Annotated in this window: 49 protein-coding genes and 3 pseudogenes (1 of these 52 running past the window's edge); 39 read left to right on the forward strand and 13 right to left on the reverse strand. The window is 72.9% G+C overall.

Going from position 1 to position 57,671, the window contains the following annotated elements; genetic code table 11:
- Both IE172_RS35460 and IE172_RS23565 read left to right on the forward strand, forming a co-directional pair.
- Nucleotides 1-406: pseudogene (locus IE172_RS35460) on the forward strand (tetratricopeptide repeat protein); the annotation flags it as partial.
- 129 nt (nt 407-535) lie between these two features.
- On the forward strand, nt 536-1,318 hold the full coding sequence (locus tag IE172_RS23565; protein ID WP_190099486.1) for a tetratricopeptide repeat protein: 783 nt from the start codon (nt 536-538) through the stop codon (nt 1,316-1,318).
- A 59-nt stretch (nt 1,319-1,377) separates the two neighbouring features.
- Here the strand turns inward: IE172_RS23565 and IE172_RS23570 are convergent, their stop codons facing one another.
- Complete coding sequence (locus IE172_RS23570; RefSeq protein WP_190099303.1) at nt 1,378-2,667, reverse strand: DUF1015 domain-containing protein; 1,290 nt, start codon at nt 2,665-2,667, stop codon at nt 1,378-1,380.
- 72 nt (nt 2,668-2,739) lie between these two features.
- Between IE172_RS23570 and IE172_RS23575 the strand changes: the two genes are divergently transcribed.
- The 4 genes from IE172_RS23575 (at nt 2,740) to IE172_RS23590 (ending at nt 6,795) form a co-directional block, all read left to right on the forward strand.
- Nucleotides 2,740-3,768 (forward strand): HAD hydrolase-like protein, encoded by a 1,029-nt coding sequence (locus IE172_RS23575; RefSeq protein ID WP_190099304.1) that lies wholly within the window; start codon nt 2,740-2,742, stop codon nt 3,766-3,768.
- A 71-nt stretch (nt 3,769-3,839) separates the two neighbouring features.
- Nucleotides 3,840-4,883 (forward strand): FecCD family ABC transporter permease, encoded by a 1,044-nt coding sequence (locus IE172_RS23580; RefSeq protein ID WP_190099305.1) that lies wholly within the window; start codon nt 3,840-3,842, stop codon nt 4,881-4,883.
- Nucleotides 4,880-5,917: a FecCD family ABC transporter permease gene (locus IE172_RS23585; RefSeq protein ID WP_190099306.1), complete on the forward strand. Its 1,038-nt coding sequence runs from the start codon at nt 4,880-4,882 to the stop codon at nt 5,915-5,917. Before IE172_RS23580 ends, IE172_RS23585 begins: the two co-directional genes overlap by 4 nt.
- Nucleotides 5,914-6,795 carry an ABC transporter ATP-binding protein gene (locus IE172_RS23590; protein WP_190099307.1) on the forward strand — a complete coding sequence of 294 codons (882 nt, stop codon included), beginning with the start codon at nt 5,914-5,916 and terminating at the stop codon, nt 6,793-6,795. The genes IE172_RS23585 and IE172_RS23590 overlap by 4 nt, the downstream gene beginning before the upstream one ends.
- Here the strand turns inward: IE172_RS23590 and IE172_RS23595 are convergent.
- Nucleotides 6,779-7,126, reverse strand: a complete 348-nt coding sequence (locus tag IE172_RS23595; protein ID WP_190099308.1) for a sterol-binding protein — start codon at nt 7,124-7,126, stop codon at nt 6,779-6,781. The genes IE172_RS23590 and IE172_RS23595 overlap by 17 nt on opposite strands.
- Nucleotides 7,127-7,168: 42 nt before the next feature.
- Between IE172_RS23595 and IE172_RS23600 the strand changes: the two genes are divergently transcribed.
- The 5 genes from IE172_RS23600 (at nt 7,169) to IE172_RS23620 (ending at nt 12,574) form a co-directional block, all read left to right on the forward strand.
- A complete protein-coding gene (locus IE172_RS23600) occupies nt 7,169-7,465 on the forward strand; it encodes a hypothetical protein (RefSeq protein ID WP_190099309.1) in 297 nt (98 codons plus the stop codon).
- A gap of 7 nt (nt 7,466-7,472) precedes the next feature.
- Nucleotides 7,473-8,288, forward strand: a complete 816-nt coding sequence (locus IE172_RS23605; RefSeq protein WP_190099310.1) for a TlyA family RNA methyltransferase — start codon at nt 7,473-7,475, stop codon at nt 8,286-8,288.
- Nucleotides 8,285-9,190: an NAD kinase gene (locus tag IE172_RS23610; protein WP_190099311.1), complete on the forward strand. Its 906-nt coding sequence runs from the start codon at nt 8,285-8,287 to the stop codon at nt 9,188-9,190. The genes IE172_RS23605 and IE172_RS23610 overlap by 4 nt, the downstream gene beginning before the upstream one ends.
- Before the next feature lie 166 nt (nt 9,191-9,356).
- Complete coding sequence (recN, locus tag IE172_RS23615) at nt 9,357-11,075, forward strand: DNA repair protein RecN (RefSeq protein WP_190099487.1); 1,719 nt, start codon at nt 9,357-9,359, stop codon at nt 11,073-11,075.
- Between the two features lie 377 nt (nt 11,076-11,452).
- Nucleotides 11,453-12,574 carry a glycosyltransferase family 4 protein gene (locus IE172_RS23620; protein ID WP_190099312.1) on the forward strand — a complete coding sequence of 374 codons (1,122 nt, stop codon included), beginning with the start codon at nt 11,453-11,455 and terminating at the stop codon, nt 12,572-12,574.
- A 15-nt stretch (nt 12,575-12,589) separates the two neighbouring features.
- On the opposite strand, the gene IE172_RS23625 is transcribed toward IE172_RS23620, so the two are convergent.
- Together IE172_RS23625 and IE172_RS23630 are read right to left on the reverse strand one after the other, a co-directional pair.
- Complete coding sequence (locus tag IE172_RS23625; RefSeq protein WP_190099313.1) at nt 12,590-14,218, reverse strand: PucR family transcriptional regulator; 1,629 nt, start codon at nt 14,216-14,218, stop codon at nt 12,590-12,592.
- 107 nt (nt 14,219-14,325) lie between these two features.
- Complete coding sequence (locus IE172_RS23630; protein WP_190099488.1) at nt 14,326-16,128, reverse strand: glycoside hydrolase family 15 protein; 1,803 nt, start codon at nt 16,126-16,128, stop codon at nt 14,326-14,328.
- A 460-nt stretch (nt 16,129-16,588) separates the two neighbouring features.
- On the opposite strand from IE172_RS23630, the gene pyrG reads away from it, so the two are divergent.
- The 12 genes and pseudogenes from pyrG to IE172_RS34705 all read left to right on the forward strand — a co-directional run.
- Nucleotides 16,589-18,238, forward strand: coding sequence for a CTP synthase (gene pyrG / locus IE172_RS23635; RefSeq protein ID WP_190099314.1), 1,650 nt, complete (start codon nt 16,589-16,591; stop codon nt 18,236-18,238).
- A gap of 111 nt (nt 18,239-18,349) precedes the next feature.
- A complete protein-coding gene (locus tag IE172_RS23640; protein WP_190099315.1) occupies nt 18,350-18,976 on the forward strand; it encodes an NUDIX domain-containing protein in 627 nt (208 codons plus the stop codon).
- Between the two features lie 230 nt (nt 18,977-19,206).
- Nucleotides 19,207-21,267 carry a tetratricopeptide repeat protein gene (locus IE172_RS23645; protein WP_190099316.1) on the forward strand — a complete coding sequence of 687 codons (2,061 nt, stop codon included), beginning with the start codon at nt 19,207-19,209 and terminating at the stop codon, nt 21,265-21,267.
- Nucleotides 21,268-21,402: 135 nt separating this feature from the next.
- The gene (gene ald, locus IE172_RS23650) at nt 21,403-22,527 is read left to right on the forward strand and encodes an alanine dehydrogenase (RefSeq protein ID WP_190099317.1); all 1,125 of its coding nucleotides are present in this window, start codon (nt 21,403-21,405) and stop codon (nt 22,525-22,527) included.
- 413 nt (nt 22,528-22,940) lie between these two features.
- Nucleotides 22,941-24,077 (forward strand): ParA family protein, encoded by a 1,137-nt coding sequence (locus IE172_RS23655; RefSeq protein ID WP_190099318.1) that lies wholly within the window; start codon nt 22,941-22,943, stop codon nt 24,075-24,077.
- Entirely contained in the window at nt 24,062-24,610 is a 549-nt protein-coding gene (locus IE172_RS23660; protein WP_190099319.1) for a hypothetical protein, read from the forward strand. Before IE172_RS23655 ends, IE172_RS23660 begins: the two co-directional genes overlap by 16 nt.
- An 18-nt stretch (nt 24,611-24,628) precedes the next feature.
- Nucleotides 24,629-25,888: a segregation and condensation protein A gene (locus IE172_RS23665; RefSeq protein ID WP_190099320.1), complete on the forward strand. Its 1,260-nt coding sequence runs from the start codon at nt 24,629-24,631 to the stop codon at nt 25,886-25,888.
- Complete coding sequence (gene scpB, locus IE172_RS23670) at nt 25,885-26,538, forward strand: SMC-Scp complex subunit ScpB (protein WP_190099321.1); 654 nt, start codon at nt 25,885-25,887, stop codon at nt 26,536-26,538. The genes IE172_RS23665 and scpB overlap by 4 nt, the downstream gene beginning before the upstream one ends.
- Nucleotides 26,538-27,653 (forward strand): pseudouridine synthase, encoded by a 1,116-nt coding sequence (locus IE172_RS23675; protein ID WP_190099322.1) that lies wholly within the window; start codon nt 26,538-26,540, stop codon nt 27,651-27,653. Before scpB ends, IE172_RS23675 begins: the two co-directional genes overlap by 1 nt.
- A 72-nt stretch (nt 27,654-27,725) precedes the next feature.
- Nucleotides 27,726-28,445, forward strand: coding sequence for an NUDIX hydrolase (locus IE172_RS23680; protein ID WP_190099323.1), 720 nt, complete (start codon nt 27,726-27,728; stop codon nt 28,443-28,445).
- Entirely contained in the window at nt 28,442-29,464 is a 1,023-nt protein-coding gene (locus IE172_RS23685; RefSeq protein ID WP_190099324.1) for an ADP-ribosylglycohydrolase family protein, read from the forward strand. The genes IE172_RS23680 and IE172_RS23685 overlap by 4 nt, the downstream gene beginning before the upstream one ends.
- A 99-nt stretch (nt 29,465-29,563) precedes the next feature.
- Nucleotides 29,564-29,734 (forward strand): annotated as a pseudogene (locus IE172_RS34705) (nucleotidyltransferase domain-containing protein); the annotation flags it as partial.
- On the opposite strand, the gene IE172_RS23690 reads toward IE172_RS34705, so the two are convergent.
- A complete protein-coding gene (locus IE172_RS23690) occupies nt 29,666-30,409 on the reverse strand; it encodes a nucleotidyltransferase domain-containing protein (protein WP_190099325.1) in 744 nt (247 codons plus the stop codon). The pseudogene IE172_RS34705 and the gene IE172_RS23690 overlap by 69 nt on opposite strands.
- A gap of 22 nt (nt 30,410-30,431) precedes the next feature.
- On the reverse strand, nt 30,432-30,839 hold the full coding sequence (locus tag IE172_RS23695) for a Rieske (2Fe-2S) protein (protein ID WP_190099326.1): 408 nt from the start codon (nt 30,837-30,839) through the stop codon (nt 30,432-30,434).
- A 211-nt stretch (nt 30,840-31,050) separates the two neighbouring features.
- Between IE172_RS23695 and aroH the strand changes: the two genes are divergently transcribed.
- The 5 genes from aroH (at nt 31,051) to der (ending at nt 35,557) form a co-directional block, all read left to right on the forward strand.
- Nucleotides 31,051-31,413 (forward strand): chorismate mutase, encoded by a 363-nt coding sequence (gene aroH / locus IE172_RS23700; protein WP_190099327.1) that lies wholly within the window; start codon nt 31,051-31,053, stop codon nt 31,411-31,413.
- The gene (locus tag IE172_RS23705) at nt 31,410-32,495 is read left to right on the forward strand and encodes a prephenate dehydrogenase (protein ID WP_190099328.1); all 1,086 of its coding nucleotides are present in this window, start codon (nt 31,410-31,412) and stop codon (nt 32,493-32,495) included. The genes aroH and IE172_RS23705 overlap by 4 nt, the downstream gene beginning before the upstream one ends.
- 165 nt (nt 32,496-32,660) lie before the next feature.
- Nucleotides 32,661-33,347 (forward strand): (d)CMP kinase, encoded by a 687-nt coding sequence (cmk, locus tag IE172_RS23710; RefSeq protein WP_190099329.1) that lies wholly within the window; start codon nt 32,661-32,663, stop codon nt 33,345-33,347.
- Nucleotides 33,344-33,991 carry a lysophospholipid acyltransferase family protein gene (locus tag IE172_RS23715; RefSeq protein ID WP_190099330.1) on the forward strand — a complete coding sequence of 216 codons (648 nt, stop codon included), beginning with the start codon at nt 33,344-33,346 and terminating at the stop codon, nt 33,989-33,991. Before cmk ends, IE172_RS23715 begins: the two co-directional genes overlap by 4 nt.
- A 75-nt stretch (nt 33,992-34,066) precedes the next feature.
- Nucleotides 34,067-35,557: a ribosome biogenesis GTPase Der gene (gene der, locus IE172_RS23720; RefSeq protein ID WP_190099331.1), complete on the forward strand. Its 1,491-nt coding sequence runs from the start codon at nt 34,067-34,069 to the stop codon at nt 35,555-35,557.
- 71 nt (nt 35,558-35,628) lie between these two features.
- Here der and IE172_RS23725 read toward each other — a convergent pair whose 3' ends face one another.
- Both IE172_RS23725 and IE172_RS23730 read right to left on the reverse strand, forming a co-directional pair.
- Nucleotides 35,629-36,039, reverse strand: a complete 411-nt coding sequence (locus IE172_RS23725) for a hypothetical protein (protein ID WP_190099332.1) — start codon at nt 36,037-36,039, stop codon at nt 35,629-35,631.
- Between the two features lie 98 nt (nt 36,040-36,137).
- Entirely contained in the window at nt 36,138-36,920 is a 783-nt protein-coding gene (locus IE172_RS23730) for a DUF8842 C-terminal domain-containing protein (protein WP_190099333.1), read from the reverse strand.
- A gap of 406 nt (nt 36,921-37,326) precedes the next feature.
- Between IE172_RS23730 and IE172_RS23735 the strand changes: the two genes are divergently transcribed.
- Complete coding sequence (locus IE172_RS23735) at nt 37,327-38,367, forward strand: helix-turn-helix transcriptional regulator (RefSeq protein ID WP_190099334.1); 1,041 nt, start codon at nt 37,327-37,329, stop codon at nt 38,365-38,367.
- Here IE172_RS23735 and ctaD read toward each other — a convergent pair.
- Nucleotides 38,252-39,934, reverse strand: a pseudogene (gene ctaD, locus IE172_RS23740) (aa3-type cytochrome oxidase subunit I); the annotation flags it as partial. The gene IE172_RS23735 and the pseudogene ctaD sit on opposite strands and share 116 nt — an antisense overlap.
- A gap of 426 nt (nt 39,935-40,360) precedes the next feature.
- On the opposite strand from ctaD, the gene IE172_RS23745 reads away from it, so the two are divergent.
- Nucleotides 40,361-40,576, forward strand: coding sequence for an I78 family peptidase inhibitor (locus IE172_RS23745; RefSeq protein WP_190099335.1), 216 nt, complete (start codon nt 40,361-40,363; stop codon nt 40,574-40,576).
- Nucleotides 40,577-40,658: 82 nt separating this feature from the next.
- On the opposite strand, the gene IE172_RS23750 is transcribed toward IE172_RS23745, so the two are convergent.
- Both IE172_RS23750 and IE172_RS23755 read right to left on the reverse strand, forming a co-directional pair.
- Nucleotides 40,659-41,660, reverse strand: a complete 1,002-nt coding sequence (locus IE172_RS23750) for a phosphatase PAP2 family protein (protein WP_190099336.1) — start codon at nt 41,658-41,660, stop codon at nt 40,659-40,661.
- 227 nt (nt 41,661-41,887) lie between these two features.
- Nucleotides 41,888-43,195, reverse strand: coding sequence for a glycosyltransferase family 39 protein (locus IE172_RS23755; protein WP_190099337.1), 1,308 nt, complete (start codon nt 43,193-43,195; stop codon nt 41,888-41,890).
- A 266-nt stretch (nt 43,196-43,461) separates the two neighbouring features.
- On the opposite strand from IE172_RS23755, the gene IE172_RS23760 reads away from it, so the two are divergent.
- A complete protein-coding gene (locus tag IE172_RS23760) occupies nt 43,462-45,072 on the forward strand; it encodes an MFS transporter (protein WP_190099338.1) in 1,611 nt (536 codons plus the stop codon).
- A 120-nt stretch (nt 45,073-45,192) separates the two neighbouring features.
- On the forward strand, nt 45,193-46,383 hold the full coding sequence (locus IE172_RS23765) for an acyl-CoA dehydrogenase family protein (protein WP_190099339.1): 1,191 nt from the start codon (nt 45,193-45,195) through the stop codon (nt 46,381-46,383).
- Nucleotides 46,384-46,435: 52 nt separating this feature from the next.
- On the opposite strand, the gene IE172_RS23770 is transcribed toward IE172_RS23765, so the two are convergent.
- Nucleotides 46,436-46,873 carry a cell division protein SepF gene (locus IE172_RS23770; RefSeq protein ID WP_037941105.1) on the reverse strand — a complete coding sequence of 146 codons (438 nt, stop codon included), beginning with the start codon at nt 46,871-46,873 and terminating at the stop codon, nt 46,436-46,438.
- 288 nt (nt 46,874-47,161) lie between these two features.
- Here IE172_RS23770 and IE172_RS23775 point away from each other — a divergent pair, with 288 nt between their 5' ends.
- The 5 genes from IE172_RS23775 to IE172_RS23795 all read left to right on the forward strand — a co-directional run bounded on the left by IE172_RS23775 (nt 47,162) and on the right by IE172_RS23795 (nt 55,897).
- Nucleotides 47,162-48,379 carry a DUF5685 family protein gene (locus IE172_RS23775; RefSeq protein WP_190099340.1) on the forward strand — a complete coding sequence of 406 codons (1,218 nt, stop codon included), beginning with the start codon at nt 47,162-47,164 and terminating at the stop codon, nt 48,377-48,379.
- A 296-nt stretch (nt 48,380-48,675) separates the two neighbouring features.
- Entirely contained in the window at nt 48,676-49,581 is a 906-nt protein-coding gene (locus IE172_RS23780; RefSeq protein WP_190099341.1) for a S1 family peptidase, read from the forward strand.
- A gap of 476 nt (nt 49,582-50,057) precedes the next feature.
- Complete coding sequence (locus tag IE172_RS23785) at nt 50,058-51,140, forward strand: S1 family peptidase (RefSeq protein ID WP_190099342.1); 1,083 nt, start codon at nt 50,058-50,060, stop codon at nt 51,138-51,140.
- Nucleotides 51,141-51,335: 195 nt separating this feature from the next.
- Entirely contained in the window at nt 51,336-54,932 is a 3,597-nt protein-coding gene (locus IE172_RS23790) for a DNA polymerase III subunit alpha (protein WP_190099343.1), read from the forward strand.
- Nucleotides 54,929-55,897, forward strand: a complete 969-nt coding sequence (locus IE172_RS23795; protein WP_190099344.1) for a DNA polymerase Y family protein — start codon at nt 54,929-54,931, stop codon at nt 55,895-55,897. Before IE172_RS23790 ends, IE172_RS23795 begins: the two co-directional genes overlap by 4 nt.
- Nucleotides 55,898-55,908: 11 nt before the next feature.
- On the opposite strand, the gene IE172_RS23800 is transcribed toward IE172_RS23795, so the two are convergent.
- Nucleotides 55,909-56,283: a cupin domain-containing protein gene (locus IE172_RS23800; protein ID WP_190099345.1), complete on the reverse strand. Its 375-nt coding sequence runs from the start codon at nt 56,281-56,283 to the stop codon at nt 55,909-55,911.
- Nucleotides 56,284-56,367: 84 nt separating this feature from the next.
- Here IE172_RS23800 and IE172_RS23805 point away from each other — a divergent pair, with 84 nt between their 5' ends.
- Together IE172_RS23805 and IE172_RS23810 are read left to right on the forward strand one after the other, a co-directional pair.
- Complete coding sequence (locus IE172_RS23805) at nt 56,368-56,814, forward strand: MarR family winged helix-turn-helix transcriptional regulator (RefSeq protein WP_190099346.1); 447 nt, start codon at nt 56,368-56,370, stop codon at nt 56,812-56,814.
- Nucleotides 56,815-56,989: 175 nt separating this feature from the next.
- Nucleotides 56,990-57,671, forward strand: the 5' portion of a protein-coding gene (locus tag IE172_RS23810; RefSeq protein ID WP_190099347.1) for an esterase/lipase family protein. It continues 182 nt past the right edge of the window; the window shows 682 of its 864 coding nt (coding positions 1-682); the start codon lies at nt 56,990-56,992; the stop codon falls past the right edge of the window.

Raw genomic sequence — 57,671 nt, forward strand, 5'->3', positions numbered from 1 at the left:
TGACCGGGGTGGGTTCCGGCGTGACGACCGTGACGACCGGGGTGGGTTCCGGCGTGACGACCGGGGTTCCGGTCGAGGGGACGACCGCCGCGATGACCGTGGTGGCTTCCGCCGCGACGACAGCCGCGGTGGCGACCGTGACCGCGGTGGCTTCCGTCGCGACGACAACAGGGGTGGCGACCGCGGCGGTTTCCGCCGTGAGGACAGCCGTACCGCCGACCGTGGCGGCTTCCGCCGTGACGACAGTCGTACCGCCGATCGCGGCGAAAGCCGTGGCGAGCGCGGGGGTTTCCGGCGCGACGACCGGGGCGAACGTGGCGGCTTCCGGCGCGAGGACAGCCGTGGCGGCGACCGGGGCGGATTCCGTGGTCGTGACGACCGGGGCCGTGACGACCGGGACCGCGGACGTGGTCCTCGTCGGGACGACCGGGGTGACCGGGGCGGACGGCCCGGCGGCTACCGCGGACGGGACGACCGGCAGGGCGGCGGACGCTTCCGCGACGACCGGGACCGCGACCGGGAGCCGATCAAGCGGCTGCCGATCCCCGAGGACGTCACCGGCGAGGAGATTGACAAGGACGTACGGCAGGAACTGCAGAGCCTGCCCAAGACCCTCGCGGAGGACGTCGCCAAGAACCTGGTGATGGTCGCCCGGCTCATCGACGAGGACCCTGAGGGCGCGTACGGCTACTCCAGGGTGGCCCTGCGGCTGGCCTCGCGGGTCGCCGCCGTCCGGGAGGCCGCCGGATTCGCCGCGTACGCCAACCAGAAGTACGCCGAGGCGCTCGCCGAATTCCGGGCCGCGCGGCGGATGACCGGGACGGTGGAGCTGTGGCCGCTCATGGCCGACTGCGAGCGCGGACTGGGGCGGCCGGAGAAGGCGCTGGACATGGCCGGGGCGCCCGAGGTGCAGAAGCTGGACAAGGCGGGACAGGTCGAGATGCGGCTCGTCGCGGCCGGCGCCCGGCGTGACATGGGGCAGTTGGACGCGGCGATCGTGACCCTGCAGAGCTCCGAGCTGGCGTCCAACTCCGTACAGCCGTGGACCGCGCGGCTGCGGTACGCCTACGCCGACGCGCTGCTCGCGGCCGGCCGGAGTGGTGAGGCGCGGGAGTGGTTCGCCAAGGCCGTGGAGGCCGACCGCGACGGCAGCACCGACGCCTCCGACCGGCTCGCCGAGATGGACGGCGTGGAGTTCACGGACGCGCTCGACGAGGACGCGCCCGCCGAGGACACCCCGGCCCAGCAGGACGCGGAGGACAGGCAGGACGTCCAGGACGTCCAGGAAGACAAGGACGGCCAGGACGACAAGGACTGACGTCCGCGACGCGGATCGACGACGAAGGGGCGGGCCTCACCGGGAGGCCCGCCCCTTCGTCACAGGTCGAGCGCCCGCAGCACCAGACCCGAAGCCGGTTTCGGGCCGAACGACGTCGACTTGCGCGGCATCGTGACCCCCTGCCGGGCGAGATCGCGGACGACGTCCTCGTGCACCGGATGCATCAGCACCGCCGTGCCGCCGTCGCGTTCCGCCTTCTCGACCGTGGCCGCCGTGTCGTGGATGTACGCGATGTGCGCGGGGGAGTCGGGGATGCGCCAGACGTGGTCGAGGAGCGTGGCGTGGAGGACCGTCGCGTCCAGGGTGCGCCAGGCCCGCGGGCGGTCGGCCGGAACCGTGCGGGCCAGCAGCGCCGGGTCCGGGCGGTCGACGAGATGGAAGGCACCGTCACCGGCGAGGAGGAAGGCGTTGCCCACCGGGGCCGCCTCGGCCAGGGCGTCCATCGCCGCCGACAGCGGTACGTCGAGGCGCCGGACCCGGAAGCGGCCGTCGAGCGCGGCGACGGCGTCCGCGACCGGCAGGCCGTGCAGCAGCCGGTGGATGGCACGGACGCGCAGCGGGTAGCGGGCCGTGTCCACGAGGAGCACCAGGCCGTGGTCCCAGGGGCCGGGGGAGGTGTGCTCGGTGCGGAGGCGGCGGTAGGTCGCCCAGCGGTGGTGGCCGTCGGCGATGAGGGCCTGGTGACCGGCCAGCTCCTCCCGGACCGCCGTCAGGCCGGCGGGGTCGGTGACGGACCACAGGCGGTGGTGGAAACCGTCCTCCGTGGTGGTCGCCAGCAGCGGCCGCTGCCCGGCCGTGCGTTCGATCAGTTCGGACGTGACGGTCGCCGCGCCGTCGCCGCGGTAGGTGAGCAGCAGCGGTTCCAGGTTGGCGGACGTGGCCCGCATGAGGTCCGCGCGGTCGGCCACGATGTGCGGCATGACGTCCTCGTGGGGCAGTACGAGCCGCTCGCCGGGGTCGGACACCCGCAGCAGGCCGATGATGCCGCGCTGCACCATGCCGTCGTCGTCGCGCTGTTCGTAGACGTAGAGGCCGGGTTCGGGGTCGGCGGTGAGTACGCCCTCGGAACGCCAGCGGCGCAGCGTCTCGGCCGCCTGGGCGTTGCGGGCCTCCGATGTGGCGGCTTCGGGAAGGATCAGCCGGACGATGTTGTGGGGGTCGGCGGACTGGAGGTGGTGCAGGCCGTCGGGGCGGACCACGACGTCGTACGGCGGGGATGTCACGGCGGCCAGGCTGCCGACCCGGTCGGGGTCGTAGCGAAGGCCTCGGAACGGGGTGAGTTCCAGGCCTCGGGGCGCCCTTGCCTTCGAGTGACCTGCAGTGTTCATCCCGGCATCGTACGGGTGTCGGTGGCATGGGGGATGATCGGGGGAAAGCCGTCGAACGAGGAGCGATGCGGAATGAGCCGGAGCGTCAGGACGAGGCCCGCGGGCAGTGGGCAGGCCCTGAACGAGGCGTACGACACGGCGCTGCTCGACCTCGACGGAGTGGTCTACGCGGGCGGTGACGCGATCCTCCACGCGGTCGAATCGCTCGCCACGGCCCGCGACGGCGGAATGCGTCTCGCGTACGTGACCAACAACGCCCTGCGCACCCCGGACGCCGTGGCGGCCCACCTGACCGAGCTGGGGATACCGGCGGAGGCCGGTGACGTCATCACGTCCGCGCAGGCGGTGGCGCGACTGATCAGTGAGCAGGTGCCGGCCGGCTCCCGGGTGCTGGTGGTCGGGGGCGAGGGGCTGCGGGTGGCGCTGCGTGAACGCGGGCTGGTGCCGGTGGAGTCGGCGGACGACGACCCGGTGGCCGTGGTGCAGGGGTACGGCGGGCCCGAACTGCCGTGGGGCCGGTTCGCGGAGGCGTCGTACGCCGTCGCGCGCGGACTGCCGTGGTTCGCGTCCAACACCGACCTCACCATTCCCAGCGGGCGGGGCATCGCCCCGGGCAACGGTGCGGCGGTGGAGGTGGTCCGCATCGCCACCGGCGCCGAGCCGCAGGTCGCGGGCAAGCCGCTGCCGCCGATGCACCGGGAGACGATCCTGCGGACCGGTGCGGCGCGGCCCCTGGTGGTGGGGGACCGGCTGGACACGGACATCGAAGGGGCGTTCAACGGCGAGGTGGACTCGCTGCTGGTGCTCACCGGCGTGACGGACGGGGCGCTGCTGCTCGCGGCGCCGCCGCGGCACCGGCCGACGTACGTCGACGGCGACCTGCGCGGGATGCTCACCGGGCAGCCGGAGGTCGTCCCGTCCGGCGACGGGTTCCGGTGCGGCGGCTGGACGGCGACCGCCGGGACCGCGGAGCTGGAACTCGACGGCGACGGTGGCGCGCTGGACGGGCTGCGTGCGCTGTGCGCGGCGGCCTGGACGGCCGCCGGCGAGGGTGTCTGCGAGCTGGACGGCGGGAAGGCACTGGCCCGCCTGGGCCTGTGAAACCCTTGCGCCGCCTGGGAAACGGCGCCCACGGATCGTGATCCAATAGCAGGGTAGGCTAACCTAACCGGGTGTTGGTCGAGAGTCCCCCCGAACAGCGCGCGGAGACCGTGCCCGCGCCCCCGAACCGCCGGGCGATACGCGTCGTCGGGCTGCTCGTGTCCGTCGTGATCCTGGTGCTCGTCGCCCTGGCGAGCATCGCGGTCGGGGCGAAGGAGCTGTCCCTGGAGCAGGTGTGGCACGGCCTGTTCCACGCGTCGGGCACCTTCGGTGACGTCGTCGTCGCGGACCGGCTGTCCCGCACGGTCCTGGGGCTGCTGGCCGGCGCCGCGCTGGGCCTGGCGGGGGCGGTGCTCCAGGCGCTGACCCGCAACCCGCTGGCCGACCCCGGACTCCTCGGCCTCAACGCGGGCGCGTCCGCGGCCGTGGTCACCGCCATCACCTTCTTCGGCGTCACCTCCCTGTCGGGATACGTGTGGTTCGCCTTCTTCGGCGCGGCGGCCGTGGGCGCGCTGGTGTGGTTCCTCGGCGGCAGCAGGGGCGCGACCCCGGTGCGGCTCGTGCTCGCCGGTACGGCCATCAGCGCGGCGCTGTTCGGCTACCTCCAGGCCATCATGATCCTGGACGACGCGGCGCTCGGCCGGATGCGGTTCTGGACGGTGGGCTCGCTGGCCTCCGGGAGCGACGAGGCCATCAAGCAGGTGGTGCCGTTCCTGCTGGCGGGTTCGCTGCTGGCGCTGGCGCTCGCCCGGCCGCTGAACGCCATGGCCATGGGCGACGACACCGCCAAGGCGCTCGGGGCCGACCTCAACCGCACCCGGGCGCTGTCCATGCTGGCCGCGACCGTGCTGTGCGGGGCCGCGACCGCAGCCTGCGGGCCGATCATGTTCGTCGGCCTGATGGTGCCGCACGTGGTGCGTTCCTTCACCGGGCCCGACCTGCGCTGGATCCTGCCGTACGCGGCGATCCTGTCGCCGGTGCTGCTGCTCGGCGCCGACGTCCTCGGCCGGATCGTGGCCCGCCCCGCCGAGCTGCAGGTCGGCGTCGTCACCGCCCTCCTCGGCGGCCCGGTCTTCATCTTTCTCGTACGACGGCGGAGGACGGCCCAGCTGTGAAGACCAACCGCGCGGTGCGGACCCCCGGCGGACTCTCGGTCCGGCTGGACGTGCGTGCCCTCGCCGTCACTCTCCTGCTGCTGACCGTGGCGCTCACCGCGAGCGTCGTGCTGATCGGCACCGGGGACTTCCCGATCCCGGCCGCCGACGTGGTCAGGACCCTCCTCGGCGAGGGCGACGCCGGCCAGGAGTTCATCGTCAACGAACTGCGGCTGCCCCGGGTCCTGGTCGGGCTGCTGGTCGGCGCCTCCCTCGGCCTCGGCGGCGCGCTGTTCCAGGCCATCTCCCGCAACCCGCTGGGCAGCCCCGACGTCCTCGGCCTCGGCCAGGGCGCCACGGCCGGCGCCCTCACGGTGATCGTGCTGTTCTCCGGCAGCGCCAACCAGGTCGCCCTCGGCGCGCTGGCCGGCGGACTGGTGACCGGGTTCGCGATCTACGTCCTCGCCTGGAAGCGGGGCGTGCACGGCTACCGGCTGGTCCTGGTCGGCATCGGCGTCTCCGCGATCGTCACCGCGGTCAACGGCTACCTGCTCACCAAGTCCGACATCGTGGACGCCGCCCGCGCGGTCGTCTGGATGACCGGATCCCTCGACGGCCGCGACTGGGACCAGGTCTGGCCGCTGCTCGCCCTGTGCGCCGTGCTCGTACCGCTGGTCCTCGCCAACTCCCGCGGGCTGAAAATGATGGAGATGGGCGACGACGTGTCGTACGCCCTCGGCGTGCGCGTGGAGCGCGTACGGCTGCTGCTCATGCTGTCGGCCGTGCTGCTCACCGCGTCGGCCACCGCCGCCGCCGGACCGGTCAGCTTCGTCGCGCTCACCGCGCCGCAGCTCGCCCGGCGGCTCACCCGTTCGCCGGGCCCGAACCTCGTGGCGTCACTGTGCATGGGCGCCGCCCTCCTGGTCAGCGCCGACTGGATCTCGCAGCGGGTGTTCGGCGCGGGCCAGCTGCCCGTGGGTGTCGTCACGGGTGTGCTCGGCGGTGTCTACCTGCTGTGGCTGCTGGTCACCGAACGCAGGGCGGGCCGGATATGAGCGACGGCAACACCCACAGCAGCGGGACGAACCACCGAAGGAGCACCGTGAACCGACTGTCCGCCGAGAACGTCACCCTCGCCTACGACCAGCGGGTCATCGCCGAACAGCTGTCGGTGGAGATACCGGACAACTCCTTCACCGTGATCGTCGGCCCCAACGCCTGCGGCAAGTCGACGCTGCTGCGGGCCCTGTCACGGATGCTCAAACCGGCCGCGGGACGGGTCCTGCTCGACGGGCAGGTCATCCAGTCGCTGCCCGCCAAGAAGGTCGCCCGCACCCTGGGACTGCTGCCCCAGTCGTCGATCGCCCCCGACGGCATCACGGTCGGCGACCTGGTCGGCCGCGGCCGCTACCCGCACCAGGGCCTGCTGCGCCAGTGGTCCGCCGAGGACGAGCGCGTCGTCCAGGAGTCCATGGCCCGCACCGGCGTCGCCGAGCTGGCCGAACGCTACGTCGACGAACTCTCCGGCGGGCAGCGCCAGCGCGTGTGGATCGCCATGGCCCTGGCCCAGCAGACACCGCTGCTGCTGCTCGACGAGCCGACCACCTACCTGGACATCCAGCACCAGATCGACGTCCTGGACCTCTGCGCCGACCTGCACGAGGAGCACGGGCGCACCCTCGTCGCCGTCCTGCACGACCTCAACCACGCCGCCCGCTACGCCACCCACCTCATCGCCCTGCGCGAGGGGAAGGTCATCGCCCAGGGCGCGCCGAACGACATCGTCACCGCGGGGCTGGTGGAAGAGGTCTTCGGAATGCGCTGCCAGGTCATCGACGACCCCGAGACCGGCACCCCGCTGGTGGTGCCGGCGGCCCGCACGGCACGGGCGAGGCGCACGGCGCCGAAGGTGGCAGCTACAGGAGCTTCCTGAGCTGGAACAGGTCGCGCAGCCCGGCCTCCAGCCGGACACGGCCCGAACCCCACGCCCGGGCGAAGTGCAGCTCGCCGTCGACCAGGGCCACCAGGTCGTCGCCCGTCATCGCGAGCCGTATCTGCGCCCTCTCGCGCGGCGGGCCGGGGAACGTGTCGCGCACGTGGATCCGGCCGTCCTCGGTCCGGCCGGCGAAGGTGACGTCCAGGTCGGTGATGTGGCAGCTCACCGAGCGGTCCATCGCCGCAGCCGCGCGGACGTCCCCCTCGGCGCCGCGCATGCTGTCCGAAAGCTTGTCGAGTGCGGCACGGCACTCCTCGATCGTGGCCATCGCGGACGACGGTACCGCAGCCGCACGCGGTAGCGTCGGGGCATGAACGACGCAGCGCCGGAGGCCGGGCCCCCGCGGCCGGACACCGAGGAACCGGAGCACGCCGGGCCGCAGACGCCCGACGACGCCCCCGCCGCGCCCGCTCCCCTGGACGTGCCGCGCACCCCCACCGGGCACCCGGAGATCGACGCCCACATGGAGCGGCTGGCCGACGCCGACCACCTCACCACGGACGGCCACCTCGGCGTGTACGAGGATGTACACCGGGGACTGCGCGACGCGCTCACCGCGCTCGACGCCCGCCCGGGACCCCCTTCGGAACACGTACACAGGAGCTGAACCCACCGTGGCAGGAGTCGCACGCCGCCGTCTCGACGCCGAGCTGGTCCGCCGTAAGCTCGCACGCTCACGCGAGCACGCCAGCCAGCTGATCGCCGCCGGGCGGGTCAGCGTCGGCAGGACGGTCGCGACCAAACCCGCCACGCAGGTGGAGACCGCCGCCGCGATCGTCGTCGCCGAGGACACCGCCGACCCGGACTACGTCTCGCGCGGCGGTCACAAGCTGGCCGGCGCCCTCGAGGCGTTCGTGCCCCGCGGGCTGGTCGTCGCCGGGAGGCGGGCGCTCGACGCCGGCGCCTCCACCGGCGGCTTCACCGACGTCCTGCTGCGGGCCGGGGCCGCGCACGTGGTCGCGGTGGACGTCGGATACGGACAACTCGCCTGGTCTCTCCGCAACGATGAACGCGTCACCGTCAAGGACCGTACGAACGTACGGGAGTTGACGCTGGAGGCCATCGATGGGGAGCCTGTGGATCTTGTCGTGGGGGATCTGTCCTTCATTCCGCTCGGGCTGGTGCTGCCCGCCCTGAAGCGGTGCGTGAAGCCGGACGCCGACCTGGTGATGATGGTGAAACCGCAGTTCGAAGTGGGCAAGGAGCGGCTCGGCAGCGGCGGAGTGGTGCGCAGTCCGCAGTTGCGCGCCGAGGCCGTGCGCCAAGTGGCCGGGCGGGCCTGGGAGCTGGGGCTGGGGGCGCGGGGCGTGACGGCGAGTCCGCTGCCCGGCCCCTCGGGGAATGTCGAATACTTCCTGTGGCTGCGGTCCGGGGCTCCGGCACTGGACCCGGCCGATGTTGACCGTGCTGTGGCGGAGGGGCCGAGTTGACGCAGAACCGAGCTCGTACTGTTTTCCTGCTGGCGCACACCGGACGGCCCGCGGCCATCCGCAGCGCCGAGCTCGTGGTCAGGGGTCTGCTGCGCTCCGGTCTCGGGGTGCGGGTCCTGGAGGACGAGGCCCGCGACCTGCCCCTGCCGGAGGACGTGGAGACCGTCAAGGAGGGCACCCCCGAGTGCCTGGACGACTGCGAGCTGCTGATCGTGCTGGGCGGCGACGGCACGCTGCTGCGCGGCGCCGAGTTCGCCCGCGCCTCCGGGGTGCCCATGCTGGGCGTCAACCTCGGGCGGGTCGGGTTCCTCGCCGAGGCCGAGCGCGACGACCTCGACAAGGTCGTCGACCGGGTGGTGAACCGGGCGTACGAGGTCGAGGAGCGGATGACCGTCGACGTCGTCGTGCACCGCAACGGCGACATCGTGCACACCGACTGGGCGCTGAACGAGGCGGCCGTGCAGAAGGTGTCCGCCGAGCGGATGCTGGAGGTCGTGCTGGAGATCGACGGGCGGCCGGTCACCGGGTTCGGCTGCGACGGGATCGTCTGCGCCACCCCGACCGGATCCACCGCGTACGCGTTCTCCGCGGGCGGGCCCGTGGTGTGGCCGGAGGTCGAGGCGCTGCTGATGGTGCCGATCAGCGCGCACGCGCTGTTCGCGAAGCCGCTGGTGACGTCCCCGGACTCGGTGCTGGCGGTGGAGATGCTGCCGCACGTCCCTCCGGGGGTGCTCTGGTGCGACGGGCGGCGGACCGTCGAGCTGCCGGTCGGCGCGCGGGTGGAGGTCCGCAGGGGGGCCGTGCCGGTGCGGCTCGCCCGGTTGCACCATGCCTCGTTCACCGACCGGCTGGTCGCGAAATTCGCGTTGCCCGTGTCCGGGTGGCGCGGGGCGCCGCACTAGCCGGCCCGGTGGGGTGGGCCCGGGGAGTCGGCCGGCGCGGGTCGCCCGTGGCCGTCCGCGCGGTTCCCCGCGCCCCCGGCGGGCTTCCACCTGCCCGGGTGGCAAAGGGCGGGGCGGTCGCACTCCCCGCCTCGGACCTCGTAAGGTCGGGGGCGTGCTTGAGGAGATGCGGATACGGTCGCTCGGGGTCATCGACGACGCTGTTGTCGAGCTGTCGCCCGGCTTCACCGCCGTCACCGGTGAGACGGGCGCGGGCAAGACCATGGTGGTCACCAGCCTGGGCCTGCTCCTGGGCGGACGCGCGGATGCGGCGTTGGTGCGGATCGGGGCGAAGAACGCGGTCGTCGAGGGACGGATCGCCGTGCCCGAGGGCGGCGCGGCCGTCGTACGCGCCGAGGAGGCCGGGGCCGAGCTGGACGACGGGACCCTGCTGGTCAGCCGCACCGTCTCCGCCGAGGGGCGCTCACGGGCGCACCTGGGCGGGCGGAGCGTGCCGGTGGGGCTGCTCGCCGAGCTCGCCGACGAGCTGGTTGCCGTGCACGGGCAGACCGACCAGCAGGGGCTGCTGAAGCTGTCCCGGCAGCGGCAGGCGCTCGACCGGTACGCCGGGTACGCGGTCGCCGTGCCGCTCGGCAAGTACGGCGAGGCGTACAAGCGGCTGCGGGCGGTCAGCGCGGAGCTGGAGCAGATCACCACGCGCGCCCGTGAGCGGGCCCAGGAGGCCGACCTGCTGCGCTTCGGGCTGGAGGAGATCGCCGCCGTGGAGCCCCGGGCGGGCGAGGACGTGGAGCTGGCGGAGGAGGCGGAGAGGCTCGGGCACGCCGAGGCGCTGGCGTCCGCCGCCGCTCTCGCCCACTCGGCGCTGGCCGGCGATCCCGAGGATCCCGAGAGCGTGGACGCCGGGACGCTCGTCGCGGGCGCCCAGCGGGCCCTGGACGCCGTGCGGGCGCACGATCCGGTGCTGGCCGCGCTGACCGACCGGATCGGGGAGATCGGCATCCTGCTGCGTGACGTCGCCGGGGAGCTGGCGGGGTACGCCGACGACCTGGACGCCGATCCGCTGCGGCTGGCGGCGGTCGAGGAGCGGCGGGCCGCGCTCACCGGGCTGGTCCGCAAGTACGGCGAGGACGTCTCCGCCGTGCTGGCGTGGGCCGAGCGGAGTGCCGCCCGGCTGACCGAACTGGACGGCGACGACGAGCGGATCGGGGAACTCACCGCCGAACGCGACGCGCTCCGCGGCGAACTGGGCGTGCTCGCCCAGGAGCTGACCGACGCGCGGACGGAGGCGGCGGAGCGGTTCGCGGCGGCGGTGACCGCGGAGCTGGCCTCCCTGGCGATGCCGCACGCGCGGGTGTCCTTCGACATCCGCCAGACCGAGGACCCGGAGGGCGTCGAGGTCGGCGGGCGCACGGTCGCCTACGGGCCGGCGGGCGCGGACGAGGTCGAGCTGCTGCTGGCCCCGCACCCCGGTGCCCCGCCCCGGCCCATCGCCAAAGGGGCGTCGGGCGGTGAACTGTCGCGTGTGATGCTGGCCGTCGAGGTCGTGTTCGCCGGGACCGACCCGGTGCCGACGTACCTCTTCGACGAGGTCGACGCCGGGGTGGGCGGCAAGGCGGCGGTGGAGATCGGACGGCGGCTCGCACGGCTGGCGAAGACGGCGCAGGTCGTGGTCGTCACGCACCTGCCGCAGGTGGCGGCGTTCGCCGACCGGCAGCTGCTGGTGGAGAAGACCCACGACGGATCGGTGACCCGGTCCGGCGTGAAGGTCCTCGAAGGCGAGGACCGCGTGCGGGAGTTGTCCCGCATGCTGGCCGGCCAGGAGAACTCGGAGACGGCCCGCGCGCACGCGGAGGAACTGCTGGCGACGGCGCGCGCCGACGCCTGAGCGGGACCGTGCCCCGCACGGGGGCCCGCGCGCGGTTGGCCTCGTTCGGCGGTGCCGGGTCTCCCTGACCGCGGCGGACGCCGCCCGGCGTCCGCCCTCGCCGTGGCGGCGCACGCCGTCGGTCCCCGCGGACGTACGGCCGGCCGAACCGCCGCGACGGGTTCCCGTCAGAAACCGGAATCGGATACTCCGTCACTCGTTCGGGTGATTCGGGGGTGTGGGTGGATTCAGGTCCCCGCTTCGGCGGTTCCCGTAACCCGCGCGCACCCTGGCATGCTGGACGGAGTACGCGTAGGAAACCGCGCGGTACACCCCCTCCGCACGATCCTTCTGTACGTTCTTCGTGACCGCCCGACCCGAACCAGGAGCCCGGCCACGTGACCCCCGTGAGCAGCCAGTCGTCCCTGCGCACCGTGCAGGTGCTGGGCGGCGGCAACGCCGCAGGCGGCGCCCATGTGCGCTCGCTGGCCGCGGGGCTCGTCGCGAGGGGCGTGCGGGTCACGGTGTGCGCCCCCGTGGAGGCGGAACACACCTACGACTTCACCGGAGCGGGCGCCGAGCACGTCCACGTGCCGCGCAGCAGCGACCCGGGATCGGTGGCCGCGCTGCGGGCCGCCTGCTCGGGCGCCGACCTGGTCCACGCACACGGGCTGCACGCCTCGTTCCGCACCGCGCTCGCGCTCGGCGGGCGGCGCACCCCGCTGGTCGTCACCTGGCACGACCGGGCGCACGCCGACGGGCCCCGCGCGCACTTCCTGCGCGTGCTGGAGCGGAGGGTGGTCAGGGCGGCCACCGTGGTGCTCGGGACGACGTCCGTGCTCGTCGACCGGGCGCGCCGCGCGGGAGCGCGGGACGCGCGGCTGGCCGCCGTCTCCCTGCCCGGCCCCCGCCCGTCCACCCCGCCGGACGACCCGGACCGGCTGCGGCCCAAGATCCGGGCCGAACTCGGCGCCATGGGACGCCCGTTGCTCATCGCCGTCGGCGCGCTCGAACGGCACCGGGGCCACGACGTCCTGCTGGACGCCACCCACGCGTGGCGCAGGCGTGACCCGGTGCCCCTGGTGGTGCTCGCGGGGGAGGGGCCCTTGCGAGCCGAACTCCAGCGCAGGATCGAGGAGGAGGAACTGCCGGTGCGGCTGCTCGGCCGGCGCGAGGACGTCGGTGACCTGCTCGCCGCCGCCGACGTCGCGCTGCTGCCCAGCCGTTGGGAGGCGCGCTCCCCGCTCGCCCAGGAAGCCCTCCACGCACGGGTGCCGCTCGTCGCGACCCGGGTCGGCGGCATCCCCGAACTCGTCGGCGACGCCGCCGAACTCGTCCCGTACGGCAACGCGCGGGCGCTCGCCGACGCCGTCACGGGGCTGCTGGACGACCCCGGACGCCGGGAACTGCTCAGGGAGCGCGGCGCGCGGCAGGCGGCCACCTGGCCGACCGACGACGAGACGGTGGCCCAGGTGCTCAGTGTCTACGACGAGTTGACGCGGCCCCGGCCGCTGATCTGACGCCGGGACCCGCGTTCACGGCACGTGGCGGCGGGCGCGCAGGGCGAGGCTCAATGCCAGCACCGTCTGCGGGTCGTCGAGGTCGGTGCCCAGCAACTCACCGATGCGGGCGAGCCGGTTGTAGAGGGTCTGCCGGTTCAGATGCAGTTCGCGGGCCGTCTCCGCCTTGCGGCCGGCGTGGGCCAGATACGTCTCCAGGGTGGGCAGCAGCGGCGGCCTGGAGCGGCTGTCGTGATCCAGGACCGGACCGATCGCACGCTCCACGAACGCCGCCAGGTCCGGATGGTCCCGCAGCCGCCACAGCAGCAGGTCGATGTCCAGCCGGCGGGCGTCGTACCAGGGGCGGTCGGGCAGGCCCTGGGCCGCGGTCGCCGTCTCCGCCGCGTGCCGCAGCCCTGTGGAGGCCGCCGCCCAGCCGCCGGCCGGTCCGACCACCACGACGGGCGGCCCGCCCCCGGGCCGCAGCATCCCCGCCCGCTCCACCCCGGCCCGCAGCGCGGCCGCCACCCGGTCGGCGACCGCCGGCCGGTCCGCCTCCGCGCGCAGCCCGAGCAGCAGCGGCACCCGCCCCTCCACCGGCCGCACACCCAGCAGCACCGGCACCCCGAGGGCGGCCAGTTCCTCGGCCACCGCCCGGGCGAGCACCGCCCAGCCGCCGCCCTGCGGGGACAGCGCGTCGCCGAGCCGCATCACCACCGGCAGCAGCGGCCCGGCACCGGGTTTGAAGCCCAGCACACGGGCCTGGGCGGGCGCGTCCCCGGCGGTGACCCGGCCCTCCGCGAGATCGGTGAGGAAGTCGCCCCGGCCGCGTGCCGCCAGCTCCTCCTCCTGGCGGGCCTGCATCAGCACCACGGCGAGGAGGTCCGCCGCCCGCTCGGCCGCCATCCGGTGCACCGGCTCCGGTGCGCTGCGCACCGGAAGCAGCACCAGCCGCGCCCGAACACCGCCGCTGCCGGGGCCGCCGCCGGGCACGTCCACCAGGGCCGAACCGGCCGGCGGGTCGTCCCGGTGCCGGTCGCGCAGCCCCTCCCACACCTGGAGCGGGTCGGCGCCCTCGGGGCCCTCGCCCGCCGCGTACAGCAACTGCCCGTCGGTCGTCTCCAGGAACACCGGGTTGCCGCTGAACCCGGCGAGGACCTCCAGGACCTGGGGCGCCCCGCCACCGCCGAGCAGCGCCTCGGTGCAGCGGCGGTGCACCTCCTCCGCGCGTTGCAGCAGCGCGTAGTGCCCGTTGACGATCTCGGTGTGGATCTCCTCGGTGACCGTCACGAACGGCACCTCGCGGTGCAGCTGGACCAGCGGCAGCCCTGCCGTCCTGGCCCCGTCGACGAGGGCCGCGGGCAGCCGGCTGAAACGCGGTCCCAGCTCCACCACCAGCGCCGCGATGCCCCGCTCGGCCAGCGTGCGCACGAACGCGCGCTGGTCGGCCGGGCGGGTGCCGAGCCCGTACCCGGTGGTCAGCAGCAGCTCACCGCCCTTGAGCAGCGAGGCGATGTTGGGCACCTCGCCGGCGTGCACCCAGCGCACCGTGCGCTCCAGCCGGTCGGCGCCGGCGAGGATCTCCGGGAGGCCGCTGCGCAGGCCGGGAAGGTCCAGGGCGCGCCGCACGGTGATGCCCGTGGGAGGGGGTGCGCTGGTGTTCATGCAGCGGACGGTACCCGGCGTCCGGGCGGCGCGTCACAGCGCTGCCGTCCGCCGGGTGCCCGGGACGTGGCTGCCCGCAGCCGGGCGGCCGCGGGCAGGCCGGGCTCTCAGCCTCCGTACGCTCCGCTCGCCGTCAGCCGCAGGGCCGTGTCGATGAGCGGGACGTGGCTGAAGGCCTGCGGGAAGTTGCCCACCTGGCGCTGCAGGTGCGGGTCCCATTCCTCCGCCAGCAGGCCGAGGTCGTTGCGCAGCGAGAGCAGCTTCTCGAAGAGCCGGCGTGCCTCGTCCACGCGGCCGATCATCGCCAGGTCGTCGGCCATCCAGAACGAGCAGGCGAGGAACGCGCCCTCGTCCCCCGGCAGGCCGTCGACGCCCTCGTCCTTGCCCTCGGTCGGGTAGCGCAGGATGAAGCCGTCGGAGGTGGACAGCTCGCGCTGGATCGCCTCGATGGTGCCGATCACCCGCTTGTCGTCCGGCGGCAGGAAGCCCATCTGCGGAATCAGCAGCAGGGAGGCGTCGAGCTCCTTGGAGCCGTAGGACTGGGTGAAGGTGTTGCGTTCCTTGTCGTAGCCCTTCTCGCACACGTCCCGGTGGATGTCGTCGCGCAGCTGCTTCCACCGCTCCAGCGGGCCGTCGGCGTCGCCGGACTCGATGAGCTTGATGGTGCGGTCGACGGCGACCCAGGCCATCACCTTGGAGTGCACGAAGTGGCGGCGCGGGCCGCGCACCTCCCAGATGCCCTCGTCCGGCTCCGTCCAGTGCTTCTCCAGGTACTGGATCAGCTTCAGCTGGAGCAGCGAGGCGTAGTCGTTGCGGGCCAGGCCCGTCATGTGGGCCAGGTGCAGGGCCTCGGTGACCTCGCCGTACACGTCCAGCTGGAGCTGGTGCGCCGCGCCGTTGCCCACCCGGACGGGGGCGGAGTTCTCGTAGCCGGGCAGCCAGTCCAGCTCCGCCTCGCCGAGCTCGCGTTCACCGGCGATCCCGTACATGATCTGCAGGTTCTCCGGGTCGCCGGCCACCGCGCGCAGCAGCCACTCGCGCCAGGCGCGGGCCTCCTCGCGGTAGCCGGTGCGCAGCAGCGAGGACAGGGTGATGGCCGCGTCGCGCAGCCAGGTGTAGCGGTAGTCCCAGTTGCGGACGCCCCCGATGTCCTCCGGCAGGGAGGTGGTGGGCGCGGCGACGATGCCGCCGGTGGGGGCGTACGTCAGGGCCTTCAGCGTGATGAGGGAGCGGATGACGGCCTCGCGGTAGGGGCCGTGGTACGTACAGTGCTCGACCCACTCGCGCCAGAAGTCCTCCGTCGCCGTCAGCGACTGCTCGGGCTCCGGCAGCGCCGGCGGCTCCTTGTGCGACGGCTCCCAGGAGAGGGTGAACGCGATCCGCTCGCCCGGTGCGACGGTGAAGTCGGAGTACGTGGTCAGGTTCTCGCCGTAGGTCTCGGTGGGTGTGTCGAACCACACGGAGTCCGGTCCGGCGACGGCGACCGTGCGCCCCTCGTGGCGGTGCACCCACGGCACGATCCTGCCGTAGGAGAAGCGCATCCGCAGCGCCGAGCGCATGGGCACGCGGCCCGAGACACCCTCCACGATGCGGATCAGCTGCGGGGCGCCCTCGCGCGGGGGCATGAAGTCCGTCACCCGGACCGTGCCGCGCGGCGTCTCCCACTCCGATTCCAGGATCAGCGAGTCGCCGCGGTATCCGCGCCGGGTCGCGCTCGGCGGTTCGGCGTCGTCGGCGTGGGCGGGGCCCAGCCGCCAGAAGCCGTGATCCTCGGTGCCCAGCAGGCCGGCGAAGATGGCGTGCGAGTCGAAGCGGGGCAGGCACAGCCAGTCCACCGTGCCGTCCCGGCAGACCAGCGCCGCCGTCTGCATGTCTCCGATGAGTGCGTAGTCCTCGATGCGCCCGGCCACGTGCATCTCCAGTCGAACGGCCACGTCACCCCGCGAGGGGGTTGTCGCTAGTGCGGTCAGGGGTTTCTTGCGATCGTCGTCGAGCTACCAGCACAGCAGTCGCTCGGCCGATGTGGCAAAGCGCCCATTGTTGCTCAACGAACTGACGAGCTCACGTTGTTCCGGAACTTACGGGCGGGGGTGGTGCCGTTCGGCCGGCCGGGCTCGGCAGCGAGTGTCCGAGCAGGATACGACGCACGTAGATGATCTGTGTGCCGCTCGGGGCAACGCGGCTCCGCCGAACGAGTGACCACGGGGTGAAGGACCGGTGTGCGGTGCATACCCTGTGCCGGCGCGTGCGCGGAGCGTGCCCGTGAGCCGGTACCGCGCGGCGCTGTTACGCTGGTAGCCCGTGGACCGGTGGGCGAGAAACCCCGGAACCGCACCCTCAGACCGCGACCACGGGAGCCCCCTCTTGGCCATGCCGCCCAAATCTTCGACGACCAAGCACATCTTCGTCACCGGGGGTGTCGCCTCCTCTCTCGGCAAGGGCCTGACCGCCTCCAGCCTGGGCATGCTGCTCAAGGCCCGCGGTCTGCGCGTCGTCATGCAGAAGCTCGACCCGTACCTCAACGTCGACCCGGGCACGATGAACCCCTTCCAGCACGGTGAGGTGTTCGTCACCAACGACGGCGCCGAGACGGACCTGGACATCGGCCACTACGAGCGCTTCCTCGACCGTGACCTGGACGGCTCCGCCAATGTGACCACGGGCCAGATCTACTCCACGGTGATCGCCAAGGAGCGGCGCGGCGAGTACCTGGGCGACACCGTGCAGGTCATCCCGCACATCACCAACGAGATCAAGCACCGGATCCGCCGGATGGCGACCGACGAGGTCGACGTGGTGATCACGGAGGTCGGCGGCACGGTCGGCGACATCGAGTCGCTGCCGTTCCTGGAGACGGTCCGCCAGGTCCGGCACGAGGTCGGGCGCGACAACGTGTTCGTGGTCCATATCTCCCTCCTTCCCTACATCGGCCCCTCGGGTGAGCTCAAGACCAAGCCCACCCAGCACTCGGTGGCGGCACTGCGCAACATCGGCATCCAGCCGGACGCGATCGTGCTGCGCTGCGACCGCGAGGTGCCCACCGCGATCAAGCGGAAGATCTCGCTGATGTGCGACGTCGACGAGGACGCCGTCGTCGCCTGCCCCGACGCCCGCTCGATCTACGACATCCCGAAGACCGTGCACGGCGAGGGCCTGGACGCCTACGTGGTCCGCAAGCTGGACCTGCCGTTCCGGGACGTGGACTGGACGACCTGGGACGACCTGCTCGACCGGGTCCACAACCCCGACCACGAGATCACCCTCGCCCTGGTCGGCAAGTACATCGACCTGCCCGACGCCTACCTCTCGGTCACCGAGGCGCTGCGCGCGGGCGGCTTCGCCAACAAGGCCCGGGTGAAGATCAAGTGGGTCACCTCGGACGACTGCAAGACCCCGGCCGGCGCCCAGGCGCAGCTCGGTGACGTCGACGGCATCTGCATCCCGGGCGGCTTCGGCGACCGCGGTGTGCTCGGCAAGGTCGGCGCGATCAAGTACGCCCGCGAGAACCGGATCCCGCTGCTGGGCCTCTGCCTCGGTCTGCAGTGCATCGTGATCGAGGCGGCGCGCAGCCTCGCGGACATCTCCGACGCCAACTCCACCGAGTTCGACCCGGCCACCTCCCACCCGGTCATCTCCACCATGGCCGAGCAGCTCGACATCGTGGCCGGCGAGGGCGACATGGGCGGCACCATGCGGCTCGGCATGTACCCGGCCAAGCTGGCCGAGGGGTCGATCGTGCGCGAGGTGTACGACGGCAAGGAGTACGTCGAGGAGCGTCACCGGCACCGCTACGAGGTGAACAACGCCTACCGCGCGGAGCTGGAGAAGAAGGCCGGCATCGTGTTCTCCGGCACCTCCCCGGACGGCAAGCTAGTGGAGTACGTCGAGTACCCGCGCGAGGTCCACCCGTACCTGGTCGCGACCCAGGCGCACCCCGAGCTGCGCTCGCGCCCGACCCGTCCGCACCCGCTCTTCGCGGGCCTGGTGAAGGCCTCGGTCGAGCGGAAGATCTCGAAGTAACACACCCGGTTGTACGGTTGCCGGGGTGCGGACCCTCAGGAAGGGGCGCACCCCGGCCGCTTTTTTCACCCGGGCACCGCGCACGAGAGCCGCACGTCGGGAAGGACAGGCATGACGATCAAGGACACCCCGGAAGAGTGGGAGATCCGCGGGACCGAGACCCCGTTCACGGGCAACAAGACCTCCGTCCGCACGGACGAGGTGGTCATGCCCGGGGGCGCCGTGGTCCGCCGCGACTACCAGGTCCACCCCGGGTCCGTGGCCGTCCTCGCCCTCGACGACGCCGACCGGGTCCTGGTGCTGCGCCAGTACCGGCACCCGGTGCGCCAGAAGCTGTGGGAGATCCCGGCCGGCCTGCTGGACGTGGTCGGTGAGAACCCGCTGCACGCGGCCCAGCGGGAGCTGTACGAGGAGGCGCACGTCAAGGCGGAGGAGTGGCGGGTGCTGACCGACGTCTACACCACGCCCGGCGGCTGCGACGAGGCCGTACGGATCTTCCTGGCGCGCGGGCTGTCCGAGGCCGAGGGCGACCGTTTCGCGGTCGAGGACGAGGAGGCCGACATGGAACTCGCCCGGGTTCCCCTCGACGAGCTGGTGCGCGGGGTGCTGGCCGGGGAACTGCACAACAACTGCCTGGTGGTCGGCGTCCTCTCGGTCGTCGCCGCGCGGGCCGGTGACGGACTGGAGTCGCTGCGTCCGGCGCAGGCGCCGTGGCCGGCGCGGCCGTTCGAGGTGTGAGCCGGCGGGTGTGACACGCCGCGCGGCCGGTCGCCCGCCGCGTCGGCCGCCCGGCTCCCCGCCGCCGCCCCGAACCGTCGGTCCTACGATCTGTTGATCCGATCGGGGGAGTCTTGCTCCCGGTACCGCGCTCCTCACGGAACGTCGCAGAGCGTGAACTAGGCTCTGCGAAACGCCCGATCCGGAAGACCCGGCGGGCCTGCGCGTGCGGTGGGACGGGAGTGTGGCCCGTGACGGATCAGGCAGTGGACCCCGGTGGTGTGCGGCTCCTTCGGGACGCTGCCCCGGACGGTCGATTCCTGGGCCGTACCAGGGAGTTGAAGGAGCTGCGCGCCGACATCGAGCGCGCCGGGCTGGACACGCTCTCCGGCCGCAAGGCACCCCGTGCGCGCGTCCTGCTCATCGCGGGGCGGCCCGGATCCGGCCGGACGGCCCTCGCCGAGGAACTCGTGCGCCAGGTCGCCGGACACTACCCGGGCGGGGTACTCCGCGCCCGCCTCGGCGAACCCGACGGCACCCGCGTGCCCGTCGGGCGCGCCGCGCGGGAACTGCTCGACGCCCTGGACGCGCCCGCCCCGGCCGGAGCCCCCGAGGACGAACTCACCGAGGCGCTGCGCACCGCCCTGGCCGACCGCCGCGCGGTGCTCCTGCTGGACGACGCGGCCGACGCGGAGCAGGTCGACGCGCTGCTCCCCGACAACCCCGACTGCCTCGCCGTCACCGTCTCATCGGGCCCCCTCACCGGCATCGCCGACGTCCGCCCCTGCACCCTGGGCGGCCTCGACACCAAGTCCGGGGTGGAACTGCTGTCCCGGCTGACCGGATCGGTGCGGATCACGGTCGACCCCCGGGCCGCCGAGCGGCTCGCCGAGCAGTGCCAGGCCCTGCCCGCCGCCCTGGTGCTGGCCGGCGGCTGGCTCGCCGCCCGGCCCAAGGCGGCCGTCGCCGACCTCGCCAGACAGCTGCACACGGACCCCGCAGGTCAGGACACCGCCGTCACCCGTGTGGGACGGCTGGTGCACGACTCGCTGCCCACGACCGCCGCCCGGATGCTGCGCCTGCTCAGCATCGCACCGGGAGGCCTGGTCGACCCGCACACCGCCGCCGCCCTGGCCGGCTGCCCGGTGGAGGACGCCCACACCACCCTGGACGGCTTCGCCGCGCACGGTCTGCTGCACTCGGTGGGCTCCGCCCAGCCGCAGTACCGGGTGCCCTCCTGCCTGCACCCGCTGCTGCACGACCTCGCGGCGGAGCACGAGAAGCCCGGTGAACTCCAGCTGGCCCGCGCCCGCATGCTGGAGCGGACCGTGCGGCTGCTCCAGTCGTGCAGGGCGATCACCGAGACCGACAACCCCCAGGCACACGAGAAACTCCTCGGCATGCCGCGCGCCCTGCGCTTCGCGAGCCCGCGGGCCGCCGCCGACTGGCTGCGGCTGCGCCGCCCCGCACTGCTGGCCGCCGCCCGGCTCGCCGTCGCCGACGGGGAGCTGGACACCCTCGCCAGGCGCCTGATGTCCCAGCTGGTGCGCGCCATGGCCGCCCACTTCGGCACCCAGGCCGCCGCGAGCGACCTGTACGACATCCACGGCCTCGTCCTCGACGTCGCCGAGCGCCGCGAACTGCCCCGGGAGCGGGCGGCGGCCCTGCTCAACCTGGGCGACCTCGACGCCCACACCGGACGCACGGCGGACGCCCTGACGCGCTACCGGGCCGCGCTGGACGCCGGACGCGAGGCGAACGACCCGTACGCGACCGGCCGCGCGATGGAATCCGTAGGCGGCGCGCACCTGGAGCTCGGGGACTTCGACCGGGCCGCCGACTGGTTCGGCCGGGCCCTGGCCGAGCGGCTGGCGCGGGGCGAGGGCGCGGAGGCCGCCCGGCTCTACGGCCGGATCGGCGCCGCCCACACCTACGCCGGCCGCTACGGCGAGGCGCTGCGCAACTGGCGCGCGGCCGTCGCCGGGCACCGCAGGCACGGCGACGTGGCCGCCCAGGCGCGGGCTTTGAGCGAACTGGCCCGGGTGCAGGAGTACGCGGGCCGGCTCGACGAGTCGCTGCGCACCTGCCGGGAGGCCGTGGAGTGGGCGCGCCGGGCCGAGGACACCCGTCTGCAGGCCGCGCTGCACCTGCGGCTGGCCGACTCCTTCGAGCACCTCGGGGATGCCGCGTCCGCCGCGCTGCACCGGAGCACGGCCGAGCGGATGCTGGCCGAGGAGGCCCCGGAGGACGACTCCGCACCGGAACACCGCGCTGACGCCTGCGAAATCCGTAGCGCATCCGCTGAAGATTGAAGCATTGGAAGGCTAGACAGCGGGAACACCTTCATTAAACTGGCTCTGCCGCACCATCTTCTGCGGTCTCTCCCGGTGTGCCCGTGTGTGCCCGGGTATGTGTAGTGATACCCCATACCCTCTGAGCCAAGGACCGTGATCCACGTGAAGGTCGGCATCCCCCGCGAGGTCAAGAACAACGAGTTCCGGGTGGCCATCACCCCCGCCGGCGTGCACGAGCTCGTGCGCCATGGTCACCAGGTCGTCATCGAGCGCGGCGCCGGTGTCGGCTCCTCGATCCCCGACGGCGAGTACATCGCCGCGGGAGGGCAGATCCTGGACACGGCCGACGAGGTCTGGGCCGCGGCCGACCTGCTGCTGAAGGTCAAGGAGCCCGTCGCGGAGGAGTACCACCGCCTGCGCAAGGACCAGATCCTCTTCACCTACCTGCACCTGGCCGCGTCCAAGGAGTGCACGGACGCCCTCCTGGAGTCCGGCACCACCGCCATCGCCTACGAGACCGTCGAACTGCCCAGCCGCGCGCTGCCGCTGCTCGCCCCGATGTCCGAGGTCGCGGGCCGGCTCTCCACCCAGGTCGGCGCCTACCACCTGATGCGCGCCCACGGCGGCCGGGGTGTGCTCCCCGGCGGTGTCCCCGGTGTGCTGGCCGGCCGGGCCGTCGTCATCGGCGGGGGCGTCTCCGGCTGGAACGCCGCGCAGATCGCCATCGGCATGGGCTTCCACGTGACCCTGCTCGACAAGGACATCAACAAGCTCAAGGAGGCCGACAAGGTCTTCGGCACGAAGATCCAGACCGTCGTCTCCAACGCCTTCGAGCTGGAGAAGGCCTGCCTGGAGGCCGACCTGGTGATCGGCGCGGTGCTGGTCCCGGGCGCCAAGGCGCCGAAGCTGGTCAGCAACGAGCTGGTCTCGCGGATGAAGGCGGGAAGTGTCCTTGTCGACATCGCGATCGACCAGGGCGGCTGCTTCGAGGACTCCCACCCCACCACGCACGCCGAGCCGACCTTCAAGGTCCACGAGTCGGTCTTCTACTGCGTCGCCAACATGCCCGGCGCCGTGCCCAACACCTCGACCTACGCCCTGACCAACGCCACGCTGCCGTACATCGTCGAAGTCGCCAACCGCGGCTGGGCGGACGCGCTGCGCCGTGACCCCGCGCTCGCCAAGGGCCTCAACACGCATGACGGCAAGGTCGTTTACCGGGAGGTCGCCGAGGCGCACGGCCTCCAGCACGTCGAGCTCGCCTCGCTGCTCGGCTGACCCCGCCAGGGCGGTAAGTCGACCAAGTCACCCACCGGCAAAGGCGACACGTCAACTCGGATCGTCAACGCCACGCGCCCGGCCGGACCTTGTCCCACGAGGTCCGGCCGGATGTGTGTATGGTCACTTCCTGATTCCTGTACAACTCGCCTCGAACGTAACCCTTCTACCGATTCGCACACCCGTGAAACCTGCGGTGCGACGGCCGTACGCCCTTGACAGAGGGATGTTTCATTGCCGACACATCGGGTCGGGTCCGGCGGATTGTGTTGCTGCGGACGGTCGACACGCCATAGAGTCGCCAATCGTCGGCATGGTGCCACGCTGACCTGTCTAGAAGTTTCCTGGTCACCAAGGAGGTAAGACGACTTGTGAATGAGTCGACATTTACTCCCGGGGGTGGTCACCCAGGAATGCCTGCGCCGGACCAGGAGCCCGCGGGATTCGCTGCTGTCGGCTCCGTCGCTGTGCGCACCTTCGCAGCCCACCGGAGTCACCGGACTCCAGGGGTGACTCACCCAGCACACCAGAGCATGGATGGCCATCACGTGAACGCCATGGCCGGCGACGGAAGTGGCGCGCCCCACAACCAGCTCGCCGACTTCGACGAACTGCCCGAGGGGCATTTCTACGACCCCGACGCCGAGTACGAGCCCGATCCGGAGTACGCGGCCACGCTCGCGCCCGACGCGGCGCGCCAGCGCCGTGAGCGCGTCGGTCCGACCGGGCGCCCGCTGCCGTACTTCCCGATCCCGGGCCCGCTGACCGACCACGGACCCGCGAAGATCATCGCGATGTGCAACCAGAAGGGCGGCGTCGGCAAGACCACGTCGACCATCAACCTGGGTGCCGCGCTCGCGGAGTACGGACGCCGGGTGCTGCTCGTCGACTTCGACCCGCAGGGCGCGCTGTCGGTCGGACTGGGCGTCAACCCGATGGAACTCGACCTCACCGTCTACAACCTGCTCATGGAGCGGGGGATGGCGGCCGACGAGGTGCTGCTGAAGACGGCGGTCCCCAACATGGACCTGCTGCCCAGCAACATCGACCTGTCGGCGGCCGAGGTGCAGCTGGTGAGCGAGGTCGCGCGCGAGTCCACGCTGCAGCGGGCGCTGAAGCCGCTGATGGACGACTACGACTACATCGTGATCGACTGCCAGCCCTCGCTCGGCCTGCTCACGGTCAACGCGCTGACCGCCGCGCACAAGGTGATCGTGCCGCTGGAGTGCGAGTTCTTCGCACTGCGCGGCGTGGCGCTGCTGACCGAGACCATCGAGAAGGTCCAGGAGCGGCTCAACCCCGACCTGGAGCTCGACGGCATCCTCGCCACCATGTACGACTCGCGCACGGTGCACAGCCGTGAGGTGCTCGCGCGGGTGGTCGAGGCGTTCGACGACCACGTCTACCACACGGTCATCGGCCGCACGGTCCGCTTCCCGGAGACCACGGTCGCCGGCGAGCCGATCACCACGTACGCGTCCAACTCCGTCGGTGCCGCCGCCTACCGCCAGCTCGCCAGGGAGGTGCTCGCCCGGTGTCACGCCGAGTGAGTCTGCCGGGGGCCGACGAACTCTTCCGTACGACAGGGGGGATGGCGCTCCAGGCGTCCACTCCCCGGCGCGCCAACGGCGACGCCCGCGTTCCCGCTCCCGCGGGGGAGGGCGACGCGGCGGCCGCGCAGGAGGACGCGCCGCCGTCGGTGCCCGCACAGGGCGGCGACGGCGAGGGCGCGGAGCACGTCGCGGCGGACGCCGAGCCGGCGGGGGCCGGGGAGTCGCGCGGTCGCGGCGCCACGGGCTCCGGACGGCGTCAGACGGCGCAGGAGGACGCGGCCCCGCGCAAGCGGGGCAGAGCGGCGGCGCGGCGGCCCAGCGGCCGTGAGCGGCACGACGAGAAGATCACCGTGTACGTGTCCGCCGAGGAGCTGATGGACCTGGAACACGCGCGGCTCGTCCTGCGCGGCGAGCACGGCCTCGCCGTCGACCGCGGCCGCATCGTCCGCGAGGCGGTGGCGGTGGTCCTCGCCGACCTGGAGAGCCGCGGGGACGCCAGCATCCTCGTACGACGTCTCCGCGGGCGGTAGCGGTAGCCTGCGGAGGCCATGACCTCGAACGACACACCCGCCTCCGGTGACCGGCCGCCGCGCCGCCGCACCCTGGGCCGGGGCCCGGCGGCTGCCCCGCACGCGGGCGGGCCGGGCGCCGGCCCGGCGGGGAACGGGGCGGCAGGACCCGAGGGCCCGGGCCCGGACGGCACGAGCCCCGGGGGCACCACGCCGGCCGGGGCGCCCGGAGGACCGGAGCGCACGGCCGGACCCGCACGGGACACGCCGGGGTCGCCGCAGGCCGGCAGTCCGGCGCCCACGCACCCCGTGGAGACCGACGGGCCGGTGACGGCGCCGCAGGGGACGTTCGCCGAGTCCGGCGTTCCCCTTGGTTCCGTGGAGACGGACGAGCCGGTTGCGGTGCCGGAGGACGGCCTGACCGGACGCCGGGACCAGGCGCCGGCGGGGGCTGCTGCGACGGCGCCGGAAGCACCCGCCGACGAGGCGGACGGGCGGTTCACGGTCCGGCTGGCGAACTTCGAGGGTCCCTTCGATCTGCTGCTGCAGCTGATCGCCAAGCACAAGCTGGACGTCACCGAGGTCGCGCTGTCGAAGGTGACCGACGAGTTCATGGCGCACATCCGGGCTCTCGGGCCGGACTGGGACCTGGACGAGACGACGGAGTTCCTGGTCGTGGCGGCCACGCTGCTCGACCTCAAGGCGGCCCGGCTGCTGCCCGCCGCCGAGGTGGAGGACGAGGCCGACCTCGCCCTGCTGGAGGCCCGCGACCTGCTGTTCGCGCGACTGCTGCAGTACCGCGCGTACAAGCGGATCGCCGAGATCTTCGACCGGCGGCTCGACGACGAGGCCCGCCGCTACCCCCGTACCGTCGGACTCGAACCGCAGCACGCCGAGCTGCTGCCCGAGGTGGTCATCGGCATCGGCGCCGAGGGCTTCGCCAGGCTCGCCGTCAAGGCGATGCAGCCCCGGCCCAAGCCGCAGGTGTACATCGACCACATCCACGCGCCGCTGGTCAGCGTGCAGGAGCAGGCGGGGATCGTCGTCGCGCGGCTCAGGGAACTGGGCGAGGCGAGCTTCGGGGCGCTCGTCGCGGACACGGACGACACCCTGACCGTCGTGGCACGGTTCCTCGCCCTGCTGGAGCTGTACCGCGAGAAGGCGGTCGACCTCGAGCAGGAGACCGCGCTCGGCGAGCTGACCGTGCGCTGGACCGGCGGGGACGGCGACGCCGCGCCGACGGTCACCGACGAGTTCGACCGGCCGCCCGAGCAGCCGGAGGAGGAGCAGAGGACATGAGCGACGAGACCCCCGCCCCACCGGCCGGGCTGCGCGCCGTCGCGGACCTCGACCTCGGGCCCGCCCTGGAGGCGGTCCTCATGGTCGTGGACGAGCCCGCGACCGAGGAGCACCTGGCGAAGATACTGGAGCGGTCCCGACGCGAGGTCGCGGACGCGCTGCGCGAGCTGGCCGACGAGTACACCCGCCAGGGACGCGGCTTCGAGCTGCGGCTCGTGGCGGGCGGCTGGCGCTTCTACACCCGCCCCGAGTACGCCGCGGCCGTCGAGCGCTTCGTCCTGGACGGCCAGCAGGCCCGGCTCACCCAGGCCGCCCTGGAGACCCTCGCGGTCGTCGCCTACCGGCAACCGGTCAGCCGCGGACGCGTCTCCGCCGTGCGCGGAGTGAACTGTGACGGTGTGATGCGCACCCTCCTCCAGCGCGGTCTGATCGAGGAGGCGGGCACGGAACCCGAAACAGGTGCGATCCTGTACACGACGACGAACTACTTCCTGGAGCGGATGGGCCTGCGCGGCCTGGACGAACTCCCGGAGCTCGCGCCCTTCCTCCCCGAGGCGGAGGCGATCGAGGCCGAGACACTGGAAGGGGTCCCGTCGTTCGATCCGGACGCCCCGGATTCCGAGGACGCAGACGACAAGACGGAACTTTGATGCGAAGCAGCAGCGGCAGGAACAGCAGCGGAAACAACGGCGGGAGCCGTGGTGGCAACAGCGGCGGCCGCGGCGGGAGCGGCGGTGGCCGCGGTAGTCACCGCGGCGCCGGCAACAACCGCGACGACCGGCAGGGCGGTCGTCCGAAGAAGCCGCGCCCGGAGGAGCGGCGCTACGACGTGGGCCCCGGCGCCACCCAGGAGGGCCCCAAGTCGGGCCGCGGGCCCACGGCCCGCGGAGGCGCCAAGGGCGGGCCGAGGAAGCCCCTGCAGCGGGGGCGCTCGGTCCCGGCCACGTCCCGCGAGTACGAGGCACGGGCCGAGGAGCGCAACCGGGAGCGGTACGCGGGCAAGAAGGACGTCAGGCTGCCCAAGACCTTCCCCGGCGCCGAGCAGGAGGGTGAGCGGCTGCAGAAGGTCCTCGCGCGCGCCGGCTACGGCTCCCGGCGCTCCTGCGAGGAGCTGATCGAGCAGGCGCGCGTCGAGGTCAACGGCGAGATCGTGCTGGAGCAGGGCAGGCGGGTCGACCCGGAGAAGGACGAGGTCAAGGTCGACGGCCTGACGGTCGCCACGCAGTCGTACCAGTTCTTCTCGCTGAACAAGCCCGCCGGGGTCGTCTCGACCATGGAGGACCCGGAGGGGCGCCAGTGCCTCGGTGACTACGTCACCAACCGCGAGACCCGCCTCTTCCACGTCGGCCGGCTCGACACCGAGACCGAGGGCGTCATCCTGCTCACCAACCACGGCGAGCTGGCGCACCGCCTGACCCACCCCCGGTACGGCGTGAAGAAGACCTACCTGGCGCACATCGTCGGCCCGATCCCGCGCGACCTGGGCAAGCGGCTGAAGGACGGCATCCAGCTCGAGGACGGCTACGCGCGCGCCGACCACTTCCGGGTGGTGGAGCAGACCGGCAAGAACTACCTCGTCGAGGTCACCCTGCACGAGGGCCGCAAGCACATCGTGCGCCGGATGCTCGCGGAAGCCGGTTTCCCGGTCGACAAGCTGGTGCGCACCGCGTTCGGTCCGATCACCCTGGGCGACCAGAAGTCGGGCTGGCTGCGCCGGCTGTCCAACACCGAGGTCGGGATGCTGATGCAGGAGGTCGAGCTCTAAGAGCCCCCAGGGCTTGTGCGTCCACCGCACCCCCTTTTATAGTCGCACTGACTATTAAAGGGGGTGCCGGTCATGGACGGCTACGACAAGTACGCCTACGAGCCCTTCGCCGTCACCGCGGACCTCGCCGTGTTCACCCTCCGCGCGGGCGTGCTGCACGTCCTGCTCGTCGAGCGCGGCGAGGAACCGTACGCCGGGCGGTGGGCACTGCCCGGCGGCTTCGTCCGGCCGGACGAAGCCGCGGAGAGCGCCGCACGGCGCGAACTCGGCGAGGAGACCGGGCTGACGGACGTCTCCGGGCTGCACCTGGAGCAACTGCGGACCTACAGCGAACCCGGCCGTGACCCCCGGATGCGGGTCGTCTCCGTCGCCTTCGCCGCCCTGCTGCCCGACGCGCCCGAGGCGCGCGGCGGCAGCGACGCGGCCGAGGCCCGCTGGACGCCGTACGACGCCGCGCGGGAGCTCGCCTTCGACCACGACAGGATCCTCGCCGACGCGCGGGGACGCGTCGGCGCCAAACTCGAGTACACCTGCCTCGCCACCGCCTTCTGCCCGCCCGAGTTCACCCTCGGCGAGCTCCAGCAGGTCTACGAGACCGTCTGGGGCGCCGAGCTGGACCGGCCCAACTTCCGGCGCAAGGTCCTCGCCACCCCGGGATTCGTCGAGGCCGTACCGGGCGCCGCGCGCCTCACCGGCGGCCGGGGCAAACCCGCCGCGCTCTACCGCGCGGGCACCGCCGCCGCCCTCCACCCGCCGCTGCTCCGGCCGACCCCGGAAGGACGCCCCGCATGACCACGACCACCCTCACCAAGCGCGCCGCGACAGGCGCGCTCACCGGACTCGCCCTCGGGGACGCGCTGGGCTTCCCGACCGAGTTCAACGACGTCCCCTCGATCCTCGCCAAGTGCGGCCCCTGGCGGGAGATGGACCTGCCCCGGCCGGCGATCGTCACCGACGACACCCAGATGACCCTCGCGCTCGGCCGGGGACTGCGCACGGCCATGGACCGGGGACCGCTCACCCCGAAGCGGCTGCAGCGGCCGGTGCGCGAGGAGTTCGTGGAGTGGTGGCGCTCGCCCGAGAACAACCGCGCCCCCGGCAACACCTGCCTCAAGGCCTGCCACCTGCTCTCCCGCGAGGACCGTCCCTGGCAGGACGCCAGTCAGATCCACTCCAAGGGCTGCGGCGCCAACATGCGGGTCGCGCCGATCGGCCTGGCCCCCGGTCTGACCGACGAACAGCGCGCGGGAGCCGCCCAGTTGCAGTCCGCCCTCACCCACGGGCACCCCACCGCCCTCGCCGCCTCGGACCTCACCGCCCACGCCGTACGGCTGCTGGCGGAGGGCGCCGAGCCGACCGGCCTGATCGGCCGCCTGCGCTCCTACGCCTACGACAACCGCACCCGCTACCACGCGTTCTGGCTCGGCGACCTGTGGACCCGCGCCCAGGACCCCACCCCCGAGCAGTTCATCGCCCGCGGCTGGGACGAGTGCCTGGCCGTTCTCGAGCGCCTCCGGCACGCCGTGCGCACCGTCTCCCCGGAGACCGACCCCTGTCTGGCGACCGGGGAGGGCTGGGTCGCCGAGGAGGCCCTGGCGACCGGCCTGCTCTGTTTCCTCCTCTTCGTCGACGAACCCCTCACCGCCCTGCGCCGCGCCGCCTGCACCGCGGGCGACTCCGACTCCATCGCCTGCCTCGCGGGCGCCTTCGCCGGCGCCCACCTGGGCGCGGACGCCTGGCCGGCCGACTGGGCCGACCGCATCGAGTACCGGGCCGACCTGCTGGCGCTGGGATCCCTCTGGGACGCCTGACCGGTGACCGGTGACCGGTGACCGGTGACCGGCACCCCGGACCTCGACCCGCGCCCGGTGATCGCCGGACAGCCGGCCCCGGTGCTGTTCGCCGCCGAGGCCGAGGCCGAGCGCGAGCACGGGGACGCCGACGTCGACCGCACCCGCGTGCGCGCCGACGTGGAGCGGCCGCACGGCGTGCTGGACGAGGCGCGGGCGGCGTCAGCGCTGCCCGACGCCCCCGCCGCGTACGACGCCCTGCACCGCCTCGTCGTACGGGTCCGGCTGGAGCGCCGAGGCGCGGCGGGTGCGGATCAGGAAGTCCTCGATCCGGCGCCGGTCGGGTTCCTCGGGCAGGGGACTGCGGCGGGTGGCTTCCTCGGCCTCCCGGGCCAGCCGGGTCATGCGGACCTCGACCTCGGGCCACGGCACCTCGCCGCGCTTCACCGCGAGCAGCGGTTCGCGTTCCTCGCCCACGTCGATCGTGAGGGTGCCCGTCCGCAGCAGGTCACGGGCGGTGCTCAGCAGACGGAGGAGGTGCATGGCGTGCTTCCAGCGCGGGGCGCCGTGGCTGCGGACGTCGGCGTCCAGTCTGCGGCGCTGGCCGTGCGCGTATCGGGTGAACGTCTCGTGGACCTTTCGGGAGAGGAACGCCTCGCGCAGGGACAGCAGTTCGCGGCCGGTGGCGTCGGCGTGCTCCACCAGCGGGGAGTGCAGGCACTCCAGGATGTTGGGGTTGGCGCGCAGGGCCAGCTCGCAGAAGCGTTCCAGTTCCCAGCTGAACTGCTCCTCGGCCGGTCCCTCGACATGCGTCGGCGGCTTCTCGAAGCGCCAGAACAGGGGGGTGGGCGCGAGGAAGACGCCCCGGCGGTCGGTGTCGCTGCCGTCCGTGGCCAGGCCGAAGGCACGGGAGCCCATGACACAGGCGTAGATCGTGTGGTCGTCGACCAGGCTCTCGGGGCGCATGCCGGGGAGCGTACGCGGCGGATCACGCCCGGCGGATCGAATTCTTCTCCACCGTGATCCGCTCCTCGGGCAGCGGCCTGGTCGCCGGGCCCTGCACCACCGAACCGTCGGTGATCTTGAACCGGCTGCCGTGACAGGGACAGTTGATCGTGCCGTCCGCGACCTCGGCCACGAGGCAGTGCTGGTGGGTGCAGATCGCCGAGAAGGCCTTGAAGTCGCCCTTCCCGGGCTGGGTGACCACGATCTTCTCCTTCTTGAGGATCGTGCCACCGCCCACCGGGACGTCGCCGGTCGAGGTCAGTTCCTGTGCCGCGGTGTCCGACGAGGAGCCACCCCCGTCGCCGTAGCCGCCGTCCGAGCCGCAGCCGGCGGTCAGGGCTGCCGCACCGGTCGCCAGCAGGACCGTGCGGCGCGTCGCGCGAGGGGGCATGTCGTCACTCCGGGAGGGGGGAAGGCGAAGGGGCGGGGCTCCCGCATCTTGGCACTGAAAGCGACACATCCGCAGCAATTCGTGGCCGAATGCCGACAATCGGGTATTTCCGTCGCGTCTCAGCGGGTGAGCGCCCGGCGCCGCCCCGGCACGGGCCTGGCTACGCTGGATGACCGAACGGCAGACACGCACGTCAGCAAGGAGCATCGTCGTGGCGGTACGCGCGGTCCGGGGGGCCGTCCAGTTGGAGCGGGACGAGTCCGGTCACATGGAGGAGCGGGTGGGCGAGCTGCTCACCGCCGTCCTGGTCCGCAACGACCTGCACACCGACGACCTGATCAGCCTCTGGTTCACGGCCACGCCCGATCTGCACTGCGACTTCCCGGCGGCCGCCGCCCGGAAGCTCGGCATCGTCGACGTCCCCCTCATCTGCGCCCAGGAGCTCGACATCGAGGGCGCCATGCCCCGCGTCGTCCGGGTCCTCGCGCACATCGAGTCCGACCGGTCCCGTGCCGAGATCGCGCACGTGTACCTCGGCGCCGCGGCCGCCCTGCGCAAGGACATCGCCCAGTGAGGACCGCGCTCGTCGTCGGCACCGGACTCATCGGGACGTCCGCCGCGCTGGCCCTGACCCGGCGCGGCGTCGTCGTCCACCTCGCCGACCACGACCCGCAGCAGGCCCGCACCGCCGCCGCGCTCGGCGCCGGCACGGACGAGGCCCCCGACGGGCCGGTGGACCTGGCGATCGTCGCCGCCCCGCCCGCCCACGTGGCCGACGTGCTCGCCGGCGTGATGCGGCGCGGCGCGGCCCGCGGATACATCGACGTGGCCAGCGTCAAGGGCGGACCCCGCCGCGAGCTCGAGGCCCGCGGGCTGGACCTGGCGTCCTACATCGGCACCCACCCCATGTCCGGCCGGGAGAAGTCCGGCCCGCTGGCCGCCGGCGGCGACCTCTTCGAGGGCCGCCCCTGGGTGCTCACCCCGACCCGCGACACCGACACCGAGGTGCTGAACCTCGCCCTGGAACTGGTCTCGCACTGCGGGGCCGTGCCCGTCGTCATGGACGCCGACGCCCACGACCGGGCCGTCGCCCTCGTCTCGCACATGCCGCACCTCGTCTCCAGCATGGTCGCCGCGCGGCTGGAGCACGCGGAGGAGGCCGCCGTACGGCTGTGCGGGCAGGGCATCAGGGACGTCACCAGGATCGCCGCCTCGGACCCCCGGATGTGGATCGACATCCTGTCGGCCAACCCGGGGCCGGTCGCCGACCTGCTCACGGACGTCGCCGGCGACCTGGAGGAGACCGTGCGGGCCCTGCGCGCCCTGCAGTCCTCCGACGAGCACAAGCGCCGCGAGGGCAGCACCGGCATCGAGGACGTGCTGCGGCGCGGCAACGCCGGACAGGTCCGCGTCCCCGGCAAGCACGGCTCCGCGCCGCGCGTCTACGAGACCGTGGCCGTCCTCATCGACGACCAGCCCGGCCAGCTCGCCCGCATCTTCGCCGACGCGGGCAGCGTGGGGGTCAACATCGAGGACGTCCGTATCGAGCACGCCACCGGGCAGCAGACCGGTCTGGTGCAGCTCATGGTGGAGCCCAAGGCGGTCCCGGTCCTCACCGCCGGGCTGCGGGAACGGGGCTGGTCGATCCGGCAGTGACGCCCCGGCGAGCTCCCGGTGACCGCGGGGACCGTCCGGGACGGCCCTCCCCCGAGGGGCCGGATCGTCCGCTTGTCGGAAGGGTTCCGGGGGGCCGGTAACCTGGTGCGGGGCGTGTGCGCGCCCCGCTCACCCCACTCCACCGCACCAGGAAGGTGTTCCCCCGTGGAAAACGGCGCCGCCAAGCCCGTGATTGTCGCCATCGACGGTCCCTCCGGCACGGGCAAGTCGAGCACGTCGAAGGCCGTGGCGGCGCAGCTCGGCCTGAGCTACCTGGACACCGGAGCCCAGTACCGGGCGATCACCTGGTGGATGGTGCACAACGGCATCGACATAGACGACCCGTCCGCGGTCGCCGCCGTCGCCGGCAAGCCGGAGATCGTCTCCGGCACCGACCCCGCGGGCCCCACCATCACCGTCGACGGCGTCGACGTGGCCGTACCGATCCGTGAGCAGGACGTCACCTCCAAGGTCAGCGCGGTCAGCGCGGTCCCCGAGGTGCGGACCAGGATCACCGAGCTGCAGCGCACCATCGCCGCCGCCGCCGTCACCGGCATCGTGGTGGAGGGCCGGGACATCGGCACCACCGTGCTGCCCGGCGCCGACCTGAAGATCTTCCTCACCGCCTCCCCGGAGGCGCGTGCCGCCCGCCGCAGCGGCGAGCTCAAGGGCGCCGACCTGAACACCACCCGCGAGGCGCTGATCAAGCGGGACGCGGCCGACTCCGGGCGCAAGACCTCCCCGCTGGCCAAGGCCGGCGACGCGGTCGAGGTGGACACCACCGAGCTGACCCTCCAGCAGGTCATCGAGTGCGTCGTCACCCTCGTCGAGGAGAAGCGGGCGGGGAAGTGACCGACGTACCGTCGGCGCGGGGCGCCGAGGTCGGGCGGCGCATCGGCGTCGGCCTGATGTACGGGCTGTGGAAGCCGCGCGTGCTGGGTGCCTGGAGGGTGCCCGCGGCCGGCCCGTTGATCTTCGCCGTGAACCACTCCCACAACATCGACGGCCCCATGGTCATGGGTGTCGCCCCCCGGCCGACGCACTTCCTGATCAAGAAGGAGGCGTTCGTCGGACCGCTCGACCCGTTCCTGACCGGCATCGGCCAGCTCAAGGTCGACCGGCACACCACCGACCGCACGGCGATCTCCCGCGCGCTCGGCGTCCTGGAGCAGGGCGGCGTCCTCGGCATCTTCCCCGAGGGCACCCGCGGCGAGGGCGACTTCGCCTCGCTCCGCGCGGGGCTCGCCTACTTCGCCGTCCGCGGCGGCGCGCCGATCGTGCCGGTGGCCGTGCTGGGAAGTTCGGAGCGGCCCGGACGGTTGATAAAGACGCTGCCCCCGCTGCGCTCCCGTGTCGACGTGGTCTTCGGTGACCCCTTCGACGCGGGCGACGGCAGCGGCAGACGTACGCGCAAGGCGCTGGACGAGGCGACCGAACGCATCCAGAAGCAGCTCACCGCGCACCTGGAAAACGCCAGGCGCCTCACCGGGCGCTAGGCGACACTGAGTAGTGGGTCGCCCCTGACGGGGCGTTCCACCGATCACCACGATGAACGACGAGGTACGGACTTCATGAACGACCACATCCAGCCCGACGGCTCGGACGCGTACGAGGGTGCGCACGAGCACGACCACGGGGCGCTGGGCGATGCCGAGTTCGCGGAGTTCATGGAGCTCGCCGCGGAGGAGGGCTTCGACCTCGAGGACGTCGAGGGCGCCATCGAGGCGGCGGGACACGGCCCGCTGCCGGTGCTCGCCGTCGTCGGCCGGCCCAATGTCGGCAAGTCGACCCTGGTGAACCGCATCATCGGCCGCCGTGAGGCGGTCGTCGAGGACAAGCCGGGCGTCACCCGCGACCGTGTCACCTACGAGGCGGAGTGGGCGGGCCGCCGCTTCAAGGTCGTTGACACCGGCGGCTGGGAGCAGGACGTCCTCGGCATCGACGCGTCCGTCGCCGCCCAGGCCGAGTACGCCATCGAGGCCGCCGACGCGGTCGTCTTCGTGGTGGACGCCAAGGTCGGCGCCACCGACACCGACGAGGCCGTCGTCCGGCTGCTGCGCAAGGCCGGCAAGCCGGTCGTGCTGTGCGCCAACAAGGTGGACGGACCGAGCGGCGAGGCCGACGCGTCCTACCTGTGGTCCCTGGGCCTCGGCGAGCCGCACCCGGTCTCCGCGCTGCACGGCCGAGGCACCGGCGACATGCTGGACCAGGTCCTGGAGGCGCTGCCGGAGGCTCCGGCGCAGACCTTCGGCACCGCGGTCGGCGGCCCGCGCCGCGTCGCCCTGATCGGCCGGCCCAACGTCGGCAAGTCCTCGCTGCTGAACAAGGTGGCGGGCGAGGAGCGGGTCGTCGTCAACGAGCTCGCCGGGACCACCCGCGACCCGGTCGACGAGCTGATCGAACTGGGCGGCAAGACCTGGAAGTTCGTCGACACGGCGGGCATCCGCAAGCGGGTCCACCTCCAGCAGGGCGCCGACTACTACGCCTCGCTGCGCACCGCCGCCGCCGTCGAGAAGGCGGAGGTGGCCGTCGTCCTCATCGACGCCGCCGACTCCATCTCGGTGCAGGACCAGCGCATCGTCACCATGGCCGTGGAGGCGGGCCGGGCGCTCGTCCTCGCGTACAACAAGTGGGACACCCTCGACGAGGAGCGCCGCTACTACCTGGAGCGGGAGATCGAGACCGAGCTCGGGCAGGTCGCCTGGGCGCCGCGGGTGAACGTCTCGGCGCAGACCGGACGGCACATGGAGAAGCTGGTCCCGGCCATCGAGACGGCCCTGGCGGGCTGGGAGACCCGGGTGCCGACGGGCAGGCTGAACGCCTTCCTGGGCGAGCTGGTCGCCGCCCACCCGCACCCCGTACGGGGCGGCAAGCAGCCGCGCATCCTGTTCGGCACGCAGGCGGGCACCAAGCCGCCCCGGTTCGTGCTCTTCGCCTCCGGGTTCATCGAGGCCGGTTACCGGCGCTTCATCGAGCGCCGGCTGCGCGAGGAGTTCGGCTTCGAGGGGACGCCGATCCACATCTCGGTGCGGGTCCGGGAGAAGCGCGGCCGCAAGAAGTGACGCGGTGACCCGGCGCACGGCACGGTGATGGGGCGGTCCCGGTACGGGACCGCCCCATCACCGTGCTCCGGTCAGGCGCCTCTGCGCGGGGCCGGTGGCAGCCCGGCCGGCACGTGGTGCATCCCGGCGGCGTTCCGGCCGACGGTGCCGACCCGCTGCCACTGGGGCTGCTCGCCCTCGTCCTCACGGGTGTCGTCCGCCGCCCCGTAGGCGCCGCCGAGCAGGGAGGCGCCGAACGAGCCGGGGCTGTGGCCGCCGTACGCGCCGGTACTGCGGTGCGGGATGTTCCCGAAGGCGGTGAAGCCCAGATCCTCCTCGCCGCTGCGGTCACCCGGCAGCGAGCGGAAGGACTTGACGTACTCGGTGTAGAGGGCGTCGTAGATCGGCGTGGCCGAGAGGCCGCTCCGGGAGTCCTGCGCCGGTCGCACGGGGGCGGGGACCGAGGCGAGGGACTGGCGGCGGGGAACGTCGTATGCGTGCACGTATCTCCAAACGACCCCGCCCCGCAAGGGATGCGGCCCTTTCGGGGCTTTCGCCGGTGGTGCCGCGGGGCGGCTCGGGCGGTCCTGGCGAGGTCCGGTCAGATGCCCGCGAGCGGCATGGCGGCGGCGACCAGCTTGCCGTTCGCCGCGGCCTTGTCCAGGGCGTCGCGCAGCAGGTCCTCGCGCGGCTGACGGCCGATGGAGCCGACCGGGGCCGCGAACAGCAGCACCTGCTGGTGCTTGTTGGCGGCCTGCCGCCAGCCGTCGGTGACCTGGAGCGGCTGGTGGGCCTGCCACCAGGCCACCGGGCGGCCCCCGGTGGGGTTCGGCTGGAGCACGGCGTGCAACTGGCCCGCGGCGAGCAGCACCGACCAGCCGTGCAGCACCGGCGGCACGGCCGACAGCTCGGTCAGCGGCATGAAGCCCTGTTCGATGAGGAGCGGCAGGAAGTCGTCGCCGGCCCCGAGCGAGCCCGGCCGGGCGACCGGCGAGGTCGGCTCGACCACCAGCGCGGGGTGCAGTTCCCCGGCGATCAGGGCCAGCCCGCTGGTCACTCCCAGGACGGCCTGCTCGGGGGTGGTCCTCGCGGCCTCCGGCTCCGGGGCCTGGCCGCCGATGGCCCGCACGGCGCCCTGGAGCTGCTCCTCGGTGACCTGGACGACCTGCGAGGGCAGGCAGGTGGCGTGGGCGAAGGCGAGCACGGCGGTCTCGTCCCCGACGAACAGGACGGTGCTGGTGCGCTCCTGCTCGGGGTCGCCCTGGGTACGGCAGGAGGTGCAGTCGTAACTGCCCGGGGCGGACTCTCCGGCGAGCAGGCGGGCTGCTTCTTCGTCGCCGATCTCGGTGCGTACCTCGTCGCTGACGTCGAGCATGCGCGGCACGGGTGGCTCCCTCGGGATGCGGTGCGTGGCGAGGCCGGGTGGCTCCCGGCCCGTGGTCCGGGCGGGTCCCGGGCTCATGAAGAAGACAACGGGCGATCTGTGGGGGGAGTCACGCTCCGGGGCGCACCGAATCGAACCATCCGGCGCGTACGGACACGGGGGGCGCGGAATCCCGCGTTCATCGGCAAGTTCCCTCGACGTGACGGGTGTTGAGGGAACCGGGTGCCTCGTGGGTCACCCCGTCCCCTGGTCGACAAATCCGGAAATCAGGGAATGAAGCGGGTGGCCGAAAATCGACGGTGCCCGCGAGGAGCGGCGACCGGCCCGGTACGACGGGGCGCCCGCCGATCCGGACCCCCGCCCCTTCAGGACAAGGACTGTCCGCAAGGCCTGGCAGACTCGCCCCATGGTGGAGACCTCGGCACGTCTGCTGCGTCTGCTGTCCCTGCTCCAGGCCCACCGTGAGTGGTCCGGCGCCGATCTGGCCGCCCGGCTGGGCGTCAGCGCCCGGACGCTGCGCCGGGACGTGGACCGGCTGCGCGGGCTCGGCTACCCGGTCGACGCCAGTCCGGGCACCGGCGGCGGCTACCGGCTGGGCGCCGGTGCCGAACTGCCGCCGCTGCTGCTGGACGACGAGGAGGCCGTCGCCGTGGCCGTCGGGCTGCGCACCGCCGCCGGTCAGGGCGTCGACGGCATCGGCGAGACCTCGGTCAGGGCCCTCGCCAAACTGGAGCAGGTGCTGCCGGACCGGCTGCGCCGCCGGGTGAGCGCGCTCAACGCCTACACCGTGCCGATGCTGCGCGGTCCGGGCGCCGGCTCCGTCGACCCGGCGGTGCTGACCGAACTGGCCCACCTCTGCCGGGACGCCGAGCGGCTGCGCTTCGAGTACCGCGGCCACGACGGCACGCCGAGCCGCCGCACCGTCGAGCCGCACCGTCTGGTGTGCTCCGAGCGCCGCTGGTACCTGGTCGCCTGGGACCTCGACCGCGGGGAGTGGCGCACCTTCCGCGCCGACCGCATCACGCCCAGGCCCCCGCACGGGCCCCGGTTCGTCCCGCGCGAGCCGCCCGCCGAGGACCTCGCCGCCTATGTCTCCCGGGGCGTCTCCACGCGCGTGTACGCCACGCACGCCCTGATCCGTCTGCTGGTGCCCCTGGAGGAGGCCGCGGAGCGGATCTCCCCCTCCACGGGGACCCTCGAGTCGGAGGGCCCGGGGAGTTGCCTGCTGCGGACCGGCGCCGGGAGCCCGGACGTCATGGTGGTGCACGTGATGCTGCTGGGCCTGGAGTTCGAGGTGCTGGAGCCCGCCGAGCTGATCGACACCTTCAGAGCGGCTCATGGCCGGCTTGCTCGCTCCGTGGCTCGGGCTGGGGCGTCACGGCCGCGTACTCCGGATGGTGCAGGTCGAACGCCGGCGACTCCGAACGGACCCGGGGCAGCGTCGTGAAGTTGTGCCGCGGCGGGGGGCAGGACGTGGCCCACTCCAGGGAGCGCCCGTAGCCCCAGGGGTCGTCGACCTCGACCTTCTCGCCGTACTTGGCCGTCTTCCAGACGTTGTACAGGAACGGCAGCGTGGACAGCCCGAGCAGGAAGGACCCGATGGTCGACACGGTGTTGAGGGCGGTGAAGCCGTCCGCCGCCAGGTAGTCGGCGTACCGGCGCGGCATGCCCTCCGCGCCCAGCCAGTGCTGGACCAGGAACGTGGCGTGAAAGCCGGTGAACAGCGTCCAGAACTGGATCTTGCCGAGCCGCTCGTCGAGCATCTTGCCGGTGAACTTGGGCCACCAGAAGAAGAACCCGGCGAAGGTCGCGAAGACGACGGTGCCGAAGACGACGTAGTGGAAGTGCGCCACGACGAAGTACGAGTCCGTCACGTGGAAGTCCAGCGGAGGCGACGCCAGCAGCACCCCGGTCAGGCCGCCGAACAGGAACGACACCAGGAACCCGGTCGCCCACAGCATCGGTGTCTCGAAGGACAGCGACCCCTTGATCATGGTGCCGGTCCAGTTGAAGAACTTCACGCCCGTCGGGACCGCGATGAGGAAGCTCATGAAGGAGAAGAACGGCAGCAGCACCGCCCCGGTGGCGAACATGTGGTGCGCCCACACCACGACCGACAGGCCCGTGATGGCCATGGTGGCGCCCACCAGCGTCAGGTAGCCGAACAGCGGCTTGCGGCTGAAGACCGGGATGATCTCCGTGACGATGCCGAAGAACGGCAGCGCGATGATGTAGACCTCGGGATGGCCGAAGAACCAGAACAGGTGCTGCCACAGGATCGCCCCGCCGTTGGCCGCCTCGAAGATCTGCGCCCCGAACCGCCGGTCCGCCTCCAGCACCAGCAGGGCCGCCGCGAGCACCGGGAACGCCAGCAGGATCAGGATCGAGGTGAACAGCGTGTTCCAGGTGAACAGCGGCATCCGGAACATGGTCATGCCGGGGGCGCGCATGCCGATGATGGTGGTGAGGAAGTTGACCGCGCCGAGGATCGTGCCGAAGCCGGCCAGCGCCAGACCCATGATCCACAGGTCGGGGCCCAGGCCGGGGGAGTACTCCGCGCTGTTCAGCGGCGCGTAGGCGAACCAGCCGAAGGCGGCCGGCCCCCCGGTCACCACCAGCGACCCGAGCACGATCAGTCCCCCGAAGAGGAACAGCCAGTACGAGAGCATGTTCAGCCGCGGGAAGGCCACGTCGGGCGCGCCGATCTGCAGCGGCATCAGCTCGTTGGCGAACCCGGCGAAGGTGGGCGTCGCGAACAGCAGCAGCATGATCGTGCCGTGCAGGGTGAACAGCTGGTTGAACTGCTGGTTGTCGAGGATCTGCAGCCCGGGCCGGGCCAGCTCGGCGCGCATCAGCAGCGCCATCAGCCCGCCGACCAGGAAGAACACGAACGACGTGATCAGGTAGAGGTGCCCGATCTTCTTGTGGTCGGTGGCGGTCAGCCAGTCGATCACCACCTGCCCGCGCCGCCCGCGCGTCGGCCGCTCCGCCGCCTGAACGGTCTGCGTCCCCATCGCTCGCCCCTTCGCTCATCGCGCGCCGGGCCCGCCGGAGCCCGCGCCACATGTACCCCGGGCCCACGCCATGATGCCCGCCTCCCCGCGCGCCCCGGCAGAGGGCGAGGTATGGCGGGTCCTGTGACGAGAACGAGTATTTTTTGTGCGCGCAGGTTTACGCGGTCCGGTGCGGCGGCGAATGGGAATGGGGTCCGGGTGTACTTCCCCCGGCACTTTCCGCCGGGCTTTGTCGCGACGGTGGTGTGACACGCGGGAATTACGTTCGAATACCTGCGGAAGGCGTACGGATCCGCCCATCCGGGTGAAGGCGGCCGGCTCGAACGTCTGTCGTGATCCTGTGACACAAGTGTGACCGCCGGGGGACGGTGCCCGTCGTTCCGGGGCGGACTTCCCCGCTCACGGACCAGGGCATAGCGTGGCCGTATGGCACCCATTCCGACGCCCCCGGCGGAACCCCAGGACAGTCCGGACGCCTATGTCGGCCTCGCCGCCGACCGGGCCGAGCGCCTCGCGCGGGAGCGCGGCTGGTCCACGGTGCGGGCCCTGGCGCCGGGGACGATCATCACCATGGAGTACCGCGCGGGCCGGCTGAACTTCGAGGTGGAGGACGGCCGGGTGGCGCGGGCCTGGAAGGGCTGAGACAGGGCGGCGACGGCCCCGGCCCCCTGAGGGGGCCGGGGCCGTCGCCGTGTGCGCGGGGGCCGGTGCGGCCCGCCGTCCGTCAGGGCCGGGTCACGGACGTCGTGCCGCGCGGGTGGCGCTCCGGGTGCGGCGGACGGCGGCTGCCCGCCGGGGTGACCGGGGAGCGCTCGGCGCGGGTGGTGTGCGGGCCGGGCGCCAGATAGACCGGCGCCCGGGACGGGCGGCCGGCGGGGACCGGATCGGGCGCGGGGTCCGCGCGGCCGGTGAGCGGCCTGAGCGCGACGGGCCGGCCGACCGGACCCGCCGGCACCGCCGGGCGGCCCGGACGGGCCCGCCAGCGGTCGCGCAGTGCGAACAGACGCGCCTCGGCCCGTGCGATCAGCGGCTCGAACCAGGGCAGCGCCAGCAGGATCAGCAGACCCGCGGCCCAGCCCAGGACCACGTCGCTCAGCCAGTGGGTCCCGATGTAGACGGTGGACAGCCCCACGCCCAGCGAGGTCACCGCGGACACCGCGGACAGCCAGCGCCGCGCTCTCGGGGTGGAGGCCAGATAGGCCAGGATTCCCCAGGTCACCACGGCGTTGGCGGTGTGGCCGCTGGGAAATATATCGCCGCCGAGCCACATCTCGTTCGAACCGATCTCGGTCGCGTAGTGCGGACCGAGGCGTCCCATGCCGTACTTCGCGGCACCCACGGTGACGTTGAGCAGCAGGAGGGAGACGCCGAGGGCGAGCAGCGGACGCAGGGTGTGCTGCCGCCAGGAGCGCCAGCCCAGCCAGGCGGCCACCATCACGGCGGTCGGACCGCGCTGGCCGAGCACCACGTAGTAGTCCACGAAGGCGTGGAGCTCCGGCCACTGCTGGTAGGGACGGAAGAACATGACCTGCCAGTCCAGCCGGACCAGCCAGGAGGTGACCAGGACGGCCCACACGATCGCCACGTAGAAGGCCAGGGTGGCGCCGAAGAGCACCGTCCGGTGCCGGCTCATTCGCGGCATGCCGATGTGGGCCGGTCGTTCCGGCTCACGGTCCAGCCTCGCGAACACCCGGTCCAGACGGGTGGGTTTCCGTTCGGTACGCACCCAATCGACGTTACAGCGAGTGAGCGGGGGACCCCGACGAATCAGCCTCTTTGTGATGACGATGTGATGTGGCATTCCTCTCAGGAGACCCTTTATCTCCGGCGAATGCGCGCCCCCGTCCTTCAATTCCTTTGATCATTCCAGGCGGCGGTTTTGATGCGCTTATGAATTCGTTCACCACGGCCTGGCGCGGAATTTCCCGGGCCCTCATCGGCCGTCCGGGCGGATCAGGGCGGGCCGGAACCGTTCAGCCAGAAGGCCCCGTACGCCGCGGAGACCGCCGCGACCGCGCCCACCACCAGCGCCGGCCGGGGCGGACGCTTCCGGGCCAGGACCAGGGCGAGCGGCAGCAGCAGGGGGAAGGCGGGCAGCAGCAGCCGCGGCTTGGAGCCGAAGTAGCTGGAGGCGCACAGGGCGAGCGCGGTGACGACCCCGGCGTAGACCAGCAGGGGGAGGGGCTGGCGCTGCCGTACGCACACCACGCAGAGCCACACCAGCAGGGCGACGCCGAGGATCAGCGCGAGCCCGGCCAGGGCGGACGGGAAGGACGTGAACCTGCCGGCGATGAAGCGGGCGAAGGCGTATCCGCCGTCGAACCCGTTCCGCCATCCGGCCTGCACTTCCAGATAGCCGAGCGGCCCGTCCCCGGTCCGGTGGCCCACCCACAGAACGTAACCGGCGGCCCCCAGGGGCGCGAGGAGCATGCCGAGGATCCGGCGCAGGCGGTCACCGGGGGCGCCCGGCGCGGGCCCGGCGCCGTCCGGGTCGGGCACGCGCCGGGCGCTCGCGGGGACACCGGCGCGCTCCCCGGTCCGCGCGCCGTCCGCCGGTGCCGTGCTGCGAACCCGCACGAAGGGGGTGCCCCCGCGTCCGCTGCCGTGCCCCGGCCCGGCGCGCTCGCGCAGGAAGGCGGCGGCGCCCGCCGCCCACACGGCCGCGACCACCGCCAGCCCCACCGGCCGGGTCAGGCCCGCCAGACCCGCCAGGACGCCCGCGGCCACCCAGCGGCCGGTCAGCACGGCGTACAGCGACCACGCGGCGAGCGCGGTGAACAGGGACTCGCTGTACGCCATCGACTGCACGATCCCGACCGGCAGCACCGCCCACAGCAGCACCGCGTACACCCCGGCCCGGCGCCCGTACACGTGGTCGGCCACGGCGAAGATCCCCCAGGCCGCGGCGAGCGAGGCCAGCAGGGCGACCACGAACCCCGCGTCGGCGTACGACAGCGGGGAGACGGCCGCCACCAGCCGCTCCAGCCACGGCAGCAGCGGGAAGAACGCCAGGTTGGAGTGCACGTCGCCGTTCGGCAGCCGCACCTCGTAGCCGTAGCCCAGCTCGGCGACGCGTGTGTACCAGAGCGCGTCCCAGCGGGCGGTCAGCAAGGTGTACGCGCTCTTCCCGCGCGCCTCGCTCCACAGGACCAGCACGAGCAGGCCCAGGGCGCGCACGGCGGCGTACCCGAGGAGGGCCGGAGCGGCCCGGCGCAGCGCTCCGGGGCGGGCCGGGGAGGCGCGCGTCGCGAGATCGTTCACGGGCCCGATTATCGACCCGGCGCGCCACCGGCCCGCCCACCCGGGGCGGGCCCGCCGCAGGACAGGAGTGGTGTACGCCACACCGATCCACCGGAACTGTGAGAGGTCCACCACTCGACCCCGGCTTCCACTCGCGTACTCTGACGTGTCACTCGCCGTTCGCTGCGCGGGCCGGGGGCCACCGCTCCTCTCCGGCCGAGTCACGGGGGAGTCCCCCACCCCGTGAGCCCGCCGATCGCGAGGGAACATCTGGGAGGTACGTGTACATGTCCGGGACGACCACGGCCGCCGCCGCGCTGCGCCGTCGGGCGGCCGGGGCCGGTGCCAACCGCTGGGTGGTGCTCGTCGTCCTCTGCGTCAGCCTGCTGCTGGTCGCCGTCGACGCCACCGTGCTGCACGTGGCGGTCCCCGCCGTCACCGAGGACCTCAGGCCCGGCGCGGTGGAGCTGCTCTGGATCGTTGACGCCTACCCCTTGGTCTGCGCCTCGCTGCTGATCCTCTTCGGCACCCTGGGCGACCGGGTCGGCCGCAGACGGGTCCTCCTGCTCGGCTACGCCCTGTTCGGCGTCGCCTCCGGCATGGCGGCCCTCGCGGACAGCGCCCAGGTGCTGATCCTGGCGCGGGCGCTGCTCGGCGTCGGCGGCGCGATGATCATGCCCGCGACCCTGTCGATCCTGCGCCAGGTCTTCCCGGACCGGCGCGAGAGGGCGCTGGCCATCGGCATCTGGAGCGCGGTCGCGGCCGTGGGCGCGGCGGCCGGGCCACTGGTCGGCGGTTTCCTGCTGGAGCACTTCTGGTGGGGCTCGGTCTTCCTGGTCAACATCCCGCTGATGCTGGTCAGCCTCCCGGTGGGACGGCTCGTGCTGCCGGAGTCCAAGGGCGAGGGCCGGGGCCCCTGGGACGTCATGGGCGCGCTGATGGCCGCCGCCGGACTGTTCGCGCTGGTCCTCGGCGTCAAGCGGCTCGGCGGCGGGGACCCCGTCGGCAGCGTCTGGACCGTCCTGCCGCTCGTCGCCGGCGCCGGACTGCTGGCCGCCTTCGTGCGCCGGCAGCGGCGCCGCGCGCACCCGCTCGTCGACCTGCGGATGTTCACCAGGCCGGCGTTCAGCACCTCGGTGGGGTGCATCGTGCTGGCGATGCTCGCCCTGGTGGGCCTGGAACTGATCGCCGCCCAGTACCTCCAGCTGGTGCTGGGCCTCTCCCCGCTGGAGACCGGGCTGCGCCTGGTGCCGCTGACCGTCGCGGCGATGGCGGCGGGACTGGCGGGCGCGCGCATGCTGCGCCGGTTCGGCCCGCGCCGCATGGTCAGCGCCGGCTTCTGCCTCACGGCGGGGGCGGTGGTGCTGCTGACCGCGATGGGCGGGCAGGACAACGCCCCGCTGCTGCTCACCGGTTTCGTCCTGCTCGGCTTCGGCCTGGAGACCACCCTGTTCGGCGCCTACGAGTCGATGCTGAGCGAGGCGCCGGCGCGGCAGGCGGGCGGGGCGGCGGCGATCGGCGAGACCTCCTACCAGCTCGGCGCCGGGATAGGGATCGCGCTCCTCGGCAGCGTGATGAACGCGGCCTACGCGCCGGGCGTCGCCTCCGTGCCCGGGGTGCCCGACCGGGCCTCCGCCGCGGCGGCGCACTCGATCGGCGAGGCGCACGAGGTGGCGGCCGGACTCGGCGGGCCGGCCGGGGAGGCCCTGCGGCAGGCGGCGCGCGAGTCCTTCGTGCACGGGCTGCACGTGACGTTGCTGGTGAGCGCGGGCCTGCTGCTGCTCGGGGCGGCGATCGCGCTCAGGCTGCCGCGGGCGATGAGCGGCGAGACGGCGCCCGTCGAGGTGCCCGCGCCGCGGGAGGCCGTGGAACCCCGCGGCGCCGGGGTGAAGGTGTGAGCCGCGCCCGCCCGGCCGGGGTGGACGCGCGGGGAGCCGCGTCGTAACGTCGCCCCGAGCCGTGACTAGCAGTGCTAGTTGATGTCCCGGAGTTCCCGGATCAGCCCCGGAGGGTGTCCCATGTCCGCGTCCGCGAAGTTGCCTCCCTTCGACCCCGCCGACCCCCTCGGCCTCGACGACCTGCTGGAGCCCGAGGACCTGGCGGTCCGGGACACGGTGCGCGGCTGGGCGGCGGACCGCGTACTGCCGTACGTCGCCGACTGGTACGAGAAGGGCGAGCTGCCCGGCATCCGGGAGCTGGCCCGGGAACTCGGCGGGATCGGCGCGCTCGGCATGTCCCTCGACGGCTACGGCTGCGCGGGCGCGAGCGCGGTGCAGTACGGGCTCGCCTGTCTGGAACTGGAGGCGGCCGACTCCGGGATCCGCTCCCTGGTCTCCGTGCAGGGCTCGCTCGCCATGTACGCCATCCACCGGTTCGGCAGCGAGGAGCAGAAGCGGCGGTGGCTGCCCCCGATGGCCTCCGGCGAGGTCATCGGCTGCTTCGGGCTCACCGAACCCGACGTCGGCTCCGACCCCGGCTCGATGCGCACCCACGCCAAGAAGGACGGCACCGACTGGGTGCTGAACGGGCGCAAGATGTGGATCACCAACGGGTCCGTGGCCGGTGTCGCCGTGGTGTGGGCGCAGACCGACGAGGGGATCCGCGGCTTCGCCGTGCCCACCGACAGCGCCGGGTTCTCGGCGCCGGAGATCAAGCACAAGTGGTCCCTGCGCGCCTCCGTCACCAGCGAGCTGGTCATGGACGACGTACGGCTGCCCGCCGACGCGGTGCTGCCGGAGGTGACCGGGCTCAAGGGCCCGCTGAGCTGTCTCTCGCACGCCCGGTACGGGATCGTCTGGGGCGCGATGGGCGCCGCGCGCAGCTCCTTCGAGGCGGCGGTCGACTACGCGAGGACGCGGGAGCAGTTCGGGCGGCCCATCGGCGGGTTCCAGCTGACCCAGGCCAAGATCGCCGACATGGCGGTCGAACTGCACAAGGGGATTCTGCTCGCCCATCACCTGGGGCGGCGCATGGACGCCGGCCGCCTGCGTCCCGAGCAGGTCAGCTTCGGCAAGCTCAACAACGTCCGCGAGGCCATCGACATCTGCCGTACCGCCCGCACGATCCTCGGGGCGAACGGGATCTCGCTCGAGTACCCGGTGATGCGGCACGCGACGAACCTGGAATCGGTGCTCACCTACGAGGGCACCGTCGAGATGCACCAGCTCGTGCTGGGCAAGGCGCTCACCGGACTCGACGCGTTCCGGTAGACCCGGCCGCGGAGGACCTCACGCGGAGGCAGGGCCGGCGAGCGGCCCTGCCTCAGCTCTGGTTGAAGAAGCCGTCGGAACGGTGCGCGGCCGGCTCGCCGCTGACGACCTCGGTGTCGGCCGGGCTGAGCAGGAACACGCGGTTGGAGACCCGCTCGATGGAACCGCGCAGGCCGAAGATCAGGCCCGCCGCGAAGTCGACGACGCGCTTGGCGTCACCGGCGTCCATGGCCGTGAGGTTCATGATGACGGGAACCCCCTCGCGGAACAGCTCGCCGATGGCGCGGGCGTCCCGGAAGCTGTCCGGGGTCACCGTGCCGATCCGGCGGCCCTTCTCCTCGGCGACGTCCGATGCCACCTTGACCCGCGGATCGGTGACCCAGGCCTCCCCGGTCTCGGGCCCGTCGGAGTAGTCGTCGTCGTAGTAACGCTCGTCTTCGTTGTCGTCGACGAGGCCAAGCCAGGCACTCGCCTTGCGTACCGATCCCATGGACGCCTCCTCTCACAGCGGTCCTTCTGCTTTCCGCATCCCTATGGTCGTCCATGATGCGGATGGCGCGCCAAGTGGATAGACGCCGCGCGGGGGGTTTGTGACGTTACTGGTGCACAGCGAATCCGTCGAGAGTCCGTGTTTCCCAAGGGTCATGACGCAAACGGCTGCTGACTGTGAGTGAAATATGATTCTTCTCGGCGTCCGGGTGATGAGGGGTGCGGACGGGTGAACGCGCCGGCCGATACGATGCGGCGGCTCAGTCGTACAACCGCTCGGGGGAACGTCGTGTTCGGAATGGTCAGGCCGTGTCGGCACCGGCTCGGGGAAAAGCTCACCGCCCAGTGGACGGCCCATTTGTGCGGGCTGTGCCTCGCGTTGCGCGGGGACCACGGGCAGCTCGCTCGGGTCGTCACCAATTACGACGGGTTGCTGATCTCCGTTCTGACGGAAGCTCAGTCCGGTTCCGCGGAGGCGGGACGGCGCACCGCGGGGCCCTGTCCGCTGCGCGGCATGCGCACCGCGTCCGTCGCGCACGGTGAGGGGGCGCGGCTCGCGGCGGCGGTCTCCCTGGTGCTGGCCTCCGCCAAGATGCGCGACCATGTCGCCGACGGCGACGGGCTGCTGGCGCGCCGGCCGGTGGCGCTCGCCGCGCGCCGGGTCGCGGCGGGCTGGGACCGGGCCGGGGCGCGGACCGGTGCGGACGTCGGCTTCGACACGGCCGTGCTGCTCGACGCCGTGGACCGGCAGACCGGCATCGAGACGCTCGCCGGGCCCGGCACCCCGGTCCTCACCGTGACCGAACCGACCGAGACCGCTACCGCGGCGGCCTTCGCGCACACCGCGGTGCTCGCCGGCCGGCCGCACAACGCGGGACCGCTGGCGGAGGCCGGGCGCCTCTTCGGGCGGCTCGCGCACCTGCTGGACGCCGTGGAGGACCGGGAGGCCGACGCCGCCTCCGGTGCCTGGAACCCGCTCACCGCCACCGGCACCCCGCTGTCGGAGGCCCGCCGGCTCGCCGACGACGCGGTGCACGGCATCCGGCTCGCCCTGAGGGAAGTGGAGTTCGCGGACGCCGGACTGGCGCACCTGCTGCTCGTGCACGAGGTGCGGCGCTCGGTGGACCGGGCGTTCGGCACGGTGCCCGTCTGCGCGTCCCACCGGACCGGGCCCCACGACCCTCCGCAGCATCCCCACGGTGGCGGAAACCCGTATGCCGGCGGTCCGTACGGCGGTGGCGGGAACCCGTACGCGGGGGGCGGGGGAGTGCCCGGGGGCGGCGGGGGCGGGGGCGGCTTCGGCGAGTTCGGTCCGGCGCCCGCCGCCCAGCCCCCGCGGCGTGGATTCTGGGCCGGCTGCGGGATGTTCTGGCTGCTGTGCTGCACCTGCAAGCTGTGCTGTGCCAAGGAGTACGAGGGGCCGTGGTCGCGCAAGAAGCGTGAGGGGTGCTGTCACAAGTGCGACTGCGACGGGTGCGACTGCTGCTGCCCCTGCGACGGCTGCTAGCGGACGGCGGGCAAGCGGAGGGGCGACTTCCGGACACCGTGCGGCTGTTCGGCCGGTCGTCAGCAGCGGGTGACCGCTGGTAACGGGCTTCCGTGCGTGGGTCAAATCTCCTACATGGTTCAAAGGTTGACGGCCGAAAGGCACCCTTGCGCCGAACGGTCGGTCGGCCGAATACTCGCCTCCAGCGCTTGTCAGGAGCACGACGTGTTCGGAATCCGGACGCACGGGCCGCTGACTGCGCCTCACGGGCCCACAACCCCACGAGGGCCCCCTACTTCCTTTGTGGAGGACGAGAAGTGAGGATCAAGCGCACCACCCCCCGCGGCGGCATCTCGAGACGGACTCGGCTGATCGCCGTATCCACCGGCCTCGTGGCCGCTGCCGCGATCGCGATCCCCAGCGCGAACGCGGCCGAAGCCCCCAGTACCTTCAGCTCCGCCGAGCTCAAGGGCGTCAGCGGCTCGGTGCTGAAGGCCGACATCCCGGGCACCGCCTGGGCCGTCGACAGCAAGACCAACCGGGTCGTCGTCACCGTCGACAGCACCGTCTCCCAGGCCGAGATCAACAAGATCAAGCAGCAGGCCGGGGACGACGCCGGGGCGATCACCATCAAGCGCACCCCGGGCACCTTCAGCAAGCTCATCCAGGGTGGTGACGCCATCTACGCGAGCAGCTGGCGCTGCTCCCTCGGATTCAACGTCCGCTCCAGCAGCGGCGTCGAGTACTTCCTGACCGCCGGGCACTGCACCGACGGCGCGGGCACCTGGTACTCCAACTCCGCCCGCACCACGGCCATCGGCACGACGGCCGGCTCCAGCTTCCCGGGCAACGACTACGGCATCGTGCGCTACACCGGTTCCGTCAGCCGTCCCGGCACCGCGAACGGCGTGGACATCACCCGGGCGGCCACCCCGAGCGTGGGCACCACGGTCATCCGTGACGGCTCCACCACGGGCACGCACAGCGGCCGGGTGACCGCGCTCAACGCGACCGTGAACTACGGCGGCGGCGACATCGTCTCCGGCCTCATCCAGACCACGGTCTGCGCCGAGCCCGGTGACTCCGGCGGCGCGCTCTACGGCAGCAACGGCACCGCGTACGGTCTGACCTCCGGCGGCAGCGGCAACTGCTCCTCCGGCGGCACGACCTTCTTCCAGCCGGTGACCGAGGCCCTGAGCGCCTACGGGGTCAGCGTCTACTAGGACCCGCCCCGCTCCACCGGCCCGAGCCGGCCGTACGACGACGAGCCCCCGCACGCGACCCGCGTGCGGGGGCTCGCTGCTGTCCCGCCTCCCGGGGACGCCCGGCGGGCGTCGCGGAACGGGTGCGGACGCGACTCCCGTCCCGCGTGGCCCGCGTCGAACACCCACACGAGGGGGCGATTTCGAGCCACCGGCGGATTCCCTGGTCCGTACCACCCGTTCCTCCTTCGCGGTGTTTGCAGTGCGAACTTCCGCCGTGTGTCCATGACCAGTCAGGACATAGAGGGCGCAGGGCCGTTGCCGTACCCGCGTCCGGAAGTCGACCTTGTGTGCCCCCTGTGGGGTTCGGAAGAGTAGGCGCCGTTCGACCGGCGCGGGTGTGGCTTCTTTCGTCTTCTGCCCCCGTCGCCGTACGCCTTCCGGTCCGGTGAGGTCCCCACAACCTCCCGGGCCGTCCCCCCACAGGAGGACGTGAGTTGAAGCACCGACGCATATCCCGGCGGCGCGCGGTCGTGGCGGGTGCGGGCATCGCCGCACTGGCCGCGGGCGCCGTCACCTTCCAGACTGCGAACGCCAGCGAGATTCCGGCGGACGCGGAGCCCCGGACGCTCTCGGTCCAGGCGGCCGGAAAGCTCGCCTCGGCACTCGCCGCGGACCTGGGCGCCGACGCGGCGGGAACGTACTACGACGCCAAGAGCGAGAGCCTCGTGGTGAACGTGCTCGACGAGGCCGCCGCCGAGACCGTCGAGTCGGCCGGCGCCAGGGCGAGAGTCGTGGCGCACTCCCTGGCCGAGCTGAAGAGCGCGCACACCACGCTGCGGCAGGACGCCACCATCCCGGGCACCGCCCGGGTGACCGACCCGACCACCAACAAGGTCGTCGTCACCGCGGACCGCACCGTCTCCGAGGCGGAGTGGGCCCAGCTGACGAAGGTCGTCGACTCGCTGGGCGGCAAGGCCGAACTCCGGCGCACGGAGGGGGAGTACAAGCCCTTCGTCGCGGGCGGTGACGCCATCACCGGAGGGGGCGGGCGCTGCTCGCTCGGCTTCAACGTGACCAAGGGCGGCGAGCCGCACTTCCTCACCGCCGGGCACTGCACCGAGGGCATCTCCAGCTGGTCGGACTCCTCGGGCGAGGTGATCGGCGAGAACGCGGCGTCCAGCTTCCCGGGCGACGACTACGGGCTGGTCAAGTACACCGCCGACGTGGACCACCCGAGCGAGGTGAACCTCTACGACGGCTCCTCGCAGGCGATCTCCGGCGCCGCCGAGGCCACCGTCGGCATGCGGGTCACCCGCAGCGGTTCCACGACCCAGGTGCACTCCGGCACGGTCACCGGTCTGGACGCCACCGTGAACTACGGCAACGGCGACATCGTCGACGGTCTGATCCAGACCGACGTGTGCGCCGAGCCCGGTGACAGCGGCGGCTCCCTCTTCTCGGGCAGCAGCGCGGTCGGTCTCACCTCGGGCGGCAGCGGCGACTGCACCTCGGGCGGCACGACCTTCTTCCAGCCGGTGACGGAGGCCCTGTCGGCCACCGGTACGCAGATCGGCTGAGCACGCCTCGTCACGACGTCCCGTCCCTCCGTCACGGAGGGGCGGGACGTCCGTGTGTTCCGGGGTGTTCGGGCAGGTGGGAGGGGGTGGCGCGGCTGTCGCACATGCATTCGAAAATTGGTCTATGGTGGGGGTGAGGTAGCTGGGAACAATTGTTCGAGAGTCGATCAGGACTCACGAGTGCGGGAGGTGCGTGTGCCGGGTTTCACGCATCTGCACACCGTCTCCGGGTTCTCCCCGCGCTACGGCGCCTCCCACCCGGAGCGGCTGGCCGAGCGTGCCTCGGAGCGGGGCATGGACGCCCTCGCCCTCACCGACCGCGACACCCTCGCCGGATCCGTCCGCTTCGCCAAGGCCTGCGCGAAGGCCGGCGTCCGCCCGCTGTTCGGCGCGGAGCTGGCGGTGGCGGCCTCCGCTCCCTCCCCGGACGCGCGCGGGCGGGAGCCCGTACGGCAGGACCGGCGCCGCACCCCGGTGCGCGGAGGCGCCTTCATCGACGAGTCGACACCGCGGGTCACCTTCCTCGCCCGGGACGGCGCCCGCGGCTGGGCCGACCTGTGCCGTCTGGTCTCCGCCGCCCACACCCACGAAGGCCTCCCGCTGCTGTCCTGGGAGGACAACCACGCCGACGGCCTGACCGTCCTGCTCGGCCCCGACTCCGACGTCGGCCGCGCCCTCGCCGTGGGCCGTCCCGACCGTGCCGCCCGGCTGCTCGCCCCCTGGCGGGAGCTCTACGGCGACGCCCTGCGCCTGGAGGCCGTCTGGCACGGACGCCGGGGCACCGGCCCCGGCTCCCTGCGGCTGGCGGCCCGCACCCTGGGCTTCGCCGCCGAACAGGGCGTCCGGCCCGTGCTGAGCAACGCCGTCCGCTACGCCGACCCCGGCCTCGGCCCGGTCGCCGACGTGCTGGACGCCGCCCGCCGGCTGGTCCCCGTCGACCCGGCCAAAGGGCTGGACTCCGGCGAGGCCTGGCTCAAGGACCAGGGCGCCATGCTGGAGGCGGCCGAGCGGATCGTCGAGGCCGCGGGCTTCCGGCGCGGGACCGGCCTCAGGCTGCTGGAGCAGACGCAGGCCACGGCCGCCGAGTGCCTGGTCGATCCCGAGGACGACCTCGGCATGGGCAGCGTCCACTTCCCCGAACCGCACCTCGTCGGCGCCGGCCGGCGCACCGCCCAGCGGGCGCTGGCCTCCCGTGCGGCGGCGGGCATGGTGCTGCGGGGGTACGCGGGCCGCCGGGAGTACTGGGAGCGGATGCACCACGAGCTGGACATCATCGCCCACCACGGCTTCGCCTCCTACTTCCTCACCGTCTCCCAGGTCGTCGACGACATCCGGCACATGGGCATCCGGGTGGCCGCGCGCGGCTCCGGCGCCGGTTCCCTGGTCAACCACGTCCTCGGCATCGCGCACGCCGACCCGGTCGAGCACGGGCTGCTGATGGAACGCTTCCTGTCCAAGGAGCGGGTCGTGCTGCCCGACATCGACATCGACGTGGAGTCCGCGCGCCGTCTCGAGGTCTACCGCGCGATCATCGGCCGGTTCGGCACCGAGCGGGTCGCCACGATCGCCATGCCGGAGACGTACCGGGTGCGGCACGCCATCCGTGACGTCGGCGCGGCGCTGTCCATGGACCCGGCCGAGATCGACCGGGTCGCCAAGTCCTTCCCGCACATCCGCGCCCGCGACGCCCGCGCGGCGCTCGAGGAGCTGCCCGAACTGCGGGAACTGGCGGGGCGGAAGGAGCGGTACGGCAGGCTGTGGGAGCTGGTCGAGGCCCTCGACGCGCTCCCGCGCGGGGTCGCCATGCACCCCTGCGGCGTCCTGCTGTCCGACGCCTCCCTGCTCACCCGTACGCCGGTCATGCCGACCAGTGGCGAGGGCTTCCCCATGGCGCAGTTCGACAAGGACGACGTGGAGGACCTCGGGCTGCTCAAGCTCGACGTGCTGGGCGTGCGGATGCAGTCGGCGATGGCGCACGCGGTCACCGAGGTGCGGCGGGCGACGGGGGAGCGGATCGACCTGGACGCGGTGCCGGAGGGCGACCCCGCGACGTACGGGCTCATCCGGTCCACCGAGACGCTCGGCTGCTTCCAGATCGAGTCCCCGGGGCAGCGGGACCTGGTCGGCCGGCTCCAGCCGTCGACCTTCCACGACCTGGTCGTCGACATCTCCCTCTTCCGGCCCGGCCCGGTCGCCGCCGACATGGTGCGGCCGTTCATCGAGGCCCGGCACGGAAGGGCGCCGGTGCGCTACCCGCATCCGGACCTGGAGGAGGCGCTGAAAGGGACCTACGGGGTCGTCGTCTTCCACGAGCAGGTCATCGACATCGTCTCGGTCCTCACCGGCTGCGGGCGCGGCGAGGCGGACCGGGTGCGGCGCGGGCTGTCCGACCCGGAGTCGCAGGAGCGGATCAAGGTGTGGTTCGCCCAGCACGCGGCGGCCCGGGGCTACGACGCGGAAACGATTCAGCGGACCTGGGAGATCGTCGAGGCCTTCGGCTCCTACGGCTTCTGCAAGGCGCACGCGGTCGCCTTCGCCGTGCCGACGTACCAGTCGGCGTGGCTGAAGGCGCACCACCCGGCCGCCTTCTACGCGGGCCTGCTCACGCACGACCCCGGGATGTACCCGAAGCGGCTGCTGCTGGCGGACGCCCGGCGGCGCGGGGTCCCGGTGCTGCCGCTGGACGTGAACAAGTCGGGGGTCGCACACAGGATCGAACTGGTGTCTGAATCGAAGGGCTCGAAGGGGTCGAGGGAACCGGAGGAGCCGAAAGGGCGGAAGGAGCCGAAGGGGCCGAACGGGCCCCAGGGGGTGTGGGGACTGCGGCTGGCGCTCTCCGACGTGCACGGCATCAGCGAGGCCGAGGCCACCCGGATCGCCGAGGGGCAGCCGTACGCCTCGCTGCTCGACTTCTGGGAGCGGGCCCGCCCCAGCCGTCCGCTCGCCGGGCGCCTCGCCCAGGTCGGCGCGCTGGACGCGTTCGGCGCCAACCGCCGTGACCTGCAACTGCACCTGACCGAACTGCACCGGGGCGCCCGCGGCGGGCGCGGCGACCAGCTCCCCCTGTCCGGCGGCCGCAGGACCGCCCCGGCCGGCCTGCCCGACCTCACCGAGCCGGAGAAGCTCAGCGCCGAACTGGGCGTGCTGTCCATGGACGCCTCCCGCCACCTGATGGACGACCACGGCACCTTCCTCGAGGAGCTGGGCGTGGTCTCCGCGCGGCGGCTGCGCGAGGCGCGGCACGGGGACACCGTGCTGGTCGCGGGCGCCAAGGCGGCCACCCAGACCCCGCCCATCCGCTCCGGCAAGCGGGTCATCTTCTCCACCCTGGACGACGGCACCGGCCTGGTCGACCTCGCCTTCTTCGACGACTCCCACGACGCCTGCGCCCACACCGTCTTCCACTCCTGGCTGCTGCTGGTGCGCGGGGTGGTGCAGCGCCGGGGCCCGCGCAGTTTCAGCGTGGTGGGCTCCGCCGCCTGGAACCTCGCCGACCTGCTGGAGGTCCGCCGGGAGGAGGGCCTGGAGGGGGTCGCCGAGCGGCTCGCCGGGCCGGCCGGTGCGGGCTCCGGGGCCGCCGACGACGAGCAGGGCCCGGCCCGCAGGCGGCTCGCCGGTTCGGACGGACGGCCCGCGCCGGCCGGTTCCGCGGCCCGGGACCCGATGGAGGACAGGACCATCCGCATGCCCACGGGGTACGAGATGCACCCCTGGGCCGATCTGCGCCCCGCGGGCGAAGGGCCCGCGGTGGGAAGGAAGTTGTGGCACCAGAGTCCGGGGAGTGCGGGATGACCATCCTCTGCGTACGTTTCCAGCTGCCTCCGATGTACGAGACGGCCCTGCCGGGGCTGCTCGGCCTGCTGGAGGAGTTCACCCCCGTCGTGCAGGCCCTGCCGCCGGACGGGGCGCTGGCCGATCTGCGCGGCGCCGAACGGTACTTCGGACGCACCGCCCTCGAACTGGCCTCGGTGATCCGGGTGCGCGCCCTTGCCCTGCACGGCGTCGACTGCGTGATCGGCGCCGGGCCGGGCCCGATGCTGGCCCGCATGGCGCTGCGGGACGCCCGGCCCGGACTGACCCGCGCGGTGGCCGGGGACGAGGTGCGGGAGTTCCTCGCCGGCAAGCCCGTCGTCGCGCTGCCCGGCGTCGGCGCCAGGACCGCCCGCACCCTGTGCGAGTACGGCCTCGACACCCTCGGCCGGGTCGCCGCCGCCCCGCTGTCCACGCTCCAGCGGCTGGTGGGCGCCAGGACCGGACGCGAGCTGCACGAGAAGGCGGGCGGCGTCGACCGCGGCCGGGTGGTCCCCGACGCGGTCTCCAGGTCCCTGGCCACCGAACGCCCCTTCACCCGGGACGAACTGGACCCCGGGCGGCACCGCAGGGCCCTGCTCTCGGCCGCCGAGGAGCTGGGCGGCCGGCTGCGCGCCCTCGACAAGGTCTGCCGGAGCCTCACCCTCACCGTGCGCTACGCGGACCGGTCCGCCACCACCCGCACCCGCACCCTCCCGGAGCCGACCGCGCACTCGGCCGCGCTCACCACGGCGGCGTACGGCCTGTACGAGGCGCTCGGCCTCCAGCGCGCCCGGGTCAGGGCGGTCGCGTTGCGCGCGGAGGGCCTCGACCCCGCCGAGCATGCCTCCCACCAGCTCACCTTCGACCCGGTGGACGAGAAGGTGCGCAGGATCGAGGAGGTCGCCGACCGTGCGCGCGCGAAGTTCGGCCCGCGCGCGGTGATGCCGGGCACGCTGGCCGCGTAGGGGCGGATCCCTCAGGCGGCCCACGGCGGCACGATGCGCTTGCCGTCGCCCAGGGTCGCCTCCAGGCCGTGGGACGTGGTGACCCAGGAGACGGCGGTCCCGCCGGTCGGGTTCTCGACGGCGAGGGTCGAGCCCGCGTGGACGATCACCGTGTCACCGGCGGTGACCCGGTGCGGTGTGCCGTCGAGGGTCATCAGCAGCTCGCCGTCGAGCAGATGGAAGATCTCCTCCCGGCTGACGGTGTGCGCGGGGGCCCGGGTACCGGCGGGGATCTCGCCCCGCCAGGCGCACAGCTCCCTGCTGCCGGTCGAGGGGGTGGCGTGCGCGACGAAGCGGGCGCCGTGCATCTCGTGGACGACGGCATCGGACGGGCGGACGACGGGCATGGCGAACCTCCGGGGCAAGTGGTCAAGTTACTTGACTATATAGTCAAGCGTCTTGACCATGCCGTCAAGTGCTTCAATGCCTCCGTGCAGAACTCCGAGGCCATGGCCCTGTCCGCCGCCCTGCTCGCCGTCGCCGGAGACCTCACCCGGCGCATCCACGAGGGCGTGGCCGCCCGCGGGTTCGAAGGGCTGCGGCCCGCGCACGGCTTCGCCTTCACCCGGCTCGCCCCGGACGGCGCGACGGTCACCGACCTCGCGGTCCACCTCGGGGTGACCAAGCAGGCCGCGAGTCAGCTCGTCGACGAGCTGGTGCGCAAGGGGTATGCCGAGCGCCGCCCGCACCCCGGGGACGCGCGGGCGCGGCTGGTGGTGCTGACCGAGGAGGGGCGGGCCTGCACCCGGGCGGCCGAGGAGGCGGCGGCGGAGGCCGTGCGGGCCTGGAGCGAGGTGCTGGGGGAGCCCGAACTGCGCGCACTGCGCGAGCGGTTGCTGACCATCGCACCCGACGGGCCGATTCGTCCCGCTTGGTGACGCCTTATCAGTCGGCGGTGACCCCGTGCGGGCCGATGCCGGGATTTTTTACCGACCCGTAACTTCCCGCTTCGGCTACTCGCCCGTAACTTGACGAGTGAACAGCATCCTCGTGATCCGGATCACAGGGCGTAGGACCCCACCCTTCCCCCTTGACCCGCAAGGAGATCACACGATGCTGCACTGGAAGCGGGTGATCAGACCGCTGGCGGCCTTCCTCCTGGCCGCCGCGGCCGTCACCGTCCCCTCCGCCGCGAGTGCCCGGGCCGCCACCGCGCCCAGCTCGGGCTGGAACGACTACGCGTGCGTGCCCTCCGCCGCCCACCCCCGCCCCGTCGTCCTGGTCCACGGCACCTTCGGCAACTCCGTCGACAACTGGCTGGGCCTCGCGCCCTATCTGAAGCACCGCGGCTACTGCGTCTACTCCCTCGACTACGGGCAGCTCCCCGGCGTCCCCTTCTTCCACGGCCTCGGCCCCGTCGAGAAGTCCGCCGGGCAGCTCGACGCCTTCGTCGACAAGGTGCTCGCCGCCACCGGTGCCGAGAAGGCCGACATCGTCGGCCACTCCCAGGGCGGCATGATGCCGCGCCACTACCTCAGGTTCCTCGGCGGAGCGGCCGAGGTGAACGCCCTCGTCGGCATCGCCCCCAGCAACCACGGCACCACGCTCGGCGGCCTCACCGCGCTGCTGCCGTACTTCCCGGGCGCCGCGGACCTGCTGAACGAGGCCACCCCCGCCCTCGCCGACCAGGTCGCCGGCTCCGACTTCCTCACCAGGCTCAACGCGGGCGGCGACACCGTGCCCGGCGTCCGCTACACCGTCATCGCCACCCGGTACGACCAGGTCGTCACCCCGT

This window comes from Streptomyces griseoflavus (assembly GCF_014649995.1).
Taxonomy (GTDB): domain Bacteria; phylum Actinomycetota; class Actinomycetes; order Streptomycetales; family Streptomycetaceae; genus Streptomyces; species Streptomyces griseoflavus.

Excerpts from the sequence above, each read along its gene's own strand:
- IE172_RS23745 (WP_190099335.1), top strand. The coding sequence starts at position 40,361 with ATGGCACCCATTCCGACGCCCCCGGCGGAACCCCAGGACAGTCCGGAC.
- IE172_RS23680 (WP_190099323.1), top strand. The coding sequence starts at position 27,726 with ATGGACGGCTACGACAAGTACGCCTACGAGCCCTTCGCCGTCACCGCG.
- IE172_RS23570 (WP_190099303.1), bottom strand. The coding sequence starts at position 2,667 with ATGAACACTGCAGGTCACTCGAAGGCAAGGGCGCCCCGAGGCCTGGAA.
- der (WP_190099331.1), top strand. The coding sequence starts at position 34,067 with ATGAACGACCACATCCAGCCCGACGGCTCGGACGCGTACGAGGGTGCG.
- IE172_RS23695 (WP_190099326.1), bottom strand. The coding sequence starts at position 30,839 with ATGCCCCCTCGCGCGACGCGCCGCACGGTCCTGCTGGCGACCGGTGCG.
- recN (WP_190099487.1), top strand. The coding sequence starts at position 9,357 with ATGCGGATACGGTCGCTCGGGGTCATCGACGACGCTGTTGTCGAGCTG.
- IE172_RS23575 (WP_190099304.1), top strand. The coding sequence starts at position 2,740 with ATGAGCCGGAGCGTCAGGACGAGGCCCGCGGGCAGTGGGCAGGCCCTG.
- IE172_RS23625 (WP_190099313.1), bottom strand. The coding sequence starts at position 14,218 with ATGAACACCAGCGCACCCCCTCCCACGGGCATCACCGTGCGGCGCGCC.
- IE172_RS23795 (WP_190099344.1), top strand. The coding sequence starts at position 54,929 with ATGACCATCCTCTGCGTACGTTTCCAGCTGCCTCCGATGTACGAGACG.
- pyrG (WP_190099314.1), top strand. The coding sequence starts at position 16,589 with ATGCCGCCCAAATCTTCGACGACCAAGCACATCTTCGTCACCGGGGGT.
- IE172_RS23600 (WP_190099309.1), top strand. The coding sequence starts at position 7,169 with ATGAACGACGCAGCGCCGGAGGCCGGGCCCCCGCGGCCGGACACCGAG.
- IE172_RS23770 (WP_037941105.1), bottom strand. The coding sequence starts at position 46,873 with ATGGGATCGGTACGCAAGGCGAGTGCCTGGCTTGGCCTCGTCGACGAC.
- IE172_RS23590 (WP_190099307.1), top strand. The coding sequence starts at position 5,914 with ATGAGCGACGGCAACACCCACAGCAGCGGGACGAACCACCGAAGGAGC.
- IE172_RS23760 (WP_190099338.1), top strand. The coding sequence starts at position 43,462 with ATGTCCGGGACGACCACGGCCGCCGCCGCGCTGCGCCGTCGGGCGGCC.
- IE172_RS23765 (WP_190099339.1), top strand. The coding sequence starts at position 45,193 with ATGTCCGCGTCCGCGAAGTTGCCTCCCTTCGACCCCGCCGACCCCCTC.
- scpB (WP_190099321.1), top strand. The coding sequence starts at position 25,885 with ATGAGCGACGAGACCCCCGCCCCACCGGCCGGGCTGCGCGCCGTCGCG.
- IE172_RS23675 (WP_190099322.1), top strand. The coding sequence starts at position 26,538 with ATGCGAAGCAGCAGCGGCAGGAACAGCAGCGGAAACAACGGCGGGAGC.
- IE172_RS23800 (WP_190099345.1), bottom strand. The coding sequence starts at position 56,283 with ATGCCCGTCGTCCGCCCGTCCGATGCCGTCGTCCACGAGATGCACGGC.
- IE172_RS23640 (WP_190099315.1), top strand. The coding sequence starts at position 18,350 with ATGACGATCAAGGACACCCCGGAAGAGTGGGAGATCCGCGGGACCGAG.
- IE172_RS23735 (WP_190099334.1), top strand. The coding sequence starts at position 37,327 with ATGGTGGAGACCTCGGCACGTCTGCTGCGTCTGCTGTCCCTGCTCCAG.
- IE172_RS23595 (WP_190099308.1), bottom strand. The coding sequence starts at position 7,126 with ATGGCCACGATCGAGGAGTGCCGTGCCGCACTCGACAAGCTTTCGGAC.
- IE172_RS23665 (WP_190099320.1), top strand. The coding sequence starts at position 24,629 with ATGACCTCGAACGACACACCCGCCTCCGGTGACCGGCCGCCGCGCCGC.
- IE172_RS23655 (WP_190099318.1), top strand. The coding sequence starts at position 22,941 with ATGCCTGCGCCGGACCAGGAGCCCGCGGGATTCGCTGCTGTCGGCTCC.
- IE172_RS23690 (WP_190099325.1), bottom strand. The coding sequence starts at position 30,409 with ATGCGCCCCGAGAGCCTGGTCGACGACCACACGATCTACGCCTGTGTC.
- IE172_RS23685 (WP_190099324.1), top strand. The coding sequence starts at position 28,442 with ATGACCACGACCACCCTCACCAAGCGCGCCGCGACAGGCGCGCTCACC.